The sequence below is a fragment of the Vibrio sp. YQ_11 genome, from assembly GCF_043103065.1.
Lineage (GTDB): Bacteria > Pseudomonadota > Gammaproteobacteria > Enterobacterales > Vibrionaceae > Vibrio > Vibrio parahaemolyticus.
On the sequence record NZ_JBICJM010000011.1, the window covers coordinates 287,252 to 344,922 of the forward strand.

A 57,671-nucleotide genomic window follows, 5' to 3' on the forward strand; every position below is an offset into this window, starting at 1 on the left:
CATAGCCATCTTCATCAATGATGCCGTCTTGGCCATGTGTGGTGAACGGGTCTAGTGCGACGTCTGTAATCACACCGATTTGTGGCACGTGCTCTTTTAGTGCACGTACTGCGCGCTGAACCAAACCTTCTGGATTGTAAGCTTCGGTAGCGCATAAGCTTTTAGCGTCTTGGTTTACGACAGGGAAAAGCGCGATGGCAGGAACGCCTAGATTTGCAAGGTATTGTGCTTCTTCTAGCATTAAATCAATCGACAAACGCTCTACACCCGGCATGGATTCCACGCTCTCACGACGATCTTTACCCATAAGGATGAACATTGGGTAAATCAGATCATTCACGGAAAGTTGGTTCTCAGCCATCAAACGACGACTAAAATCGTGTTTACGTAAACGACGCATACGGCGTGCAGGGAATGGACCTTGAATTGATACAGACACCATTTTCTCCTTGTCTGGACGGTTATGATGATCAAATCATCTGGTGAACAAAATCATATCACTCTTGATGCACCTTGCGAGTGACAATCTGGAAAAAGGCGATGAAAAAAACTGAAAATGACCCAGCACTCACACTCAAGTATACTTCTCGTACCAAACGGACAAAGTACAGAGAAAGACCATGATCGATACCCACGCGCACATATACGCGAGCGAATTTGATAACGACCGCGATGAAGTGGTTGAGCGCGCCTTAACTCAAGGCATCACTAAAATTTTGCTGCCGAATATCGATCTGGACTCGATTGAACCGATGCTGCAGACCGAAGCAGCTTATCCGGAAGTGTGCCACTCAATGATGGGTTTGCACCCATGTTACGTTGATAGCAACGTTGATCAAACGCTAGAAATCATCCGAGGCTGGTTCGAAAAACACAACTTTATCGCCGTAGGCGAAATCGGCATCGACCTGTATTGGGATAAAACCCACCAAGCAGAGCAAGAGATGGCTTTCGTAACCCAACTCAATTGGGCAAAAGAGATGGATTTACCTGTGGTGATCCACACCCGCGATTCCATCGAAGAAACGCTGACTCTGCTTCGTCAAGAGCAAGACGGTCGCCTGCGTGGCGTGTTCCATTGTTTTGGTGGCAGCTTAGAAGAGGCGCGAGCAATTAACGAGTTGGGCTTCCACCTTGGTTTAGGCGGTGTATCGACGTTTAAAAACGGCGGCATGGACCAAGTCATTCCACACTTAGACATGCAATGGGTCATCTTAGAAACAGACTGCCCATATTTGGCGCCAGTGCCGCATCGCGGTAAACGCAATGAGCCAGCTTACACATCGCTCGTCGCGCAGCGAGTGGCAGACTTGCGTGGCGAAGAGGTCGCAACCATAGATGCTATCACCACGGAAAATGCAAAAAGCTTATTCAAGATTTAAGCAAGACAACAAACGCAACAAGCGACCACACTAGGTCGCTTTTTATTGCCTAAACGGTTGGGTGAACAGGCCAAACCTGAAACGACTCAACCAGCAATACTGTAGTGTTGATAGACATAACTATTAACTTGTAACCCTACCCACTTCGCATCATGCGTATTCCATCAGTACGCTTCTTGTGACTGTCCACAACTCGACACATTCTTTTCTTATACTGCTATTCGCCTACGTCTTAGCACAGGTGTAAAACAACATGAATACGGATATTGAAATGTGTACACATGGTGCTTACTTGCAACGCGTACCACGCAACTTTTTTCAAAAGCTGCTAGGCATCAAAGAAGTTTATGTCTGTACTAAATGTGGTTACGTATTGAAAGTTAAGTAGTTAGCCCAAAATAACAAACCAACCGCAACAAAAAAGCGGCTCATTTGAGCCGCTTTTTACTGTCTAAAAACTGAAGGATTACTCCTCTTCTTCCTCATCTTTACGAGTGTAAAAACGAGCAAAGAACAGACCAACCTCAAACAGTAAGCACATTGGGATCGCAAGTAACGTCTGCGAAATCATGTCTGGCGGCGTCAGCAGCATGCCGACAACGAACGCTGCCACAATAATGTATGGACGCTTCTCTTTTAGGTCTTGCGGCGTGGTCGCCCCAGTCCAACAAAGTAGGATGATCGCCACTGGCACTTCGAACGCAATACCAAACGCCATAAACAGCGCCAGCACAAAATCTAGGTAGCTCGAAATATCGGTCGCAAACTCAACCCCACCGAGAGAAATCGCAGTAAAGAAGCCAAATACCAGTGGAAATACCACGTAATACGCAAAGGCCACGCCACAGTAAAACAGCAACGAGCTAGAAAACAGCAATGGCATGATCAAACGACGTTCGTGCTTGTACAGACCTGGCGCAACAAAGGCCCAAACCTGATACAAAATAAACGGCACCGCAACAAATACTGAGGCGATAAGCGTCAGTTTTAGAGGGGTGAAAAATGGTGATGCCACATCGGTTGCGATCATCGTCGCGCCTTCTGGTAAACGTTCAACCAAAGGTGCGGAGATAAACTCGTAAATGTGGTTAGAGAAATAAATTAGCCCGACAAACACCACCAACACTGCCAAAATTGAACGCAGTAGTCGGTTGCGAAGCTCCAACAAATGACTAATTAAAGGCTGTGTCTGCTCGACGGTAGACATGGCAAACCTCTTATTAAAAATCAGATCAAAAAGGAGCTACCAGTCACTAGTAGCTCCTCCTAATGAGACTATTCGGCTTTCTTATCTGCCGCTGAAACCTTAATCTCTTCCACTTTTTCTGCACTTTCAGCCACTGGTTCTGCTTTTGCAGGTTCCGTTTCTGATTGCGCCTTATCAGCGTAAGGGCGGTTTACAGATTGCGCTGCTTTCTTCAATTCTTCGACCGAAGATTTGAGCTCAGGAGATAAATCTTCCATCCCCATTTGCTCAGCTTTGCGCAAGTTTTCTTGCAGCTCTTGGACTTTTAGCTCGTGCGACAATTCGTCTTTAACGCTATTTGCCATATTCTTAGCAGCACCGATAAAGCGAGACACGCTTCGAATAGCATGAGGCAAACGCTCCGGTCCAAGAACGACCAGACCAACAACAGATATTAATACCAGTTCCCAAAAACCGATATCAAACACGTTTTATGCCTGCTCTTTGTCTTTTTTAGTTTCAGGTGCAGCTTCTTTTTGCTGCTGTTTTTCTAAACTTTTTGGCTCGAAGTCTGCGTCTTTTTCATTTTTCGCAGAATCTTCATCGCTCATTGCTTTTTTGAAGCCCTTAACGGCACTACCTAGATCGCCACCGATGCCACGTAGTTTCTTAGTTCCGAATAGCAATACAACAATTACAGCAATGATTAGAAGTTGCCAAACACTGATACCACCCATTCTTTTTACCTCGGGTCTTTAAACAAAATTATTTCAAGAGTTTAACGTCTATTGACGATAAGCTCGCCAACTAAGCAGCCAAAATGTGACACCTGCGATACCGCTGGCCATCGAAAGCTGCTCATAAGCGTTATCCACCAATATTGCCGAGCATACGACTAAAGTGGCGCCAACGCCAAATAAAAACTTTCCTGTCGCCTGCTGGCGCTTACTTTGGCGATAACCTTGATAAAGCTGATCCATACGCTGGTTCATCGCTTTACCCTGTTTGAGGCTATCGTAAAGTAGCTCCGGCAGTTCCGGCAATTTCTCCGCCCAAAATGGCGCGCGATCTTTGATTGAATTAACCAAAGCTTGCGGGCCCACTTGATTCATCATCCATTCTTCAAGGAATGGCTTTGCGGTCTCCCACAAATCGAGCTGCGGATATAATTGTCTACCAAGCCCCTCAACGTACAGCAGCGTTTTTTGCAGCAGCACTAATTGAGGTTGCACTTCCATATTAAAGCGACGTGCGGTGTTGAACAGGTTCAACAGCACATGGCCAAAGGAGATCTCACACAGTGGCTTAGCAAAAATTGGCTCACACACAATGCGAATCGCGAACTCAAATTCATCGACATTGGTATCTGCCGGAACCCAGCCTGAATCAACGTGCAACTCCGCTACTCGGCGATAGTCACGATTGAAAAACGCGAGGAAGTTTTCCGCCAGATAACGCTTGTCTTCACTATTAAGTGTACCAACGATCCCGCAATCTAGCCCGATCCACATTGGGTTCTCTGGGTGTTCAGGTTTAACGAACACATTCCCGGGATGCATATCGGCATGAAAGAAACTGTCTCGGAACACCTGAGTGAAGAACACACTCACACCACGCTCCGCCAGCAACTTCATATTGGTGCCATTTGCTTCCAAGCCTTCAATATCAGAGACTTGGATGCCATATATTCGCTCAGAAACCATGACAGTTTCATTACTGAAGTCAGGAAAAACTTCAGGAACATACAATTCTTCGCTGCCTTCGAAGTTACGACGCAGTTGAATGGCATTCGCCGCTTCACGACGTAAATCGAGCTCGTCGAGCAAGGTTTTTTCGTACTCGCGTACGACTTCAACGGGTTTTAAACGACGTGCTTCAGGCATCGCTCCGGCGACTATACGCGCCATTCGGTGCATCAGTTTTAGATCTGAATCAATGACCGGGCGAATATCTGGACGGATAACCTTTAATACCACTTCTTGGTTAGTGTCTTTTAATCGCGCAGTATGCACCTGCGCGATGGACGCTGACGCCAGCGGTTTGATGTCAAACTCGGTAAACCAGTTCTCTAACGGCCCGCCTAACGCTTTTTCCATCTGCTGCTTGGCCAGCTCGCCGTCAAACGGGGCAACTTGGTCTTGCAACAGCGCCAGTGGATCGGCGATATGCGGAGGAAATAAGTCGCGGCGCGTTGACATCATCTGACCGAACTTAATCCACACTGGGCCAAGTTCTTGCAGCGCAAGACGTAAGCGTTCGCCAAGCGGTTTTTCTGGGTGTTGGTTCTTTATCCAGAATAGGCTCTTGCGCATCAATAATGGCGCTTTGGTCAGTTGATGATCGGGCAACAACTCATCCAAGCCGTATTCCAGCTGCACTTTGATGATGCGGTATAAACGCTTTAATTCTGCTGGCGTCATGGTTTCTCCAGCGCTGGCTTATCCGAACCAACTTTGCTCAATAGAGCATTGAGACGCGCTTCAACGCGAGAAGCTTGGCTGCGTACCTCATCCACTTGATCGCAAAAATACGCGACTTCCAATGGTGCGGGTGCCAATTTCCACTCTTCTGTGACCACTTGGGCAAGGTGACGCTGATGTTTTTCCGCTTGAGAAACGAAGAAACCACCCACGTTTTTGGTGCCTTGTACCAAAGTGTGTGCAACCACATCGCCTGTTACGCGAGATAACCACTCTTCAATGTCCGGTTTGCAATCGGTCATCAACTGAGAAAATTTCTGCGCCAGTTGAATATCACCTTCAAGTTCAAGCTTGTCTTGCTTAATCAAGCGAGTGATGTTGGCTTGGTCACGCAGCTCAGGCAGCACGCTCAAGTTCAACGAGAGATAGCAGTCAGGCTGACCTTCGTAGTTACCCAGCACATCAATCTGCTGACTGAAAACAAACGTCAGCGTCTTGTCGATTTCTTTGAGGTGAACTTGGATAACTTGGCCCTTGAGACGCGCTAAACGACGACCCAATGCAGGATCGTCTTTAATCAGTGTGTTCAGCGAAGTTTCAATGACAGCAGTGATAAGAGGTTCAAATGGCATGCCGTTAACCCTTAGAATTTGTAACCGCGGTGCAACGCCACAATACCACCCGTTAGGTTGTAGTATTTGGTGTTTTCGAAGCCAGCGTCTTGCATCATGCCTTCCAGAGTTTCTTGGTCTGGGTGCATGCGAATAGATTCAGCAAGGTAGCGGTAGCTTTCTGCGTCATTCGCGACCAATTCGCCCATTTTTGGCAATAGGTGGAATGAGTACGCGTCGTACACTTTTGATAGTGGTTCGAGAACTGGTTTAGAGAATTCCAAAACCAATAGACGACCACCTGGCTTGAGGACGCGGAACATTGAACGCAATGCTTTGTCTTTGTCGGTTACGTTACGAAGACAGAAGCTGATGGTGATCACATCGAAGTAATCATCTGGGAAAGGCAGCTCTTCTGCGTTTGCTTGTACGTAGTGTACGTTACCCACAATGCCGTTATCGCGCAGTTTGTCGCGGCCAACATTCAGCATTGAGTTGTTAATATCTGCCAGAACAACGTGGCCTTGGTCACCCACAATACGCGAGAATTTCGCGGTTAGGTCACCCGTACCACCACCTAGATCCAGAATGCGCTGACCAGGACGAGCGCCACTGCAATCGATCGTAAAACGCTTCCAAAGGCGGTGAATACCACCTGACATCAGGTCGTTCATGATGTCGTATTTCGCTGCCACTGAGTGGAAAACTTCGGCAACTTTGGTCACTTTTTCTTCTTTCGCCACTGTGGTGAAACCAAAGTGGGTCGTTTCGTTCTCTAACGCTGTATTGGATTGCAAGCTTGTGTCCGTCATTCTAATTCCTCTTGGGCAGCACTTGTTCACTACAGGGCGTTTGCTGACAATGAAAGTCGCCCTCTGTACTGCGGGCGATTAGTTTACTTTATCCTCAGCCGGATGTCTTTCTACTAACGATTCATTTGGTGATTCATTTTCTGAAAATGCATCACTTTGCGCCAACTGCGCAAGGTCAGAAGAAATCGGTCGTTTGATTTCAACCCCCAACTGCCTAAAGCTTTCTGCTTGACGAATCACGTTGCCACGGCCTGTCGCCAGCTTGTTCATAGCGCCTTGATAGGTTTGGTTCGCTCGGTCTAATGCGCCGCCCAACCCTTCCATGTCGTCGATGAATAAACGCAGCTTGTCGTACAGTTTGGTGGCGCGCTGGGCGATCAATTTGGCGTTTTCATTCTGACGTTCGTTGCGCCATAAATTGTCGATGGTGCGCAGTGCCACCAGCAACGTGGTTGGGCTAACCAAGATGATGTTTTGCTCCATCGCATCTTTGATCAAGCTTGGGTCGGCTTGAATCGCCACTTGAAACGCCGGCTCTACCGGAATAAACATCAGCACATAATCGAGACTTTGGATGCCTTTGAGCTTGTGGTAATCCTTCATGCTTAAACCTTTGATGTGCGCACGCAGTGCGGTGAGGTGAGCACTTAACGCGCGGTCGCGTTCAGCATCCGTTTCGGCATTAAAGTAGCGCTCGTACGCCACCAATGCCATTTTCGAATCGACCACCACTTGCTTGTTTTGTGGCAAATGCACAATCACATCCGGTTGGTAACGCTTACCCGCTTCGCTCTGTAGGTTCACTTGCGTTTCGTACTCGTGCCCTTCGCGCAGCCCCGATTCGGCTAAAACGCGCGCCAACACCACTTCACCCCAGTTACCTTGCTGTTTGTTATCGCCTTTGAGCGCTTGGGTCAGGTTCACGGCTTCTCGAGTCATTTGTTCATTGAGGCGTTGCAGATTTTTCAGCTCATGCACCAGCGTATGACGCTCTTTAGCTTCTTGGCTAAAGCTGTCGTTGACTTGCTTTTTGAAACCTTCTAACTGCTCTTTTAACGGTGACAACAACCCTTCTAAACTTTGACGGTTTTGCAAATCGACTTTCGCGGTTTTCTCTTCAAACAGTTGATTGGCAAGGTGCTCAAACTGTTGTTTCAGACGCACTTCGGCCTGCTCTAAAATTTGCAGTTTTTCCGTATTAGCCTGATTCATTTGCTCGTGGCGCGCCTGCTGCTCACGAAGCTGCGTTTCCAAACGGGATTTTTGTTCACGCATTTGGCCCAGCTCATCAAAATACTGCTGACGTTCTTGTTTGACGGCTTCGAAGTAACGCAATTTCTCCATGGCCGCCATCAACTTGCCGTGTGATTGGCGCACTTCAAAGGCCGCTTTATCGCGCTCGTTGTCGAGTTCATCCAACTCTTGCTGCGCATCGGCAAGGCTTTGCTTTACTTGTTCAAGCTGTTGTTGATGAAGCTGTTTTTCTGACACCAACTGCTGTTCGAGTAGTTGAGTTTGAGTAATAAAGCGCTGCTTTACCCACCAACCCACGGCGACACCGCTCGCTGTCGCGGCAAAAAGAGAAGAAAGAATGAGAGATTGATGCTCAAGAATCCATTGCATAATAGCGAGTTAGCCTATGTTTTATATCTTTATCAATGGTATTTAGACACTGGATAAATGTCCAGTTTGTTGGATGAAAAATCCTCGCATACACTAGGCACTCCGTACAACATACTCACTCCCGCTCACTCTTTCAGCAAAGAGCGGCACATCATCACACAGAGGCATCATGAACGAGCGTCGTGCCCTAGGATTTGGGCTCTCAGCAGTATTACTTTGGTCAACGGTTGCAACCGCATTTAAACTGACATTAGCGGAATTTACGCCGATCCAAATGCTGTGTATCGCCAGTATGGTTTCTGCCATCGCGCTTACGATTGTGTGCGGTGTGCAAGGTAAATTAAACCAGCTAAGTGCTACTTTTCTCTCTAATCCTTGGTACTACTTGCTGCTTGGTTTGATCAACCCGTTGGCGTATTACTTGATCCTATTTAAAGCGTACGATTTGCTGCCCGCTTCTCAAGCGCAGGCCATCAACTACAGCTGGGCCATTACGCTCACCCTGATGGCAGCGGTGTTTTTGGGGCAAAAGATTCGTGGCAAAGATTGGATAGCGTGTGGATTCAGTTACCTCGGCGTGATCGTGATTGCAACGCAAGGCAATGTGCTTGGCATGCAGTTTGAGAGTCCGCTTGGCGTTGGCTTGGCACTGCTGTCGACGTTACTTTGGGCGGGTTACTGGATTCTCAACACCAAAAACAAAGCCGATCCGGTGGTGGGTGTTTTGCTGGGCTTTTTGGTCGCGATCCCATTCACCATCGCTTTAAGTTGGTACGAAGGCGCAAGCTGGCAAGCTATCTCCACCAAAGGCTGGGCGGCGGTGACATACGTCGGCCTGTTTGAGATGGGAGTGACATTTGTGCTGTGGTTGAGCGCCTTGAAGCTAACCCAAAATACGGCGCGCATCAGCAACCTGATCTTCGCTTCGCCATTTATCTCGTTGATGTTGCTGGCGACCATTATTGGTGAAAAAATCCACCCATCGACGCTGATTGGACTTGTCTTAATCATCAGTGGTTTGGTCATCCAACAGGTGACTTGGGGTAAAAAAGCCAAGGCGGCGAACGCATCGCAATAGTTGGTCATGCCCGAAAAACTTAGGACAATATGAAAACGGAGAAATGAAATGAGTTGGATAAAAAAGAGAGCTCGCTAACATTTTATTGATCGAAAGTGCCTTCAGTCGCTTGGAATTGTTCAAGCGTTGGATACGATATAACCAAAGCCCAGCCGCCAAACACGGCGACATTCCTATAAATATTTGTGGGCACTTCAGGATACTTTACTAATTATGTTTCGCTTCGCTATTCCTTCACCGTTGATGACTGACTGGCAACACGCTCTGCAGCAATGCTGTGATGCCACTCAAGCTCAGGGACAACTTTATACCCTGAGCTACACCAAACAATGGCTATCCAGTGAGGTATCCACCTCGCCACAAAATCACCGCGCCATTGTGGCGATGATTGAGCAAAACTGCGCGCAATTTTCCGCGCCGCACTTTGACGTAGTTTGCTCACAATTTGATGATAAAAACCTGAGCCTGTGCCCAGTATGGCTACCGAATGAGGAGCTGTTTGCCGTTGTGACGTTGACGCACTCAACGCAGCAAAAGCAAACCGTTTCTGCGTGGCTGAACGCACTGGCAGGCCGCATCAGTTTTGATGTTAGCCAGCATTATCATCAAGAGCTCAAACGTCATCACTCACACGCCAACAAGCCACTACCAACGCTGCAAGAATTCATCGATTGTCTGGATGACCACATCTGGATCAAAACCACCGACGGTCTGTACGCCATGACTAACCGCAGCGTGGAACAGGCGTGGAAAAAGTCTAACGATGACATCGTCGGGAAGAACGACTTTGACCTTTTCAGCGCCGAACGCGCGGAAAAATTCATTGATGCCGACCGATTAGTGGTCGCCACTGGCACACAGAACATCGTTGAAGAGTGTCGCCAAATTGATGAAAACAACAACCCAACTTGGCTGGAAACCATCAAATCACCGGTACGAAATCAGGCCGGTGACCTGATCGGCATTTTGGGCATGACGCGCAACATCACCCGTCGCAAGATGGTGGAAACGCAATTGTCGTTAGCGTCGAAAATCTTCAACAACTCGCAAGAAGGCATGGTCATTACCGACAGCAATGCCAACATCATTGATGTCAACAACGCGTTCTCGCAGATCACCGGATTCAGCGCCGAAGAAGTGATTGGGAAGAACCCCAACATCCTCCGCTCTGGACACCATGATGATGCTTTTTACCAACAACTTTGGCAGCAACTTGAAACCAAAGGTCAATGGAAAGGCGAGTTTATCAACCGCAAACGTGATGGCAGCATTTACCCGCAATTAGCCACTATTAGCGCGGTAATGGATGACAAAAACCACCTAATTAACTACATCTGTGTGTTTGAGGACATCTCAGTGCGCAAAGCGCACGAAGAGAAACTGCAACGCATGGCGTTTTATGATCCGCTGACCAACTTGCCCAACCGAACCCATTTGATCAGCTTGCTGGAACAGCACATCGAGATGGAACAACCTTTTGCTACGTTGTTTCTTGATATCGACCACTTTAAGCACATTAACGACAGCATGGGCCATTTCTGTGGTGATCAACTGTTGTCGAAACTGGCGGTTCGCCTGCAAGACATTTTGCACCTGAACGCGAATGTGGCTCGCATCGGTGGCGATGAATTTGTCATCGTACTGCCGGACATTGACGGCGATTCTCCGTTACTCGAAACGTTAAGCTCGATTTTGGGTGTGTTCCGCCGTCCGTTCGATCTGGCAAATCACGATTCGCTGCGGATCTCCACCAGCATCGGTATCGCACTCTACCCGAACGACGGTCAAGACAGTGAAACGCTGCTAAAAAACGCCGACACCGCAATGTATCTGGCGAAGAAAAATGGCCGTAACGGCTACGCGTTCTACTCTCCGGATTTAACTGACAAATCGGTATCGCACGTCCGTATTCAATCTGCGCTGCATGAAGCAATAGAAAAAGAACAACTGCATTTGGTGTATCAGCCGCAATACAACCTCGCGCAAAACGCAATTATTGGTGTGGAAGCCTTGGTACGTTGGGAACACCCAGAATTTGGCTTAGTGCCACCTGCGGATTTTATTCCTATCGCAGAGAAGACTGGCTTGATTCAAAGCATCGGCGAATGGGTACTCAAAGACGCCTGTTTACAAGGGACTGACTGGCTGGCGAGAGGCGTTCAATTTGGCAAAATTGCAGTCAATGTATCGGCACTTCAACTGCAACAGTCACGCTTCATCAACAAGCTCAAAACCATCCTTCGTGAAACGGGATTCCCGGCGCATCGCTTGGAGCTGGAAATTACCGAAAGCTTTTTGCTCATCGATCCCAAACTGGCCATCGCATCGCTAAATCAGCTGTGTGAACTCGGAATCGAGATTTCGTTGGATGACTTCGGCACAGGCTATTCTTCGCTGTCGTACCTCAAAGGTTTGCCAATCAACAAACTGAAAATCGACCGCTCGTTTGTCAGTGATGTGCCTAACGACAACGACAGCAACGCCATTGTTAACGCCATCATTGCGATGGGCACTACGCTTTCACTCAAAGTCGTGGCGGAAGGCATCGAAACGCCAGAACAAGTGGCTTACTTGGTCGACAAAGGTTGTATCTACGGTCAGGGATATTTATTCAGCCCACCCGTTGCGGCGGAAAAGTTATTTAACTAAGCACAACGTTCAATACACTGGCAACTTTGCGGTTAGATGTTCGTCGAACCGCAAAGCGCCAAACGATCCGCTAAAATGTTGATGCACACCAACAGCGGCACGCCAATCAACAGCCCCATTCCGCCCCACAACCAACCCCAAAAGACCAGCCACATAAAGATGACTAACGGGTTGAGGTTAAACCGCCTCCCTAGCAAAGTTGGGGTGACAAACTGACTCTCGATTAAATTCAGCAACAGATATATCGACACCACTGTCAGCATAAAACTGACCGAATCTAACTGCAGATACGCAACAAAACCAAAGCTCACCATCGACATCACTGGTCCCAAATACGGTGCGAAATTCATTACCCCAGCAAACGCACCCCATAGAAATGGGTCTTCAAGACCGAGGACAAAAAACACCAATCCTACACACAAGCCTAAACCCGCATTGACCAAAGTAATGGTGCCGATGTAGCGCGATAAATCTTTCTGCAGAGCCTGCACCAACTCCACCGCTTGACGCTGTTTCGAAAAACCACGCAAACGCGATACCGATTTACGAAACAGACTTCGACCATGATTAAGCATGAAATACACCATAAACAGCACAATCATCGCCTGAGTTAACAGCGTTGGTGTGGTGGTCGCGAGCGCTTTCAGCAGAGAAAACACCGTGTTGTTGCCCATCTCGTCAATGTTCATGTCACTGGCGATCTCAAGCGGCGCGTTCATGTGCTCTGACGACGCTTTGGTCACTTCATTCACTTCTTGCGAAACGTTTTGGGCGATGCTTGGCAACTCAGCCCACCATTGTTTCGCGGGTTCTGATATCGCCGCTAAACCGAGTATTGAAACACTCACCAATAACGTCAACGTCACCACCACGGTTATCGTGCGTGGCAGGCCTTTGTCTTCAAAATAATTGATCAGCGGGCTAAACAGCAGTGCCACGAACGTACTTATCACCATAGGTAACAGCACCGGTTTGGCGAAGTAGAGCGCAGGAACAAGCAATAACACCAGCAGAGACACGCCAATCACGGTATTGATGGGAAGGTTTAATTTTCCATTCATGCGCGTCCTCTACTGATGAGGTGGTAAATCGGATGGTTGAGCCGCTTCTTCACCAGCTTCTTTTGAGGATACAGCAGACGATGAAGAAGATTTGGCTAGCTGGCCACTCAAATCCATCGCGCCATTGAGCAGCAAACTGATGGAGGAGAGAGATGACGTGACGCGAGACAGTCGCCCAGCTTTCGCAACAGCAATCGCGGCAAAAGCGCTCAACCCAAGCGCAGTCCACGGGTTTTCTTGCACGAATCGGTTCGAGGTAAATTTGAGGGTTTGCTTATCCAGCAAGCATTGCTCCAAAGCCGCTTTACCCTCGATGCGTTTTATCTGCATGGCTCGGTCGAGTTTGGTTAGAGAACGCATGCCAGCCCTCCTGCAATTGGTCGGTTGTATTTTTGAAACCAAGGAAGTGCGTCAGCCGCTTCTGCCACCACGCCAACCCAACTAGCGCTAGACCTAACGACACAATAAACACGCCAACACTTAGCAGTAGTTGAGCGGTAAAGTGGTACGTCACTACACCCGCAGCCAAACACACACTGAAGATAAACAGCACCGACAGCAGCGTAAAAATGATGCTGAACATCACGATTTGGCGCGCAGCCGCCACGTTGACTTTCATCTCTAGCAAAAACAAATCCAACGTCGAGCCCGACCACGTTCGCAGTGACGTCGAAAGGTCGTCAATCTGTGACAAAATGGCTCGTAGCCCATTAATGGCTTGTTCAACTTCCTGATTTTTAGCCCCATTTAGGGCTCGGCTACTGTCTGCAGTAGCCGAGCCTTGGCGCTCATTGATGGTATGCTCGGAGTCATTCATAAAACTCTTCCTTCATGATTAGAGCGAAATGTAAGGAACAGGCTTATTTGATGAGCTTAGAGACCGCCCAACCTGCCAGGAATGCACAACCGATACTCAACAGCGGGCGCTCTTTAATAACGTTTTCAGCGGATTTGGTCGCTTGCTGAATGCTCTCCGCGCCGACTTCCAGCTTCTCTTTGGCATGTTCTTTCATGGCGCCAACCGCTTCTGAAGTGGCTTGCTCTGCAAGGTGGTACGCCTCTTCAAAATGCTCTTGAGGTTTAACTGCGCTTTCTTTTGTATTAGCCATAACTAGCCTCCGTTGATTGAGATTACCTTGGATTAAACGGTTGTGATTCCGCTGAGAAGTAATCTAATAAAAGTGAATTCTTTTCGTTTCCTCGTGAGTGGTATTGCGATTACTGTGCCAAGTTAATAAGTCATTGTTTTTATTGAAATAGAATTTAAATAACTCCTATCGTTGCAAAATGACCTGTAATTATTTCCTTTGAATGGATTCTTATTTGTAATTTTTTCTTATTCCCCACAAGCAATCACGCGCAATTAATAACCACCACCATGCTTACTCCTTATATTATCTGGCATCTCTCACACTCAATATTCATGGCATACAAAATGCTAGATATAAAATGCCACATGAAAAATATTGTTCATATTTAATGGCTAAGGCATCGCAATATAAGTTGCGCTTAAGCACTGCAATAAAGTAACCGCAGTAAAATAAAGGAGAAGATATGAGAAATGAAAACATCGCCTCAATCATTGAGCTTATTCACAGCGGTAATGATATTTACAAGAAAGCGATTGATAACATCGACAACACATCGCTAAACCATGTATTGCAGGATCTGGTTCATGTACGAGAACACGCCGCATTAGAGTTGAAACCTTATGCGATTGCGAATCCTCAAACTGCCGACGACACGCCCGTGTCTTACACCATCAAGGCACGCGAAGTATACAGTGATGTCATGAAAGAAATGTCGTCAGACAAAGAATCGATGTACTTGGAACAGCTCGAAGGCGTGGAAAGTAAGGTATTGAAAGAGATCGAAAACGTCATCACCGCGCAGCCAGAGCAAGCAGATAACGCCGTGCTACTCAAAGTGCGCAGTGACATCAAAAGCTGTAAAGAAAAACTCAGCAATATTAGCCTGATCAGCTAATCGATAAATAACCCTAAAAAGAATGGTCAACATTATTGGCCATTCTTATTCAGAACCATTGATGAATATTCACACATACCAAAGCATAATGCTGAAATACTGAAAAAGAGGTCAGTATGACATTGAATAATACGCGAGTAAGGGAATTACTCATTAAAATGGCGCACCATCGCCAAACGTGTTTACCGCTTGTCGATCCTCATTCACATATGAATATTGCTCGATCAGCCTATCGGTTCGTTAAAATAGAAAAAGTGATGATCAAAAAAATGGTCGATCTATTTTTTGATCAAAATGGCGACGACTTTATCGCAGAACACGCCAACAAAACGGGAATTGCTACTCTCGGTAATTATAAAGAGATGCATTTTATGAATGCGCAATTACTGAATGAGTTAAAGCAGCTCCTCCGAGAGTTGGATGATGCCAACTTAACAGCGCTGATCTCGTACTGGGTGGCGGCGTTACAAGTCGAAAACGACGAGCTGGAAAAACATTTACCCCAAGGTGAGTAGCTCTGCTCACCTTTTTCCTTCGTTTACCTTCTCTATTTTTACCCTTCTATCTGTTGCTTTGTCTATTCTACGCATCGACCAACACAGACTTTACTTACTTTCTGCATCTATTCGCATCCACCATTAGTCGACGTTCGATATAAAAAAAACGCATCACAAGTGATACGTTTTTTGCGTCGTTGTTTGTATTCGACTCTACTCGCAGTCGTCTTCACCGACGTTAACTGGGAACAAACACATTAAGCGACTGAGGACGAATCTTGATCTCTAAACGACGGTCAGAATAGAGTTCACCGTCGATGACGTAGTCAATCGGCTTATCCGCAGTAATCGTTACCCCTGTCGCGCTCGCGTACTGAAACAGATTCGACTCATCCTGCGCACCGACGCTGGTTAATGTTAGATCCGACAACGCCACCAGGCGTCCACCCAGCGACTGAGTGTTATCAAGGTAGGTAATGTGCAGTTTCCCATCATCTGGCTGCGGCGCGCCGCCACCTTGCGCTAACACGGTACTAAATGGCGCGATGTTGGCCACGACGAAGCTGTGCACGTCCATCTCCTGACTCTCCCATCCTTGTTCACTCGCCGCTTTCCCTTCGAGGGTTACTTGCAGAGTTTGCACCTCTTCGGAAATCACAGCGTTAAAAAAGCCCGTTAAATACGCCAGTTGCCCAAAAGCATTTTTCTCTTCACGATGCGCGTGTTCAATCATCTTCTGTTCCAAGCCAATACCCAGCACCAACAGAATCAAACGCTGATTACATTCTGCGGTATCTATACGTTGGCAATGACCTGCGAGAATGGCTTCACACGCTTTTTCCACCGGTGATAACTTCACGCCGATACCATACAGCACGTGGCACAGCGCATTCGCCGTGCCCAACGGTATGATGCCGAGCTTGATGTCCGTGCCGACCAATTGGCTCGCCACTTCAGTCACCGTGCCATCGCCACCAGAGACAATCACCTGATTCACACCACTTTGTTTAGCTTGCAGTGCGAGGCTTTCTGCACTGGTGGTTTCGTCCGTTTGGCGAATGCTGAGACGATATTTTTTGGTCAACTCACGAATCACATGTTGTTCGTATTGCTGCCATTTCCCACCGCCCGCGACAGGGTTCACCACCATCCAGGTCGGCTCATCGAGTGCTAGCACACCTTTCTCACTGATCGCGCGCAGGGTTTTGATCTGCAGATTATTGAGCCTTGCAGTACTGCGCACGCGGTTAATTTTCTGCATCACCGATTCCACCGAGAGCGACGGATCTTTACTCAGTAAATAAGCCGCCACCACAAACACCGAACGGCCACGCCCAAGTGCGCAATGCACAACCACAGAGCGCCCGCAGGCGATTTGGGTATCAATCCAATTCATCGCATGACGTAAACGCTCCAAGGTCGGCGCTTTATGATCCAGAACGGGAATAGAAAGGTAGTTGAATTGCTTGTCAGTCATGGCGCTTTCTAAACCTGCGAACTCCGCCGTAACATCAACAATGCAGGAAATGTCGTGAGAGTCGAGAAACGCCAAATCGCTCGGGAATAAGCGCCGGGAAAGGTAAAGATTTTCGCTGACTTGTTGAATGGGAGGGACAGTATCGCGCCGTCTCTCCCAGGCGTTGTAGGCTTTCGCCCCGAGTAAGAAAGGAATGAATGCCCATCGAATCCACCAGACAATTTTTCCGTCTTGGCTTTTTCTAAAGATGGATGGGAAATCAAATAAATAAGCCGCACTGACTAACGCTAAGGAAAGCGAAACCCAAAGCAGCAGTAAACTCACTACGATTTGAGGTATGTAGATAGCAGCGAGCAACGCAACCAGCGCGCCAAGTAGATAATATTTGACGATGAACATTCGACCTCCTTAATCCTTATCGATGGGATAACGCTTAGCTGGCCATCTCTTCGATATAGTCATTGGCCAACTGCTGTTTTTGTTTATCGGACATCACCTTGCCTGCCATTTGGAAAAAGCGTTGCTCTTCCTCTTCCAGATGGTGCAGTACATTGTGGCGCAGTGTTTTCATGTGCGTAAGCCAAGCGGGCGAGCTCCACGCGGTATCATCCAACTGAGCGATCACTTTGTCGATGGCGTGGTGCTCAGCAATACCGTGACGTGTCATATCGATCGTCTTATCGCTCTCAATCAGCGGTGCGTAAAAGTAACGCTCTTCAGCGGCGGCATGTTGCTCAAGCTCGTGCTTTAGGTCGCGATAAAACTCTCGACGAGTTGGGGAATCTCCGGATGTTTCCATCAGTGCATCCAGCAAAAGGCGCTGTTTTTCATGACTTTCTTTTAGCACATCGAATATGTTCTTCATCTCTGACTCCTTATCGGATTAAGAATAGTTGGTAAAACAAAGGGCGGTTATCACGCCGCCCTTTTTTGCTGTTGGTGGATGAGGTGAACGCTTAACAATCTTTGTCTTCCGCGTTCAGATTCTCTTTAAGGTTTTCACAACCATCTTCAATGGCGTTTTGCGCTTCTTCCGCAGTCTCATCCAATTTTTTGCCCGCTTTTTCCATTGGCCCTTCATCACTACACGCCGCTAAAGCAAATACCAAACCAAATACTGCGGCGATACGATAAATAAATGACGTAACTCGCATGCTAACTCCTATCTATTTACGTTTTTCTTTCCAAGTATCACAAATACTATTGATACAATTAATGACAACAGGAACAGATAAAATATCACTTGCGCGACAGCTGCGGCGGCACCGGCAATACCACTAAATCCGAGCACCGCTGAAACGAGAGCCAAAGCAAGGAAAATAAACATCCAACGAACCATGGTGTTGTCTCCTTATTTTTAAAGTGAAAGCTCAATATTAGTTATTACTGAACAACTTCAATCTTATCGACAACCTTATTTACATCGTTGGTATTATTTGCAATCGATAATGCCAGATCGTGCTCGGCATCTGAGTTCACTTTACCGGTTAAGGTTACGGTTTTATTTTCTGTGGTGACATCAATGTCTGTACCACTAACGCTGGTATCCATCAGTAAACGAGTTTTCACAATAGTAGTAATTTTTGAATCCGTTAATGCAGCAAATGTATCAGAATCGGCATCTTGTTTATTTTCACTCACTACCGTTAGCTCGTTATTTACTTTTTTCACACCATCAAGGCCTGAAACCAACTCTTCTGCCAGCGACTTTTCCAAATCGTTATTGACCGAACCTGTCAGCGTAACCACCTGATTTTCAACATCAGTGTTGATATCAAAAGAGTTCAGGTTGCTGTTAAGCAGTAAGGTGGTTTCTGCTTTACCATCTAGCCAAGCGTCCATGGATTCTTTTTCCCATTTATCACTGGCTAATACTGCGGTAGATGACGTTGCAAGAACTGAAGTAAGTACAATTTTAGCTGCGATGTTATTCATGGTAATTCTCCTATATTGACGTTGCAGTTCTAATAGAGCAAAGCATGTGCCAACTTTATAAGTAACTATTTTTAAAGCGTTTATTTTAAAACAGCCGTTATATTTAAGATGAGAGAGAAACCATTCGTGAATAATTTACACAGAAGAAATGTAATTTTTAATCATTGAAGAAGAAAAGATAAATAGAGAAGAAATAACATCTCATCCTTTCGTTTATTTTTGTACGCAAAAACCATCAAGAGAGATTAATTTCTAAGGATTACAATTCCACACAACAAATAAGGAAAGAAAAACGATGTAGATATATAGTTTGCTGTTGATCTCACTATATTAATAACCAACCAGATTCTAAACAGACTTTGACAATATTTTGTCTTGTACAGCTTAAATAATACACGTACATTGTTTCTGTTATAGTGAAGAGGACATTTCTATGTCACTGCCAAGCCTGTTTCTAAGAATACAAGACCCCGCCCTCAAAGAGGCTATCGCTTCTTGTCAGGAATTACATAAGTTCCGTTTGTATGACACAGAAACGGACGATGATTGGATTGATCACTTCGTCGACGTTCAACCGGATGTCGCGATTGTCGAAGTGGCACATTTCACTCACGCTGATTACCAGCGACTTTCCGATATCGAAGCCATTTACGACATGGACTTAATCATCATCAGTTCAGGCGCGCCTAACGAGAACCTCGATAAACTGATGAACCTAGGTGCCATTTTTCACTACAGAAAACCCGTCGATCTCACCATCCTGTCTGATACGCTGACCGAAGTGAGCCAGTATTATCAACACAAGCAGGAGCAAGGACGTAAAGTCGCCACCAGCGATTTGGATCAGTTTGGTTTGCTAGTTGGCTCATCTTCTCCGATGCACCAGCTGTACCGCATGATCCGCCGTGTCGCAAAAACCGAAGCCAACGTATTGATTGTCGGTGAAAGTGGCTCAGGCAAAGAGCTTGTGGCGCAAACCATCCACCTCGCCAGCGAGCGTAAGCAGCAACCTTTTATTGCCATCAACTGTGGTGCCATTAGCCCAGAACTGGTCGATAGCGAACTGTTTGGCCACGAAAAAGGCGCATTCACCGGTGCGAACAAAAACCACCAAGGGGTATTTAAGCAAGCCGAAGGCGGCACGCTGTTTTTGGATGAAATTACGGAGATGCCGATCGAGCATCAAGTGAAACTGCTGCGTGTGCTAGAAACTGGCGAATACCGCCCAGTGGGCAGTAATATCGTCCACATCGCCAATACCCGCATCGTCGCGGCGACCAACCGCGATCCTAAAGTCGCGATCGAAGAACAATTTCTGCGTGAAGACCTATTTTTCAGGCTATCGCACTTTCCGTTAACCGTTCCACCATTGCGCGAACGTGGCGGAGACATCGTCGGATTAGCCAAACACTTTATTGCGCACCGCAACGCTAACGAATCCAAAACCAAGACGATTCTCGACTCGGCAATCCAAAAAATCGCCATGCACGATTGGCCTGGCAACGTTCGAGAACTCAAGCACACCATCGAGCGTGCGTTCATTCTCGCCGACGATACCATTAAAGATGAACATCTGATTTTCGATACGCCGCCACTGGAAACCGGTACTCGATTAGAAGATATGGTGCCTGCTGGCGTATCGTTAGAAGAGCTGGAAAAAGCCGCTATTCTCAATACGCTTGAAGAGAATCAAGGCAACAAAACGGAATCGGCTCAGGAGCTGGGTATCAGCGTTAAAACGCTGTACAACAAGCTCGAAAAGTATCAAGACGAGTAAACACACCGCAAATAGCAAAAGAGCACTGAATTCAATTCAGTGCTCTTTTTCATCGTCTCTTTCTATCTTTGCGTGCCTATCTTTACGTGCAGCGCTGGATTACACCCACTGACCTGCCACAAAGCCACTCGACCAGCACCATTGGAAGTTATAGCCACCTAACCAACCGGTAACGTCCATCACTTCTCCGATGAAGTACAAGCCTTTGATGTTTTTACATTCCATGGTTTTAGAAGACAGGTGATCGGTATCCACGCCGCCTAGTGTCACTTCCGCCGTACGGTAGCCTTCGGTGCCATTAGGTGCGATTGACCAGTTTTCTAAACGCTCCACCACGCTAGCAAGCTCTTTCGGGTTGAACTGCTTGAGAGGTTTGTCCATCAGCTCTTTACGTTCAATCAGCACTTCCACTAAACGCTTTGGCAGTACTTTTGCTAAGGTATTCTTTAGCGATTGATTTGGATGTTTCTCAAGGCTGCGCTCGAGCAGCAGAGCGATGTCTTCGTTAGGAACTAAGTTGATAGAAACTTTCTGACCCGCTTTCCAGAAAGAGGAAATTTGCAAAACCGAAGGGCCCGATAAACCGCGGTGAGTAAACAACAGCGCTTCTTTGAACATGGTGCCGTCTTCGGCGGTAATTTCCGCAGGCACAGCAATGCCAGACAGTTCAGCAAAATCTTCTTTGTCTTCTTTGTGCAGCGTAAATGGCACAAGTCCCGCCGTAGTAGGGATTACTGGCAGACCAAACTGCTCAGCCACTTTGTAACCAAATGGCGTCGCGCCCAGTTTTGGCATGGAAAGGCCACCGGTCGCAATCACCAAAGATTCGCACTCAACAGGCTCAGTACCCGCGTGCAGACGAAAGCCTTCTTCGGTTTTCTCAATGGTGTGCACATCGCATTGGTAACGCTGTTGAATGTTTGGCATGTCACACTCGGCCAGCAGCATCTTCACAATGTCTTTGGCGGTAAAGGCATCGACACAAAACAATTGGCCGTGGTCGCGCTCTTCAAACTCGATGCCGTGTTTGCTGACCATGGAGATGAAGTCCCAGTTGGTGTATTGCGACAGCGCCGATTTCACGAAGTGTGGGTTTTGGCAAAGGTAGTTGCTGGCTGATACGTCGTAGTTGGTGAAGTTGCAGCGGCCACCACCAGAGATAAGGATTTTACGTCCTGGCTTTTTGGCATGATCCAGCACAAGCACACTGCGTCCGCGCTTGCCTGCTTCTGCAGCACACATCAAACCCGCGGCTCCCGCGCCAATTACAACAACATCAAATTTCTTACTCATCGGTCGCTCTTAGGCTCTATCCAAAATCCAAAACAATAAAAAAGGATGTGCTTATTGCACATCCTTGCTTTCTAAGAGCGCCATTCTACCGACAAATGTCGAAAGGGAAAAGCGCTTAAATTCCAAGCATCGCCTAGTACGGCTTAGCTGGAAAGACCTACAAGATGAAGGCCGCCAGTAGGGTAACACCAAGCAACGCGGTTGATAGCACAAACAACTCACGCACCCGTTCACACTTGCCTGTGAATATCTCATCATGGTGATGGTGATACTCTTTGCTTTTAATGTAGTGGAACAAACGCACCTGTTTGGTGACGTTACCGTGAGTGGTGAAGAAACCATTGCCATCCACTTGTTGATACAACAATGGGTGCGCTTCACGCATGATGTAAATAAGAGAACGAAGAGCGGTGAGATAACGGATCATATTGACCCCCGTTACTACCATTAGCGCAAATAAGATTGTGTCTCCACTGATCATCTTTTCCTCCCTACATCTTCAACAATGCTCAAGAGAAAAAGACGATCAATGCTTCGTCTTTTAACCGCTACTTATCGCGTTGAGAACGCTTTACGCAGCTGGAGCACCCATGATTGAAGATGAACCTTCTTTCGCCATTTGAGCTAGATCTTTGTCGATGAAGAACAATGCTTTGCCGTCCTCACCAACCAATTCGATCTTATCTAAAATCCCTTTAAACAACTTCTCTTCTTCGTGCTGTTCTGACACGTACCACTGTAGGAAGTTAAACGTTGAGTAGTCTTGGCTTGTAAATGCAACATGCGCCAATTTATTGATTTTTTCCGTGATCATTTGCTCATGTTCGTAGGTTTCACGGAAAACATCACCTAGGCTTGCGAAATCATGTTTTGGTGCTTCAATCGCGCCTAGGATAGGCATTGAGCCAGTTTCACTCACATACGTGAACAGGCGTTGCATGTGCTCCATCTCTTCTACGGCGTGTGCACGTAAAAATTCAGCCGCACCTTCAAAACCTTTGTCTTCACACCAAGCACTCATTTGTAAGTATAGATTGGATGAGAAAAATTCTAGGTTAATTTGCTCATTCAATTGTTCGACCATAGTTTGAGACAGCATGTTAACTCCTATTTATGTGCATGCGTTTTACACCACTATAACATGATTACTGAGACAAGACTTTGTACCTACAATAATGATATGAGATCACTTCGGCAAAATTTCTCAAGGGTTAGTGCTAATCTGAAACTATACCCAAGTGACTTCATAAATGTCGAAGTCAGGGCCTTGGCACTGAGGTCAGTTCGAGGTTGCTTAGGTATACGACCTTACAAGGAGATAGCAATATGAGTTACAAACACATACTTGTGGCAGTCGACCTTTCAGACGACAGTAAAGTGTTGATTAAGAAAGCCGTATCACTGGCTAAACCTCTGGATGCGAAAGTCTCTTTTATTCACATCGACGTGAATTACGCAGAGCTCTACACCGGGCTTATCGATATCAACATGGCAGAAGCGCAGCATCAAGCGATGGAAGCGTCTCGTACCCAATTGGCAAACTTTGCGGAGTACGCTCAATACCCAATCACTCATACTTTAGTCGGCAGTGGTGATTTAAGTAACGAGTTGTGCGACACCATCAAAGATTACAGTATCGATTTAGTGGTTTGTGGTCATCACCAAGATTTCTGGAGCAAGATTCTCTCTTCAACTCGTCAACTGATTAACTGTTCACCAGTCGATATGCTGGTCGTACCGCTAAAAGACTGATTGGCGCGACGTTAAAACTTGGTTAGACTGCGGGCACATTTGTTGTTGATAAAGATTCTCATCTATGGCTTATCTATCCGCAGTTACCCTGCTTTGGGCATTTTCATTCAGCCTGATCGGCGTTTACCTTGCTGGTCAGGTTGATTCTTGGTTCTCCGTGTTCATGCGTGTGGCACTGGCCAGCGTTGTATTCATTCCTTTCCTTAAATTCCGCGGCGTAAGCAAATCTCTGATCGCGAAACTGATGATCGTCGGCGGCTTTCAGCTCGGTTTGATGTACTGCTTCTACTACCAGTCTTTCTTACTCCTTTCTGTTCCAGAAGTGTTGCTGTTCACTGTATTCACACCGATTTATGTAACGCTGATTTACGACTTCCTGAAAGGTCGTTTTTCGCCTTGGTATTTAGTCACTGCGCTGATCGCAGTCGCGGGTGCGGCATGGATCAAATTCGCTGGCATTAACGAAAACTTCCTAATGGGCTTTTTGGTCGTACAAGGGGCAAACCTCTGTTTTGCCATCGGTCAGGTGGGCTACAAATACATCATGGAAAGTGAGCCCGTCGATTTACCACAGCACACCGTGTTTGGTTACTTCTACTTGGGTGCGCTTTGTGTAGCAACCGTGGCTTTCGCGCTCATGGGCAACCTCGACAAACTGCCAACCACTGCAACCCAATGGGGCATTTTGACCTACCTTGGTTTAATTGCATCAGGCTTTGGTTACTTTGCGTGGAACAAAGGGGCGACCTTAGTGAATGCCGGCGCGTTAGCGGTAATGAACAACGCGTTAGTGCCAGCAGGCCTGATTGTGAACATCGTAATTTGGAACCGAGACGTTGACATCGTGCGCCTCGCGATTGGCGGCGCGATCATCATGCTATCGCTGTGGATTAACGAAACGTGGGTGAAAAAACGCGTTAAAATGAGCTACGCCAATAAGTAACGTGCCTTTCTCGACACATATTCCAGCAATAAAAAACGCTCTCCAACTGGAGAGCGTTTTTTTAATTCAATTAATGCACTTTGGCTTGCGAGCTTACGCCCATCAACGCATTAGGCGGCGTTGGTAACAACACTTCCAACTTCGCATTGCGGGCTTCCAGTTTGCGTTGACGCTTGAGCAACTTCTGCTGTTTTTTTGCCACTTTTAGCAGCTTTTTCTGCTGTTTGTAGTGTTTTTTCAGTGCCTTTTTCGCTTTCTTAAGCGCTTTTTTGTCGGCCAAATCAAACAGTGCAGGAGCCGCCATCGACACTGGTGTCACCACTTTCGCAGCTTGTTTCTTCTCTTTCACTCGCTCGACCACACGTTTCACGATCGCCGCCTTTTCTGCGCTGTGTTTTGGCGTGACGGAAATGGATTGCGCAGGCAGCGCTTCAGCTAACAGACCGCATGCTTGTTGCTCGTTTAACGACTTGCCTTGGCATTTTTGTGGAGGAATTGCGGCAGGCTTACACAATGAGTCTTTAGAAGCGGAAGAGCGTGCACAAGAGCGACAAACGAACTTAGGTGCTACGACCAAACGGTGAATGTCACCCAAGTTGGCCGCAATTTGTTTGCGGTTCATCTTACATAAGCGTTTAGACATTCGACTACTCCAGCTTCCCAATTATCGACAGCATCACAACAAGTGAAATAATAATAATTCTTAGTTAGATATACAGTCAGAGTGTCGAATTAGCAAGTGAAAACTATCAATAGTGTTCAGGAAAGAATGGCAGTGTCACAGCACTTGGTTCAATGCTGTGACGAGAAGTTTTTGCGAGTCAGGAGGTTATGCCATCGAGGCTTTGACGTAGACGTCGAAACGGTTCTTTTTGGTTTCAATCGCCATACTTGGCTTTTGCTCGTTCAGCCAATTCGCGTAGTCCGGGCGCTTAACCACCACGCGTTTCGTTGCCAAGGCCAGAGCAGGTTCAAGCAATCCATCAGCATCCAAATCCGCTCCCACCAAAGATTGGAAGACGCGCATCTCTTTTTTCACCAACGCGGATTTCTTTTTGTTTTCTGGGTGCGGGTACATCGGGTCGAGATACACCACATCCGGTTTCACAAACTCGCTGTCTTGCGCCAGTTGATCCAGCGCGTCATGGCTGGAGGCATGGATCAGCGACATACGCTCAGATACCCACGTGCCGATTTCTGGGTCTTGTTTCGCGCGAGCCAAACCGTCATCCAACAAGGCCGCCACGACTGGGTGACGCTCGACCATCTGCACTTTACAACCTAGCGATGCGAGCACAAACGCATCACGACCAAGGCCAGCCGTGCCGTCTAACACGGTTGGGGTTGCACCTTTGTTCATGCCTGCGGCTTTTGCGATCGCTTGCCCTTTACCGCCACCGAATTTACGGCGATGACCCACCGCGCCACCAATCAAATCGACAAAAATCGCACCGAGCTTAGGCTCATCGACTTTACGCAGCTCTAAACGCTCCGCAGTCAGCACCAAAGCAAAGTCGCTCTCGTCAGTGTGAGAAAGCTGCCAACGCGCAGCCAGTTCGTCGAGATGAGATTGTTGAGACGGGTCTTCACAGATCAATTGCAGTTGCAAAAGGAGGCTCCAATAAAAATCGAGGTAACTGGCGCTGAGTGTATACCCAAGTTACCTCTAAAAGCTAGATTGGCGGCGAGATGCCAAGGTTAAAGCGAAGAGAGATTCTCGACCAATTCTGCCAACGGTTTCGGGTGACCAATGCCATAGCCCTGGCCGTAATCCACACCAAGGTCGATCAAGTGCTGCATGACTTGTTCGTTTTCGACAAATTCCGCCACCGTTACTTTGCCAAGCTGCTTCGCCAAATCATTGATGGAGCGAACCATCACTCGGTCCATCTCATTCACGTCGATATCTCGCACGAAAAGGCCATCAATTTTCACGATATCTACAGGAAGTTTCTTCAAGTAACCAAAAGACGACAAGCCCGAACCAAAATCGTCCAGCGCAATCATACAGCCGAGCGATTTGGCTCTGGTGAAAAAGTCGATGGCTTGATCTAAATTGCCCATGGCCGCCGTCTCTGTGATTTCTAAACAGATTTTTTCGCACGGCATGGTCGAGTTTTTCAATCGTTCGAAGAGAAAATCGATAAATTCCTGATTCCCCATGGATTGACCAGAAAGGTTAATCGAGCAACGCCCCAACTTTTCCACTACGTCTGGTCGCTGTTCAAACCATTCAAGCGCTTGGTTGATCACCTGCTTATCAATCCAATGCGCAATGTTATAACGCTCGGAAGCGGGAATGAAAATCGCCGGAGAGACGTAGTTACCCTGCGCGTCACGAATACGCACCAAAATCTCGAAATACATCAGTGACTCTGGCGACTACAAATTCATCACTCGTTGAGCAAACAGCTCCAAGCGCTGATTGGATAACGCCTCGTGCACCAAGTTGACGCTCTGCATTTCCATCTGGCGACGCTGCAACTCTTCATTGTCTAAGCTGAATAGATTGTAACGGTTACGCCCCTGCTCTTTCGCCGCATGGCAGGCCGAATCTGCTTGCGCGTGCACCATTTGCGGCGTTTCTGCCGTGTGGTCGATGATACGAATGCCGACCGAGCAACTGATGAATAAGCGTGTGTCTTCCCAGATAAACAGGTGCTCACCCAATGTGGAGATAATCACCTTCGCAATATTGATCGCGCCATACTCGTCGCAATCTTTCAGTAGCACCGCGAATTCATCGCCGCCCATTCTCGCCAGCACGGAATTGTATGGCAGCACCTCTTCCAACATGCTGGCGCAAAATTGAATCGCAGCATCGCCCGCATCGTGCCCAACGGTGTCATTAAGCACTTTCAACTGGTCGAGATCGAGGTACAACATCGCGTGCACTCGGCGGTGGCTATCCACTTCACGCAGCGCGGTTTTCAACTCCAACTCAAAGTGGTTGCGGTTGTATGTCCCCGTCAATAAGTCATAACGCGCCTGATACTCTAACTTCTCAGCCAAAAGTTTGGGCTCTGAAATGTCTTCACCCACAATCAGCAACTGATCGGAATCGTTGAGCGGTCGAATGTTTTCGCGTACCCAAACACTGTGCCCGTCAGCATGGCGATACTCGATTTCACGTCGCCACACATCATGAACTTGATGACTCGGTTGCAACAACACCTGACGTGGGAACAGCGCTTTGTCATCAAGATAGAATTCTCGCAGACGATGGCCGAGCATCTCAATCGGCTCGTAGCCCAACAACAGTTGCGCGAATCGGTTCACTTCTTGGATGCGGTTGTGACTGTCGAGCGTCACCATCATCACGGGCTGCTGCTCGTAGTAATTACGCAAGCTCGACTCACGCTGATAGAGCTTATCTTCCATCAACTTACGGCTGGTGATATCACGCGCCTCAAACAGATACTGCTTTTGTTTGCCTACCTGCTGGGAGAACGGCTTTAAGGAAATTTCGAGCACCATAGAGCCGTGCTCTTTGCTCCAGATTTCGGCTTCAAATGTCGAAACTTGTTGCTGCGGTGCATCAAAATAATCGGCGATCGCGTGGCGTGCTTGTTCACTCCAGTTTTGATGTAACCAAAGTGGCTTATCTAAGCGTAATTCCTGATGATAGAGCAAAGATTGCAGACGATCGTTGCCAGATTTAAGCAAACCATGTTTATCCAAAATCCCCATGTACTGCATACTTTGGTCAAAAATGGACTCTAAAATCGCCTGGCTTTCACGAGCAGCTGTCTCGCTGCGACGAATGCGTTGCAAGTAGTAGCTCAGTAGCAAAATGGCCACCAGCATCAACACGAACAAACTGCCAAACAAGCGAATTTCTTTGGCGAAACGCTCCGAAAATTCCATCGGCTTATTAAAAAAGACCGCCGAGGATTCTTGCTCTGCGCCCAACCCCCAGCGCACGACCGCTTGGTAATCGAGCTTGATTTCAGAATCGCCATTCACCACCGGAGGTAATGGTTCTTGTGGGTGGTCGAGCACCTGTTCAAGTAATCTAGCCGCTTCAACACCTTGGCGATAACCGCTTTGAATCACGCCGCCCACCGCGCCATGACCCAAACCTACGTCGTGTACCATAAACAATGGCGCGTTGGAGGCCTTGTTGATCTGAATCCAGTCACGTTCGCTGCCGACCACGCCATCTTTGTCGCGGTAGTAAGTCCAAAACAGCACCACATTTTCTTTATTGAGTTGAGCGATTTTTTGCTTCAATGCTTCAACATTGTCAGGGACGAGTTGAGTGATCTTGTTGCGATAACGGTCATGTTGTTGGATAAAATCGTCAATCTCGTCGCGAAGTATCGCACCAGTCACCGAATGATCACTAATGATGTAAATCTGCTTATTGTCTGGATGCAAACGCTCGATCAGCGCTAAGTTCGCTTCTAAATCGACGTTCTCAATCACGCCGGTTGCGTTAAGTGATTGATGAAAGGAAGGACGGTAATTGTTGATGCCACAGAAAATCACTGGCGTGTCTTTGATCAGCGGCGCCAAGTGTTGCATCAATTCCAATGCATTGTTGTCCGTCACCAAAATGGCATCAAAACGCTCATCGCTCAACTTGGTGCGATAGAGTGATTCGAGCTGGGTAAAAAACTGCTCGCTCTGGTTGCGCTTGGAATCCAAGTATAAGACGCGCATGTCCATCTCACGATCATCGAGTTGTTGATCGATCCCGCGCTGAATGGAATCCGTCCAAAAGAATCCTTGGTGATAAGAATGGACGACAAGCACCTTCGGCTCTTGAGCAAGTGTCAGTTCACTCCAGGCACATGCACTCCAGAATAAGGCGACCAAAATCAGAAAACGCTGCACATTCTCTCCATAGCATCGGAGTTAACCCGCAGTTACCCCTGCCAAACCTTGTGAATCGTGTCCGCTGTGAGTATAAAAAAGACATAACTCTCATACCCAACGGAAATAATAGTATGAATGCGAGCCTGCCGAAACTCGACGACCTTGACCGCGCAATCTTAAAAACACTTATGGCAGACGCCAGAACGCCTTACGCCGAAATGGCTAAGCAGTTCGATGTCAGCCCTGCCACCATTCATGTGCGTATCGAGAAAATGAAATCGGCTGACATAATCGAGGGTACGGAGGTGATCGTAAATACCAAGAAGCTCGGCTACGATGTGTGTTGCTTTATTGGTATTAACCTTAACGCGGCGCGTGACTACCATTCCGCGTTAGAAAAACTCAATGCTCTCGATGAGGTAGTGGAAGCTTACTACACCACAGGCGCGTATAACATATTCGTCAAATTGATGTGCAAATCGATTGAAGAACTGCAATTTGTGCTGATTGATAAGCTGCAAGCCATTGATGAGGTTCAGTCCACGGAGACATTGATATCGTTGCAAAACCCGATCAACCGCAACGTGAATCCGTAAAATTTTTTATAAAAAATGTACAAAAAAGGCCAACCGAACGGTTGGCCTTGGTGTTTTTTGCTCAATTTACGCCGCAATACCCGAATGGCGCAGCAGTGCATCGATTTGTGGTTCACGACCACGGAAGCGCTTAAACAGCTCCATTGGCTCTTCACTGCCACCCATTTCTAGAATGTTGTTCAGGAAGCTTTGACCCGTCTCTTTGTTGAAGATACCTTCTTCTTCAAAACGAGAGAATGCGTCTGACGACAACACTTCTGCCCATAGGTAGCTGTAGTAACCCGCGCTGTAACCACCAGCGAAGATGTGACCGAAGCTGTGTGAGAAACGCGCCCATTCAACCGCTGGAACAACCGCCACTTTCTCTTTCACTTCTGCCAAGGTTTCCAGCACACGTGCACCCACTTCTGGGTCATATTCGGTGTGAAGCGTGAAGTCGAACAAGCCGAATTCTAGCTGACGCAAAATACCCATCGCAGATTGGAAGTTTTTCGCCGCGAGCATTTTGTCTAGCATCACTTTTGGTAGCGGCTCGCCCGTTTCGTAGTGACCAGAAATGAACGCCAGCGCGTCTTCTTCCCAACACCAGTTTTCTAGGAACTGACTTGGTAGCTCAACCGCATCCCAAGGTACGCCATTAATACCTGATACCGCGCCAGTTTCTACCTGCGTCAGCATGTGGTGGATGCCGTGACCAAATTCATGGAAAAGTGTCACAACTTCATCGTGCGTAAACAGTGCTGGCTTGTCGCCTACTGGACGGTTGAAGTTACAGGTTAGGTACGCAACCGGCGTTTGCAGTTCACCAGATAACGTAATACGACGACCACGACAGTCATCCATCCACGCGCCGCCACGTTTGTGTTCACGAGCGTAGAGATCTAGGTAGAAACTGCCACGGAGTGTGCCTTCAGCATCAAAGATATCGAAAAAGCGCACAGATTCGTGCCAAGTGTCTACGCCTTCACGCTCAGTAACGGTCATGCCAAACACGCGGTTTAACACTTCAAACAGACCGCTCACGACTTTTGACTCTGGGAAGTATGGGCGCAGCTCTTCGTCCGAGATTTGGAACAAGTGCTGTTTTTGCTTCTCGCTGTAGTAAGCGATATCCCACACGTTCAGCTCTTCAACGCCAAATTCGCCCTTAGTAAACTGACGCAACTCTTCAATTTCGCGCTCACCCTGCGGTTTCGCACGTGTCGCTAAGTCATTTAGGAAGCCAAGCACTTGAGCCGGAGTTTCTGCCATTTTCGTCGCCAACGACTTCTCACTGAAGGTGTTGAAGCCCAGCATACGTGCGATTTCATGACGCAGTTTCAGCTGCTCAGTAATGATTTCTGAGTTATCCCATTTGCCTGCGTTTGGACCACGATCAGAAGCGCGCGTCACGTACGCTTCGTACACTTCTTTACGCAACTCTTGGTTGTCGCAGTACGTCATGACAGGTAGGTAAGATGGGATATCCAGCGTGATCAGGTAGCCATCGAGCTCTTTTGCTTCTGCAGCGGCTTTTGCTGCTGCCAACGCCGATTCTGGCATACCCGCGAGGTCTTTCTCATCCGTGATGTGCTTGGTCCAACCCATGGTGGCATCCAGCACATTGTTGGAGAATTTAGAGCTCAGCTCAGACATGCGTTTGCTGATCTCGCCGTAACGGTGCTGCTCGTCTGATGGCAAGCCGATGCCCGACAATTCGAAGTCACGTAGCGCATCGGTGATGGTTTTCTGCTGGGCACGCGTTAGCGTTGCAAATTCTTCGCTCGCTTTGATGGTTTTGTACGCTTCGTACAGGCCTTTGTGCTGACCAACCCAAGTGCCGTATTCCGACAAAATTGGTAGGCAGCTTTCGTACGCTTCACGCAGAGCTTCGCTGTTCACCACAGAGTTCATGTGACCAACTGGCGACCAAATGCGGCTCAGGCGGTCATCAATTTCTTCTAGAGGAGCAATCACATTTTCCCAAGTTGGGTTGGTGTTGTCTTTAAGCACCTCTTCAACTTTGGCGCGACAATCTGCAATCGCCTGCTCGACAGCAGGTTTAATGTGTTCTGGTTTGATTTGCGAAAACGGAGGTAGGTCCGTAAACGTTAGAAGTGGATTAGACATGAATAATTCCTTTTGTGTTTTGGCTCTATGACTGCCCATAAAATAGGCCGACCCAATGCACAAGTAAGCCGACAACATGGATTGGGGGAGCTCCGTTCCCTTTCTCTATGCTGCGATGACCAGATGATCAACGAGAGCTTGCTCTGTCCTTGAGTCTTATTCTGCCTAAGTGGCAGAGCACTCTATTGGAGCACTGCGATCCCACTTAGGTTCAATATGTTTAGTAAGTATGGGTGACTTAAAGAGATTTCAATAGTGAGTACATTTTAAGTCGCGCAAAATCAAACGGAGATTCTGCATCTGCAAGGATGTTGGGTATAATACCCTCAACACAGCGAAAATTTATTGTATCTGAAATCACAGACCACACTCAGCCAAAGAGTGTTTCGAGAGTTTAATTTGTTAAGTTACCGCCACAGCTTCCACGCTGGCAACCATGCCGACGTGGTCAAACACATCGTTCAAAGCCTCATTCTTGATGCGCTGAAACAAAAAGATAAGCCATTCGTTTATCACGATACCCACTCGGGTGTGGGCCGTTACGATCTGACTCACGAATGGTCTGAGAAAACGGGCGAATACAAACAAGGCATCGCTCGTATTTGGGATAACCCAAACATTCCTGAAGACATCAAAAGCTACATCGATGCAATCAAAGCACTCAACAACGGCGATAAGCTGCGTTACTACCCAGGCTCACCGCGCGTGGCGCGTGCGCAAATCCGCCCACAAGACCGCATGGTGCTGACAGAACTGCACCCAGCCGATCATCCATTGCTGGAGCAAGAATTCCATCGCGACCGCCAAGTCAGCATCTACAAAGAAGACGGCTTTAAGCGTCTAAAAGGCAGCCTACCACCGCAAGAACGTCGTGGCTTGGTACTGATTGACCCGCCATACGAGCTAGCTAAAGAGTACCGCGATGTGGTGCAAGCGATTTACCAAAGTCACAAACGTTGGGCAACGGGCATCTACGCGATTTGGTACCCAGTGGTAAACCGTCACGACATCGAAGACATGATTGAAGGTCTAGAAAGCCTCGGCATTCGTAAAATTCTGCAAATCGAGTTAGGTGTCGCACCAGATACCAACGAGCGCGGCATGACGGCATCCGGCATGATTGTGATTAACCCACCGTGGAAACTGGAAAGCCAGATGAAAGAGATTCTGCCATTCCTGCAAGACGCGATCGCACCAGCCACCGGCCACTGGAAAGTGGACTGGATTGTGCCAGAGTAAGCACTTCTGCACCGAAACCTCTCAGCGCAACGACATTCTCGTTGCGTTTTTTTATACTCTCAACCCCGCCGTCTGATCGCGCTTATTCTTCTTTTTGTACCTCTCATCGCTATTTGTCATAAGCAATGTCACTTTTTCCCATTTAGGAATTCGTTACATTCGATTTATGATAGTGGGATAACGGTGGCATTGAGTTCAGGCAAGGTCATCCCAATCTATCTATGTACCAGATAAAATTTATAAGCTCTTGGAGAAAGTAATGGCGACTCATTTTGACTATATCTGTATCGGTGGCGGCAGTGGCGGCATCGCATCTGCAAACCGTGCGGCGATGTACGGCGCGAAAGTTGCGCTAATCGAAGCTCAAGATCTCGGTGGTACCTGTGTAAACGTAGGTTGTGTACCGAAGAAAGTGATGTGGCACGGCGCACAAATCGCAGAAGCAATGAACCTGTACGCAGAAGATTACGGTTTTGATGTCGACGTGAAAGGTTTCGACTGGAGCAAACTGGTTGAGAGCCGTCAGGCGTACATTGGTCGTATTCACCAATCTTACGATCGCGTTCTTGGCAACAACAAAGTTAACGTGATTAAAGGCTTTGCTAAGTTCGTTGACGAGAAAACCGTCGAAGTAAACGGTGAACACTACACAGCGGATCACATCCTGATCGCGGTTGGTGGTCGTCCTACTATTCCAAACATTCCAGGCGCTGAATACGGCATCGATTCAAACGGCTTCTTCGACCTAGCAGAGCAACCAAAACGCGTTGCGGTTGTGGGCGCAGGCTACATCGCAGTTGAAATTGCTGGCGTGCTGCACGCACTAGGTACAGAAACGCACCTGTTCGTACGTAAAGAGTCACCACTGCGTAGCTTCGACCCTATGATCATCGATACGTTGGTTGAAGTGATGGAAGCAGAAGGCCCAACACTGCACACCCATTCTGTACCAAAAGAAGTGGTAAAAGAAGCCGATGGCAGCCTAACTCTGCACCTAGAAAACGGTGAGAGTCAAAACGTTGACCAACTGATTTGGGCAATCGGTCGTCACCCAGCAACTGATGCAATCAACCTAGCGTCAACTGGCGTTGCAACGAACGAAAAAGGCTACATTAAGGTAGACGAATACCAAGAAACCAACGTGAAAGGCATCTACTGTGTGGGTGACATCATGGAAGGCGGTATCGAGCTAACGCCAGTAGCCGTGAAAGCGGGTCGTCAACTTTCTGAGCGTCTGTTCAACAACAAACCAAACGCGAAGATGGACTACGATTTGGTACCAACTGTGGTATTTAGCCACCCACCCATCGGCACTATCGGTCTTACAACGCAAGAAGCGGAAGAGAAGTACGGCAAAGACAACATCAAAGTCTACACATCTGGCTTTACGGCGATGTACACCGCCGTTACTAAGCACCGTCAACCATGTAAGATGAAGCTTGTATGTGCGGGCGAAGAAGAAACGGTGGTTGGTCTACACGGCATCGGTTTCACGGTAGATGAAATGATCCAAGGCTTCGGCGTAGCAATGAAGATGGGCGCAACCAAAGCAGACTTCGACTCTGTTGTGGCTATCCACCCAACGGGCTCAGAAGAGTTCGTAACGATGCGTTAATTGCGCGCTAATCGCATTGCTGATTTCAGCGAATCATTTGAAAAGGTCACCTTAGGGTGACCTTTTTTTGTTAGCCCATGCTTAACTCGCATTCTCCAATAACGTGCGAATAAACTCGGCTTTGATAGCACTCTCCTGCTTACCGTCATGAATCAGACATAAGTCTGCACGCAGTGATTCTTTCAGCTTGATAAAACGAATTCCATGCCAATGATGCTGAGAAAACGTCGACGGCACCAACGTCACGGTATTGCTGTTTGCCACATACGCCATCAAGGTGCTTGGCTCCACCACTTGTTTGCCAATATGGGGTGAAAAGCCTTCTTGCAGACAGGCATTGATGATGAAGTTTGCCGAGGCTGAATTCGCCAAACTCATAAACGCAAACTCACACGTCTTTAAATCTTGGAGCCGCAGCAAAGATTTGCTGGCTAACTCATGTTGCTCCGACACCGCCACCACAAACACATCTTTGCCCAAAGATACCGACTGATACGGATAAATGTTGAGTGCATCGGCAAAACGCACAATGCCCACATCAATTTTCTTCTCGCTCAGATGCTTCTTTTGCGTCTCTGGGTTGAGGTCAAAAATGTCGGCGTGATAAGTGTCATGCTCAGCATGGAAGCCCTGCAACAGACGATCAAATCCGCCCCAAAATGCGCTACTTACCACACCAACTCGCAGGATATTTCTCTGGTTCAACCCCACTTGCTGCACTTGATTGAGCGAGACATCCAAGGTCTGAAAAATCAGTTGGCATTTGGACTCCAACAATCGCCCGGCCTCCGTCAGCATGACGTTTCTTGAATCACGCTCAAACAGTTTGACGTTAAGCACCTCTTCCAACTCTTTGATGCGATTGCTCAACGGCGAATTGGTGATATTGAGATTCTCGGCCGCCTTAGTGAAATGCTTGGTTTGTGCGACCTCGTAAAAGTAACGCAGCATCTTCAGCGTCACGCGCTCAAATGGTTCTGACTTCATGCATTGAGTCCTAGCGAATTTCATCATCCTCTTTTTAAGGATGATAGTAGCGAATAAAGCAAAGATAACCAGCGCAGAAAGTCACACAATGGAATCAACACACAACCAGAAGGTGACTAACATGAATCACGATCCAGTAATCGACGCGCTACAAACCATTCGTGAACGCAAACCAAACTTCCAACCTAAAGCGGCGTTTATTTTAGGCTCAGGCTTAGGCGTATTGGCAGACGAACTACAAGACAAAGTGGTCATTCCATACGAAGAGCTCGAAGGCTTTCCGGTTAGCACCGTGCAAGGCCACTCTGGTGAGTTGGTGCTTGGTACCATGGGCGGCGTAGACGTAGTGTGCATGAAAGGTCGCGGTCACTACTACGAACACGGCTCAATGAAGGTCATGACCACGCCCGTGCGCACCTTTAAAAAGCTGGGCTGTGAGTTTCTGCTCGTCACCAACGCGGCAGGCTCACTTCGCCCTGAACGCATCGATGTCGGTTCTCTGGTGGTATTTCATGATCACATCAATACCATGCCTGAGTCGCCAATGATCGGTCCGAATGATGAAGAGTACGGCCCGAGGTTCTTCAGCCTCGCCAATGCGTACGACAAAGACCTGCGTGCAGAAGCGTTTGAAGTCGGCAAAGCCAATGGCATTCACCTGAATGAAGGTGTGTTTGTCTCTTACACAGGCCCCAACTTTGAGACCGCAGCCGAAATCCGCATGATGCAAATCATCGGTGGTGATGTAGTGGGCATGTCGGTCGTGCCAGAAGTGATTTCTGCGGCGCATTGCGGCTTACCCGTATTGGCAGTGTGTGCGATCACCAACATGGCAGAAGGTTTGGGAGATGTAGAACTGTCTCACGCCCAAACATTGAAGTGCGCGAAGCTAGCCGAAGCAGATTTCATTCGCTTTATTAAGCGCTTTATGAAGCATCACTTCTAAAGCCGTTTCATTCCAAAAAGCAAAAGGGTCATCAAGTAACTTGATGACCCTTTTTCGTATCACTTTTTCTAACGTTCTGGGGGTATTTCGGAGCCGTTTGTGCGTTTTACTTAACTGCACGAACCAATTCAGCAATACCTTCCCAATCGCCGTTGTCCATCATTGCGGTTGGCACCATCCAAGTACCGCCACAAGCTACAACCGATTTCAGCGCTAGGTAATCTTCCACGTTGGATGGGCTTACGCCACCTGTTGGCATGAATTCAACTGGGTAAACCGCCGTCAGTGCTTTCAGCATGTTTACGCCGCCTGATGGCTCAGCAGGGAAGAACTTCAACGTACGCAAACCCATTTCCATCGCTTGCTCAACCAAGCTTGGGTTGTTTACACCCGGTACGATAGTCACGCCACGTTGCTGACAGTATTTCACTGTGGTTGGGTTGAAGCCTGGGCTAACGATAAAGTCCACACCCGCTTCGATGGCGATATCCACTTGTTCTGTGGTCAGAACGGTGCCCGCGCCAATCAACAATTCTGGGTACGCTTCACGCATGATGCGAATCGACTCCGCCGCAGCTTCGGTGCGGAATGTCACTTCCGCACATGGTAAACCGTTTTCTACCAACACTTTTGCCAGTGGCAGAGCGTGTGCTACGTCGTTGATTGCGATAACTGGGACGATTTTGATTTCTCTTAATCGTTGTTCAAGTGTTGTCATGGGGAACCTCTAAAGAATAAAGCTTAATGTTGCGACGATAATAAACGCGATACCGCCAAGTAACGTTTCCATTACCGTCCAAGTTTTTAATGTGGTTTTCTCATCCATCTCAAGCAGACGAGAGACCAACCAGAAACCAGAGTCATTGAAGTGAGACAGTACCGTTGCACCACCCGCAATCGCGATTACGATAAAGCAAAGGTCTAGTTCACTCAAACCTGTTGATGCAGCCACAACTGGCGCGATAAGAGCCGCCGTAGTGGTTAGCGCTACCGTTGCCGAGCCTTGAGCAACACGTAGACAGGTTGAAATCACAAACGCCGCCACAATCACAGGCATACCTGTGTCTGTAAGAACGTCAGCCAGTGCATCACCGATGCCGCTTGAGCGCAGTACGCCGCCAAACATGCCACCAGCACCCGTTACTAGGATAACGCCACAGATTGGAGCCAATGACTCACCACACAATTTTTCTAGTTTTGCCATGCCGTAGTCTTTGGCAAACACAGCCAGACAGACAACCAAAGTAATCAGCAACGCGACTGGGGTTTTACCTAGCATACGTAGGAACTCAACCAGTGCCGTTTTGCCATCAATCAAACCTGCAACCGCCAGTGTGTTCAATACCGTATCCAAACAGATTAGCAGGACTGGCAGCACAAGGATGGTCATAACCGTGCCAAATTTTGGTGCGTTGCGCTCATCCACCATCGCTTCGCCATTAAAGAAGGCTTTAGATAGTGGGATATCGAATTTTTTGCCCGCGTACAAACCAAATAGGTAAGCGCCAAGGTACCAAGTTGGAATAGCAACCAAAATACCCACCACCAATAGCAGACCGATGTTTGCGCCAAGGAATTCTGCCGCTGCAACCGGACCTGGGTGTGGTGGAACAAACGCGTGCATAACCGCAAAAGCACCAGCTGCAGGCAACGCGTATTTAATTGGTGAGCCACCAAAACGAGCCGCCACACTTAGGATGATTGGCATCATCACTACAAGGCCAGCATCGAAGAAGATTGGGAAGCCAAACAGTAATGAAGCGACGCCCAAAGCAAATGGTGCGCGCTCTTTACCAAAGCGACCAATCAAAGTGTCTGCCAGCACTTTCGCACCGCCAGTCACTTCAAGAATTTTACCGATCATCGCACCAAGACCAACCAGCAATGCCACGGAAGCCAGTGTGCCGCCGAAGCCGCCCATCATGGTCGATACGACTTTCTCAGAAGGAACGCCAGTGGCGATTGCTGTGCCTAAACTCACCATAGTAAGGGAAGCAAAAGCATGGACTTTCAGTTTAATGATCAGAACGAGTAACGCTGCAATGGCAAGGCCTGCAATCGTCAGTAGGAACGTAGGATCTGGGGCTTGGGTTAATTGCTCCATAGGTTCACCTTTAAGAATTATTGTTTGTGTTATGGTTCACATTTATTTCAGTTACCGGTAACATGTTGCCGATAACATGAATAAGATAAACCCATATTTTAAAGTGAATTCAAAAATTGAGATCACGCGCAAATTTGGTTATGAGGATAAGTTATGGCTGGTAGTAGTGTCATCGTTATGGGCGTTTGTGCTAGTGGTAAAAGCACAATTGGTGAGCATCTAGCGAAAAAGCTAGGGCGTAAATTCATTGATGGTGATGATCTTCATCCACGAGCGAACATTCAGAAAATGGCATCGGGCCAGCCTCTGAACGATGATGATCGCAAGCCATGGCTAGAACGCATTCGTGATGCGGCGTACAGCCTAGAAAGCAAAAACGAACACGGCATTATTGTCTGTTCAGCACTGAAAAAGATTTACCGCGATCAGATCCGCGAAGGCAACGACAACGTGACCTTCCTGTTCCTTGATGGCGATATGGAGTTGATCCTTAATCGCATGCGTATGCGCAAAGGCCACTTCATGAAAGAAAACATGGTGAAGAGCCAATTCGAGACGCTAGAGCGCCCAGACAACGAGCCTCAAACTCTGATCGTCAGTATCGACGGAGACATCAGCGACGTGGTGGAACGCTCTGCCGCTGAGCTAATCAAAATGCAAGCGATCGAGGTGGCGTAATGACTCACTCTGTTGTTCTTGAGGTCACACAACGTTTGACCGAGCGCAGCCGTGAAGCGCGCGCTGCGTTTCTTGCTCGCACCGAAGTGCAAGCCGAAGCTGGCAAAGGCCGTGTTGGTTTATCTTGTGGTAACTTAGCTCATGCAGTCGCCGCATCTTGCTCTTCTGAAAAGAAAAATATTCTCGATTTTACTCATGCCAATGTCGCGCTGATCAGCGCCTACAACGACATGTTGAGCGCCCACCAGCCGTACCAAGACTACCCAGCGCAAATCAAACAAGTGCTGGCGGACTACGGACATACAGCGCAAGTCGCAGGTTGTGTGCCAGCGATGTGCGATGGGGTGACTCAAGGTCAAGCCGGCATGGATATGTCGCTGTTTTCGCGTGACTTAATTGCGCAATCAACGGCGTTGTCTTTGAGCCACAATGTCTTTGATGCCACATTACTGCTTGGCATCTGTGACAAAATCGCCCCGGGGCAACTGATGGGCGCACTGTCTTACGCGCACCTGCCGACTGCGTTTGTACCAGCGGGTCTGATGGCAACAGGCATCAGCAACGAAGAGAAAGTCGACGTGCGCCAAAAATACGCAGCGGGTGAAGTCGGCAAAGACGCTCTGCTGGATATGGAGTGTCGCGCTTACCACTCTGCGGGTACGTGTACGTTTTACGGCACAGCCAACACCAACCAGTTGGTGTTCGAAGCCATGGGCTTGATGCTGCCAGGTTCGGCATTCATTCATCCCCATACCCAACTGCGTAAAGCGTTAACCGATCACGCGGCTCTGAAAATCGCCTCAATGACGGCGGGTTCTGCACACTTCCGTCCGTTGGCAGAAGTGGTCACAGAAAAGAGCTTGGTCAACGGCATCATCGCTCTACTTGCATCTGGCGGCAGCACCAATCACACCATTCATATGATCGCCGTGGCGCGTGCTGCTGGCATCTTGCTCACGTGGCAAGACATCAGCGATCTGTCGGATGTGGTTCCTTTGTTAGCTCGCGTTTACCCGAACGGCCCAGCCGATATGAACGCGTTCCAAGACGCGGGGGGCGTGCCTGCGTTATTGCACCGCTTGAACCAATCCGAGCTTTTGCATCGCGATGTGAAACCCGTGTTTGGTGAATTTGAAGACCAAATGACGCTACCGAGCCTTATCGATGGCCAACTGACTTGGACACCGTGCCAAGGCAGCCAAGACGGTGACGTGATCGCCAAACCGGACGCCACTTTCCAAAACACTGGCGGCACTCGCGTACTGACTGGCAACTTGGGTAAAGCCGTGGTGAAAGTGTCTGCGGTGAAAGAAGAGCAACGCGTGATTGTTGCACCTGCGATCGTATTCCAATGCCAACATGAAGTGGAAGCTGCGTACAAACGTGGTGAGCTGAACAAAGATTGCATCGTTGTGGTCACACACAACGGCCCAGCGGCAAACGGCATGCCTGAACTGCACAAGCTGATGCCAATTTTAGGTAACGTGCAAAAAGCGGGCTTTAAAGTGGCGCTGGTTACTGACGGTCGTTTATCTGGCGCTTCAGGTAAAATTCCGTCTGCGATTCATGTTTCTCCAGAAGCCATTCGTGGTGGCGCGATTGGTTTGGTGCGCAACGGCGATTTGATTCGTCTGGATTGCCAAACGGGCGAACTGAACAACTTAAGCGATACCACTGGTCGCGAGTTGATTCATTTCGACACCGAATCTACCCAACAAACATGGGGACGAGGCTTGTTTAGCGTGATCCGCCAAAACGTCTCTAGCGCAGAAGAAGGCGCAAGCTTCATTGTGTAAGGCGAGAAGAAAAACCTCGTCATTTCGACAAGCCTAAGCAAGATCAGGAATTTAATATCAACGTGCTGTGAAGCCAGAGAAAACAACTCTGTCACAGCACTTTTTGTTGGTAGGTTCTGAACCTTGCTCGTCCCTCGCTGTTCAGAATGAAGATATCTGGGGTTCAGAGGATTGCATTAAGCGGTTTTCATCACCACGACCGCAGCAATCACCACAAAGATACCAAACCAGCCGATTGGCTTGAGTTTCTGTTTAAACAGCAAGGCACCACCCACTGCGGTACCTAAGATACCGATCGCGCCCCAAGAGGCGTAAGCAATGGCTAAGTCGATCTCTTTCACCGCTTGCGCCAATAGCGTGAACGCAGCCAGTACCAACACAATCGCGGTAATGCCCCAGCCTTTGTATTTAAAGCCGTGAGAACGTGTGAGCGCCATGTTCGCCACGATATCGACCAAGGCAGCCATCACGACAAATCCAAATGACATCGTAAAAAATTGACTCATGATTCACACCTTACACTTGTAGAAAATGAACGTTCTTTTGCCAGTTTATCGGCGTTTTTCTTGGTGTTAGATTGACCGTGTGACTCACCTAAAGTCACACAAACGATGCCGATGACAGCTAACATCAAACCAAGCAGCTCTTGGGTATTTAAGTCAGAATCAAACAACACGATCGAAACGACCGTGATCAATGAGATACCCAATCCTTCCCAAACAGCGTATGCCACGCCGATAGAAATCTTTTTCGCTGCAATCGAGAGGAAGTAGTACGACACCGCAATCAATACGTACATCACGATGTAGCCCCACCACCCGTGCCCTTGTCCGATAAGAGACATTGTGCTGGTGCCTGCTACTTCGGCAACGATGGCGAGCAATAAAAATAGACGTGCAACTAGCATGATGAATCCTCCATCAGAAATTAAAAAAATGCATAACGGAGAATGGTGAATGTCACGCATCTGTATCGACATTCAAAAAGTTAAAAAGATAAAAATGAGCCACTTCTCCTGACTATTTGAGCTAAGGTTAGCGCTGAGCAGGAAAAAGAGACAGGTAATTGAGATATTCATTTTTGAATATCTATAGGATCGAGTTGTCTATGTAATCACATATTTTCTTCATGGTTATCTTATGCAGAGAATCTCGGTGACGCGAGACAATAATCCGTCATCACTGTGCGAAAATTAATGGCGTCTTCAGGGTTTGGCGTACCACTTTATGTAAGTGTCGGTGCAAAGGATGGTTGCGATTGGTTTGTAAGAAACCGCCAGAGACCACAAACTGGCTGAACTCACGGTTGACGAGTGGCATTGCGTAAGACGCGAGTTCCGGCATCAACAATGCCGAGCTTTGACTGGCATACATAATCGCGTCGGTTTCTTGCAACATTTGGCACGCCACGCGCAAATTGTAGGATTTCAGTAACACCACTGGCTCATAGCCCATACGACGATATTCGGACTCCACGGTACAAAGTGGTTTATACGAGGCGGGCGCAGGCAGAGACACCAGAGGCAGTTTGGACACCGTGTCCCAATCATTACTGACTTTCGATAAAGTCGGGTGGTTTTTACGTGCCAAAATAACCCGTTTTTCAACAAACAACGGGCGCATGTAAATGTCTTTCGACAGCTCGGTCTCTTGGTCGAGAATGCAGTAATCGTGCTCGCCCTCTAACATTTCATCGTGCGAGTAACTGTTCCAACTGGAAAAGGCAAAGTGCGCTTTAGGGAACGCTCGATGGCAGCCAGTTAGCAATCGCTGCCCTTGTTCATCCATCAAATAAGGGTCGGTTACAATCGCGATCTGCCCTTGGTATTGCTGAGGGTCGAATACTTCAAACTCTTGCACCACTTTTTCTAGTGGCGCAATCATGTTATCGAACTCGGCGGCAAGGCGAATCGCCATGGGAGATGGCTCTACCCCATGCGCTTTACGCACAAATAGCGGGTCATCAAACACTTGCTTAAGCTTCATTACGCCGCGGCTGGCGCTCGGTTGAGAAATGCCAAGCTGCATTGCGGCCAGCTTGATGCTGCGGTTTTCCACCACGGCTTTTAATAAACGCATTAAGTTGAGATCCAATGCATCCAGCTGATGTGCCATACCCTAACCTGCCAATACCATTGATGAGCGAATACGAAGAGCGGTTAACTGCGAGTTAAACACTCTCTCCTGAAGTGATCTGATAACCCATATCAAACACTTTTTCTTCTTGCGCTTCACCTTTCAGACGCGCAATTAAAAGCTCTGCACTCTTTACACCAATTTGGAAACGCGGCGTATCAACGCTGGTCAGCTTCGGACTGATGGTCTGACCGATATCCAAGGCGTTATAACCCACCACCGCTAATTGCTGCGGGACTTGAATGCCACGCTGCTGCGCACTCAGCATAGTACCAATTGCGATGTCATCGTTGGTACAGAACACCCCGTCGAGCGTTGGGTACGTTTCCAGTGCGCGTTCAAGCAAATCATGCGCAAGGGAGAAACTGGAGTGCACGCCAGTTAACACATGTTTGGGTTCGAGTCCGGCTTCATTCATCGCGCGATCGTAACCTTGCATACGCAGTTTGGTACGCGTGTCCAAACGCGCACCGAAATAAACAATGGTGCGTTTACCAGCGTCCAACATACGTTTCACCGCGTTGTACGAAGCGTCTTCATGATCCAAGCCCACAGCCATATCAATCGGTTGTGGCGGCAATTCCATGGTTTCGACCACCGGAACGCCAGCGTTTTTGATCATCTGCAACGTGCGTGGAGTGTGGTGACTTTCAGTCAAAATCAACCCATCCACTTGGTAGGAAAGCAAAGAGGCGATTTTGCGCTCTTCCTCCAACTCATCGTAGCTAAAGTGTGCCAGTAGTGTTTCGTAGCCGTTAGCCTTAGTGACCGTCTCTATGCCCTGAACAAAGGAAGCAAAAATTTGGTTGGACAGAGAAGGAAGTAAGATGCCGATGGCTTTGCTGGAAGACTTAGACAACATCGCGGGGGCGCGATTTTCGATGTACCCCATCTCCTCGATTGCCGCGGCAATTTTCACGCGGGTCTTCTCAGCCACCGATTCTGGATTGCGCATATAGCGCGAAACCGTCATCTTTGTTACGCCAACTTGGTCTGCGACATCCTGCAATGTCGTTCGTGTTTTTTTATTCTGTTGAGCCATAAATATGTGATTTATCAATAATGTTACATGTAACATTATGACGAATACACAGGATGCCGACAAGCCACCAAAAGCCAAACATAATATCCACAATAAAATCATACACTTATTGTTATAGAGTTGTTTTTAAAGAAACACTCGCAAAACGAATAAATAAATGACATTAATATTGAGTTTCTTATAAAATAGCGCACGTAAAACAATAAGATATCAGGCACTGTGCAGTTAGGCTCTAGCGAAACCCAAGTTTATTATCATCTTCTTGATCTGGACGACTCTCAAAAGCAGCAATACCTCCAAGAATTGCAACAGAGTCAACCTGAGCTATACATTCAACTCGCGCCCCTTTTAGCCCATGAAGCCCCAGAAGAGCGATTAACGCAATTGCTTTACTTTGGCGCTCATCAAGCGACCAACAGCGAGATCGACCTTAGTGGCGAAGTGATCAGTAAGTATCGCCTAACTCATGAGTTGGGGCGTGGTGGTATGGGCGTCGTTTATGCCGCGCAACGCGCAGATGAGACCTTCGAGCAAGATCTTGCGATCAAATTCATCCAAAGCAATTTAAGTAATGTACTCGGACAACGGGCACTTTTCGATGAAGCGCAGCTACTAGCACGTTTAAATCACCCTTATATTGCGAAAGTCTTTGACGGCGGCCTGCATGACGGCTCGGTTTACATCGTCATGGAGCGCGTGTTTGGCCAAACATTGGATGATTATCTTGCCGAAGTCACGCTGACAGACCATGAGAAGCTCACGCTGTTTAAGCAGATTTGTCAGGCAATGGAACACGCGCATCACCACCATGTGTTACACGCCGATCTCAAGCCTGAAAATATCCTGATTGACCCAAATAAACGACCGAAATTGCTCGATTTCAACCTGACGCAGAAAGTGCAAAACAGCGGTGGCGAATCCCCACCGGCATTAATTGCGTTTAGCCAAAACTTTGCCAGTCCAGAGCAACAGACTGGTCAGTTTCTGACGGCGCAAAGCGATGTGTACTCTCTGGGTAAAATTCTCGCGATGATGTTTCCGTCACCGCGCGTTTGGTCTGATGTTTACTGGGTCATTAGACGCGCGACACGCTCTGCCGCAAAATTGCGCTATTCAGACGTTCGAGCACTAAGAATTGATATTGAGCGCATGCTTGAGCGGCGCCCAATCGAACAAAAAAAACATTGGCCGTTGTACAGCGCATTGCGTTTAGTACAGCGCCGTCCGCTGGCTGCAGCATTATCTGCCATTCTGGTTTTATCCGGCGTGCTATTTGGTAATGCATTGATTCAAAAGAATATCCAACTGCAACAAGAGAAGAAGATTGCAGAAGATATGATGTACGAACTGACTCGCCTCATCTTCCATGCGAAGGGGCAGAACGTCGAACATCTTTCGGTGAACTCCATGATGGAGCTAACACGAAGGCGGATACTCTCTAACCCAGATATCCCCAAACATATAAAACAAAAAATGTTGTTGGCGATGATGACACCGGTGCCAGAGAAGCACCTAACTACACCAATGAGTTGTCAGCCAAATTGTGCGTCTAAGGACAGCACCAACCAATAAGGCTTAAAACAAGATGTATACACGTTCAGTGGTATTTTGGCTGTCTGCATTGACGGCTACGTCCACTTTGGCGGCAGATGCTTCTGCAGCCACTTCACACCCGCCAGCTTCAACCTTGAAGCAAGGCTACTTTATCGACTCTCCAGTGACTGGCCTGTATTACAAAACCAGTTCCAATATCACCGGAGTCACTCAGCAAGGCGCATTTCATTACCAACCAGGTGATGTGATCAGCTTCTTCCTTGGTAACGATGACAAAGGTTATCTGCTGACAACCTTATCGAGCCAAGAAGTGCTTACGCCAACGATGGCAACAACCAAACCCAGTCGCAGCATCAATATGACGCGTCTGCTGCTTTCTCTCGACAGCACGCCTGAGAATCGTGAGGAAATTGTCTTAGCCAACCGTGTGTTGTCTGATCCTCGCTTTCAAAGCCAGCTCAAGAGTCTCGATCTCAATTATCTGGATGACGCTAAACGACATCTCAACCTCGACTGGGTTTCTGTCGATGAGGCGATTGATCACTTGAACGAAAGCCAGCAGTACATTGAGGAAAACTTTGCCTCTGATGAGATCATCTTTGAACCTCGCGGCATCACGTTCAAAAACATCGTGATCAAAAAGAAAGATTGGCAGGGCCGAGCTTGTGCCTACGATCTGCGCTATAAACATCACCCCAAATATCGCCCCCCATTTGGTGAAACCCGATTCACCATCACCAAAGATTCGTTAATTGAACACCCGAGTGTTGGCGACCATTTTCAAGGTTGCTTCATATCGCCGAATCACCAAATTACGGAAGATATTGTCGAGCCGATTAGCAAATTTGCGGATTGGTTTAACCTTGTTGGTTGCTCTATCACAGGATGCACCCGCAACGACTTGAACGGCTTCTCTCTCGAAGACTTTGACGATGAAGGCGACTGGAAATATCGCTCAGTCGCGATGAATTTTGACCCAAGCACTGAGCTCTTTATGGAGAAAGTACAAGGTCTCGGGCGCAACAAACACATCCAACACAGCAACCGCACTGAAATGCTGTGGTTTTCCTACCCTAACACCAGCGAACACGACATCGACTACCTCGGCGTGTGGCAGCAAACCCAATACCATCAGCAATCCATGACACAATCGTGTCTGTTAATGCGCCCCCAACAAGTGATGCGATTGCCACGCAGCGCCGAGACCTGCCCAACCGATGCAAGCCTATACACCCAAGATGTCACCCGCGAGTTTGCCGATATGTGGTGGGTAAACAATGACGAACCGAAAGCCAATTTGGCGCAAATGAACATCATGGTGCGCTGGTCAACCACTCCGGCAGAAATCAACTACACCACTTGGGAATACTTACCGGCGGGAGCCAACTGGGAGCAAGGCATTTTGTATCGCTACCAACAGAACGTTAGTCGCAACCGAGATGGTTCTGATCATATTGAAACGCATACGATTTCTGAATTTGTCAAAGTGAGCGAGGAGGTATAACCATGGCAACGACTTCAGCCCTAACCCACATTATTCAGCAGTGGCAGTCTGGTAATAAACAAGCCGAAAGCGAGCTGTACCAATTCGCCTATTTGCAACTGCGTAAAATCGCCCAACAAGAACGTGAGCGCAACGCCGAAAAATACGGCACCGACAACATGGTATTGGCAGACAGCGTCAACAGCACCACCGCATTGATTCATGATGCTTACCTAAAGATGTCAAACTGCGACATGAGTGAAATCGCCACCAAGCGTGATTTTTTCTTAATGGCAGCTAAAGTCATGCGCCAAATATTGATCGACAACGCTCGCTCACACCAAGCGCAAAAACGCCAACACATCACATTGATGAAGGACGAAGAAGACCGCTTTGAGCAGTTGATCATCATGGACAAAGCCTTAGATAGCTTTAGCACACGCTACCCACGTCAATCGAGCGCCTTAAAACTCAAATACTTGATGGGCATGAAGAACCAGGAGATCAGCGAACTGCTAGAGTGCAGCGCAAGCCTAATCGAAAAAGACCTCAAGTTCTCACGCAGCTGGCTGCAATCAAGAATGGCACACGCATAAATCATGACCAAGAAACTGTGGATTATCGGCGCGATCGGCGCCGGTTTATTGGGTGTTTACTTGTTAAGTGACGAGAGCAGCATGGCGTCTGCGGCCAGCTCTTTAAACAGCGCTCCTGTCGATAAAAGAAAAAGCCAACATCACTATGGTGAACGTACGTCGTTAATTGAGGTGAAGCAGGCGCTCACAACATCGGCGTTGGATGGCTCGAGCTCTCTCGATTTAGATGCAGTGCTTAATGCGACGCCATTCGATCAACAAAACATCGCCGAGAACCCTTTCGATACGCTTGATGGTTACTACCCTTACGATCTGACGGCGGTGACACCACAACCCAAGGTTGATGCGGCGAACAACAGCAAACCCATCATCAATCTATCGGTCGAACAGCAACTGCAAACCATCATTTATGGTTGGGAGCTAACGCAGAACAAGCCGATCAGCAATTCGTTAAGTCTGAACCAATTGTTTGAAGACCCCGATGGTGACCTGCTCACAACTCGGATCTGGTTAGAAAACGCCAATGGTCTTCAGGTGCTCAACCAAGGCCAAATCGTTGTACAAGGTGCGCCAGAAGAAATCGACCAAACCACTTACTTAGCCGTGGCAGCTCGTGACAACCATCATGGTGAAGAAGATTACGCCTGGGTCACGACCCGTTTTGAATTGCCAGTCGTTAAAGAAGAGCAAAACAACACCGACCATCCTTTGGTCGGTGACATTGTGTATCGCCTCGAAACCACACAAAACCTTGGCGGTATCGCGTACGCGTATGAAGTGGTGTATTGCGAAGCGTTTCAGTTTGAAAACGAAGAAGTGTACTTTGCCGCCTCCAACAACAAGCGCTTATGCCCAGAAAAGGGAGCACTAAAAAAAGTGGGCCATTATAAAATCAGTGATGACTCGTTGATTGTTAGCGCAAATGGTGCTCGTCAAATCTGGACCACCAAAAAGGTGTACCCATCTCAGGTTCATAAAGAGACTCAGAACTATTTCACCACCGTGTTTGATGGCAAACAATTCGAAAGCTATACCATGCAAAAGAACAAGCAATCGATGGAAAAACGCATCAACGCACCGACAGGACGATATTTATACCAGATATCCTTTTTTGACTATTTGCTACCTCTCCCTAACGGCGATTATCTCGTGGCTGAAATTGGCAATTATATTTATCACCATGGAACTCAAGTCATTGGGCCTCATGGTGAAAGCATCGATTCCGATCTCAACTTACGCACTTACAATCCAAACTTGTATTGTGCTGATGTCGCCATCTGGTATGGCAGCCATGTCATTGCTGGTCAAGGAGACTATCAGGTCGACATCATCTCCGATCCTAACCCCTACGATCCGACTTACCTAATAGACTGCTACGAATACATTAGTAACCCCACGACCAGACAACAATCGTTAGCATTTGATCTGAGCTACTCGCCTTACGACGAACTACTTGATGGCGAGGTGTACAGCTACATTTTGCGTCCAAAGCCTGAACTGGCTGATCGCGTTGAAGAATTTAAAATCAATATGATTTATCACAGCCCAAAGCCGTTACGCTCAAGCAACAAAAAATAACCACTTAAAATACACAATGTTATTTTGACCATTAAATCACTAAAAACAAAAAGTGGAACCGTGATCAAAGTCTCATTTCCTTCCTCATCGACAAAAAACTCAAATAAATTTTACGGGTTTTATGCGGTTTTTCGTGTCTTGAACACTTACTCAATAGTGATTAAAAAGACACAACTTTCTTAAATCTCACTAGTGAGATTTAAGAAAAACAACAATAAAAAAAGCGACTTTCTCATTCGGAAACGAACAAGGACAAATGAATAATGAATAAGGTGAGTTTATTAGCAGCGTCAGTGGCTATCGCTCTTACAGGCTGTGGCGGTTCAGATAGCGGTTCAAGCAGTGCAAGCAACGGTGTTGTGATCACAGGTTTTGACGGCTACTTCAAAAATGCAGTTGTTTTTGAAGACACGAACAACAACGGTCAATGGGACACTCAAGAATCTATTCTTGGTCTGACCGATGAGAAAGGTCAGCTTACACTGGCCGCTAAACCAGAAAAAACTTTAGCACTGCAAACTCTCGTTCCAAACGGTGCGAAACAGAAACAACTTATCGCCTTGGATGCCAAGAAATACGCTGGCACCTACACCGTAGATATGGACCACCCAAGCCAAGCTATGGCGCACGAAATCGTATTCCGCGCACCATCATCGTCTAACGTGATCTCACCTATCACGGACCTTGTGGCGATTGAAATGGCAAAAGACCCTTCAATTACTGAAGAAGACGCGAAAGCAAACGTAAACAAAGCATTGGGAGGCTCAGAGGAAGCTCCGATTGATCTGTACAGTGACTTTGTTGAAGGTGCGACAAAAAACGCCGAACTACATAAAACCGCTCAGATTCTGACAGAATCTAAAGCGCAAAACCCAACAAATTACGAGAAGAAAGCGACAGAGTTTGCTCAAGCGGCAAACCAAGAAGTGGATCGTCTTGTCGCGTCTGGCGAAAACATCAATGACCCAAGCCTACGTCCAGTCATCACTGATAGCACGCCGAATAGCGACAACTTAGCGCCTGAAACGGTAGTCAACAACAAGCTAACCGTCAACGAAACCATAGAAGACGCAGCTGAAGATAAACTGGATAAGCTACCAGAAATCGTAAAAGGTGCCGCATTTGATGGCGTTGAGCTAAACATCGAAGGTCTTTTCAAAGACAAAGACCAAAGCCTTGTGAGCACAAAACTGACGCATAATTTAGCGGGCACAGGCATTGAAGTTGAGCAAGTTGGTAACCTAATTGTTCTACACCCAGCCGCTATCGTAGAAAAATCCGGTGATTTTGAGATTGTTCTAACGGCGCAGGACAAAAACTCTAACGGGGATGTGCTATCAACTGTGAGCACAGTATTCGAAATCGAAATCGAATCTGCAAACTTACCACCAATGGTTGTTGAAGCAGAGCAAGCTCGCCTACAATCCATTGTTGATGCCTGGTACCTACAACAGGGCGAACTGTTTGAACAAACGCTCGATGTTTCTGGTTTGTTCCAAGATAAAGACGGTCAGATCACCGACTACTCAGCGGACTACGTAGACATTGAAGGCCTATCAGCAATTGAAGATGGCAATGCGATTATCACCATTAAAGGCACACCGACAAAAGCTGGTGAATCTGGTGCAGCACTTACCATTAGCGCAACAGATGGTCATACCGCAGTGCAGATTGCACTCAGCATGCCAGAAGTAAAAGAAGGCGTTACGCCACCACCAGTAGTACCGACTTTGGGCTTCACGCAAGCGCACTTCAACGGTCAAGAATGGAAAATGGGTAGCTTTGCGCAAAAAGATGGTGAAATTGGCTATGCCATGTTGATGCAAGACTCTGAGGGCCTACTATTCTGCTGGGGTTCAAACCACGATGAGATGAACCAAGAGTACAAAGCGAACATCAGCGACGTCCTAGAAAACACATGGGAACACGATGCCTACGCCATTCTTGCAGATCTTGACCAACAAACCGGTTACGCGGAATACAACAACAAAGACTGTGAAGACGTCGAGCTAAAAGACGGCAAGCTATACAACAGCTACGGCGAAGAGTATGAAATGCTGTACCAGCACAAAACCGGGAATAACGGCACTCAGATTATCGTTAAAATCTCAGATGATGAACTGTTCTGGATGGATTCAAGCAACACACCGTTTGCGGAATCACTTTCGGTTGCAGAACACATCAAGCATGGCACGGTAGAGCATGACTTGATGGTAGAAAGTAAAGGCAAAGACGACGACAAAATCCTGAAATACTCTTCAGGTACGTACGAATACGACGCTGACACTTACAATTACTCGTCGTTCATGCCGACCGGCTTCCAAACGCCAGGAAACTGGGAAATCAAGGATGATGAAGGTCGTGAACTGCTGATTCTAGAAGAAACGGGCTCACAATCAGATTACAAAACTCGTCATCGTTACATCAACCGTGATTTTGGTGATTTCTACATCGGTATCCATTGGAGTAAAGAGCAAAACGGTCATGAATCAGCGCCGGAATATGGCCTGTACTCTCACAACAAAGAAGTAATGACAAGCATCGCGGCTTCACTACCAATTTTGGAGCCAGGTGACGATGACTAAAGCAACCATCGTCAACCCTTGTTGCGGCAGTGTGCATTTACGTAGAAGACGTCGAACCTTCTGGGAACGATTTGTCGGTATCAAAGAAGTGTACATTTGCTCAAACTGTCACAAAGAAACACCTCTCAAGTAGCAACAATATTTGAGACCGCAAAAAAGCCCCGCATCGCGGGGCTTTCTTCGTTTTAAAAAGCGCGTTTCGTCCTAAAATGTATGGAGGCATTAAGGATGAACAACCGCTACTTCACACACATCACATTCAACAACGACGTGCCGGTTAACTGATTTGGTTCTCGATCGGCAAACAAGCCTTTCTTATCTTTACCCCAATACGGCAATTGCAGCGGCCATTTGTTCTTCTCCATCACACCAGAATCTCGCAACGCTTTAAATTCAGTCGCCGTAGCGAGCGACATGCCCAACTGCTGACAAATCTGTTGCGAGCTTTCGTAGTTGAGTCGATTCCACGGCTTACCATATTCCATATAAAACTGATTATCTAACAGGTAAGGCACGACATACGTTTTGCCATGTAGAGACGCTCGCAAGCGCACTTCCACCTCTCCATTGCCTTTTACGCTCGGTGTTGGTTTTGCTTTCGCTACCGGTTTTGTTGTCGTGCTCGGTTTCGGCTCTTTTGCCGTAACTGGCTGCGCTGTCGTTTTTGTCGCAGAAGCTTTAAACGCCTCGGTATCTGGACGACTGGCCACGACTGGCGCAACAGGCTTCGGTGCGACGTTGGGTTTGGCGACAGGAGTCGACTTTGATGACGGCTGCATTTGCTTCACGGTGTTGTCACTACCTTTGCCAACCACACGAATAAATGCCTCGCGATAGTTCGACAAGGTTTTGACTCCTCGCAAATCAGCAGACGCTTTAGAAAATTCTGTATAAGGCCCAATAAGACAACGATAGCCCTTTGCTTCGGGCTTCATCCAAACATCGGTGGTGATTTTGCTGTAAATGGGTTTGGCTTTGGCAAGTGGCATTGGTTTAGGCAGCAAGCCACATTGAATCCAATAGAAATCATTGCCTCTTTGCGGCACTTTCTTTCCCCAAACACCCTGACCGATTGGGCAACTTTTCTCTAGCATCGGCAGTTCTTTGTCGCTCGCTTGAGTCGCCTGACAAAGAAAGTCATCGGCCAATACCGGGGCTGAAAATTGGGCGCACAGCAATAGCCCTCCTAAGCTGAGGCCTGATTGGACAATGCGTGATGAGAGGTGTGCCTTCTTCATTTCCATACGCTTCACTCTGAACTAGTGGGTAAGGTCATTATGGCGGCAAAGCGCCAAAAAAATGTGAATAAAGAATAACAAGCAAAAAAAGAGCCGGAATTGCATCCGGCTCTCAGTTTAGGAAGGAAATGAGCGATTTAACAATGCTCTATGTCTAAATTCTTAACCTTTGTACAGTTTCGGGTTAAATACATCACGTAACCAGTCACCCAGAAGGTTAATAACCAGTACCAAAGTAACTAGCACAATACCTGGGAAGGCTGTAATCCACCAAGCACCAGAGAAGATGTAGTTAAAGCCGATGCTGATCAACGCGCCCAAAGATGGTTGGTCAACTGGCAGACCCAAACCTAGGAACGACAGCGCCGCTTCCGACATGATGGCGTTGGCCACCTGAACGGTTGAGATAACCAAGATTGGTGACAAACAGTTCGGCAAAATATGGCGGAACATGATGCGTGGAGCTTTAAAGCCCATCACGCGTGCCGCTTCTACGTATTCTTTCTTCTTCTCTGCCAGTACCGATGCACGAATCGTACGCGCGTACTGTGGCCATTCAGCCACACCGATGATCACCACCAGCATCACGACCGCGTATTGGCTGTAAAAATCGCTGCCAAAGCTGGCTTTGAAAATGGCCGAGACGATGATCGCTACCATCATGGTTGAAAACGACAACTGCACATCTGCAAAACGCATCAAGAAGCTATCGATACGACCGCCGAAGTAGCCTGCCGACAAACCAATGATGATGCCCAGTACAAGCTGTAGACCGACCGCGAGGAAACCGATCGTCAGCGACAAACGAGAGCCGTAAAGAATGGTCGATAAAATATCACGGCCTTGCTCATCCGTACCGAGCACAAAGCGTTCTTCACCGCCGTCCATCCAAGATGGTGGTAATTCTGAATCCATGATATCGATAGATGTCAGATCGTACGGGTCAGTTGGTGCCAGAATTGGCGCCGCCAGTGCCAGCACCAAGAACATCAGAAACACCGTAAAACTCGCCATCGCCACTTTGTCGCGCTTGAAGTAGTACAAGAAATCCGAGTTTTTAAAGCGCTCCCACGCAGATGGAACGGCTGAAGGAGCAGCAGGAGTATTGGTTTGGCTCATGATTAAGCTCCTTTTCCAGTTAGGTTCACAGTTGGGTTGATGATGCCGTACAGCAAGTCAACGATGGTATTGGTTACCACGAAGATCAGACCAACAAAGATTACGTAGGCTGTGATTAGCGGTGTATCAACACGGTTAATCGCCTCTAGGAAAAGGAAGCCAGTGCCCGGCCATTGGAACACGGTTTCTGTGAGGATGGTGTAGGCCACCATGGTACCAATTTGCACGCCACCTACCGTCAGTACCGGTAGCATGGTGTTCTTAAGTGCATGTTGGTAATAAATCTTTTGTAAGTTCAGGCCTTTAGCCTTAGCGAACTTGATGTATTCCGAACTCAGTACTTCCAGCATTTCTGAACGAACCAGACGGATAAACAGCGGCAACATGATCGATGCCAGCGCAATACACGGCAAGATCAGGTGCTTGATACCATCAATGGTAAAGAAGCCAGACTCCCAACCGAGCACGTTGACGGTCTCACCCCGCCCGTAGGAAGGCAGCCAACCAAGCTCTATGGAGAAGACGTACATCAGCATGATCGCCGTCAGGAAGACCGGAATCGAGATGCCGACGCTACTCATCGCCATGACAAATTTGGTGAAGAGACTTTTCGGGTGAATCGCGGAGTACACCCCAAGTGGTATCGATAAAACAATAATGATGAGCGTCGCGCCAAACACGAGCTCTAGTGTCGCCACCAGCTTATCAAGAATAACCTCAACCGCTGGGCGCTTGAAAAAGTAAGACGTACCTAAATCACCTTGCAGTGCATTACCGACAAAGCGAGTGTACTTTGTGATAAAGGGATCGTTCAGGCCCAGTTCATCACGCAGCGCTTGACGCTCCGACTCTGAAACCGACTGACCTACAAGCTCACGCAGCGGGTCACCCAGGTTGTCCTGAATGGCAAACGCCACCAAACTGATCACAAACATCACTATCAGTGCCTGAAACAGGCGCTTGACCAGAAACGAAAACATTCCTTGCCCCTTAACTATCCATAGATCTCTAAATTTAGAGAGAAAATTCAGTCTGTAAAACTCGCTCAATCCGACTGAAACAAAACTGAGCTGAGTGATGAGCCTCATCAAGCATTCCTTGAGAGAAGCTCATGAAGGAGGGAATACGTCCCCTCCTTCTAACTACATCATGTGATTATTCAACCACTAGGTCACCGAAGTAAGGCATAACCATTGGGTTCACAATGTCTGCTGCTTTCACGTTAGACTTCGCGCCCCACGCTTCACTTTGCCAGTGTAGCGGTACAAATGCTGCGTCGTTGTAAAGCGTCGCTTCAACGCCTTTTAGCATTTCTGCACGTTTCGCTGGATCCGTTTCCACGTTCGCTGCTTCTACAATTTTGTCCATTTCTGGGTTTGAGTAGTAACCACAGTTGTACTGGCCACGACCTGTCTCTTCGTTACGAGTCATTGTTAGGAACTCGTTGAAGTTCGCAGAGTCTTCAGTGTCTGAGTGCCAACCGATCATCAGCATGTCACCCGCACACTTATCAAACTCTGGCCAGTATTGCGCTTTTGGCATGGTTTTCAGATCAACCTTAATACCAATCTTAGACAACATTGCCGCCGCAGCCTGTGCAACTTTTGCATCGTTCACGTAACGGTTGTTTGGCGCAATCATAGTTAGGGCAAAGCCGTTCTCGTAGCCCGCTTCTTTCATCAACTCTTTAGCTTTCTTCAGATCGTAGCGAGGAACCAGTTTTTCGTTGTGACCAACGTAACCAGCAGGGCTTTGCTGACCAGCAGCTGTCGCGAAACCTTTCATGATTTTCTTCACGATGCCTTCGTTGTTGATCGCATGCACGATAGCTTGACGAACGCGCACGTCTTTCAACGCTTCATTGCTGTTTTGGTTCATTTGGAACGTGATGATTCGCGTACCAGGTAGTGTCACGAGATCGATGCCTTTCGCGTCTTTCACACGTTGGTGATCGTTTGGCGCTACTGGGTGAATCATATCGACGCCACCAGAAAGAAGCGCAGCCACACGAGTCGCGTCTTCTTTGATTGGTACTAGCGTTAGCTTATCAACGTTACCTTTCGACGCTTTATCCCAGTAATCTTTGAAGCGTTCAAATTCCACTTTTACGCCTTGTTCACGTGATGTCACGATGAATGGGCCAGTACCGGAAACGTGAGTCGATGCAAATGAGTTACCGTGCTTCACTAGTTCAGACTTGTCTTTGCCGTCTTCTGTCTTACCTGAGTAGAACTTGCTGTCCATAGGGAAGATGTACGTCGCCGTTTGCAGAACAAGTGGGTATGGGCCTTTAGTAACCAAATCGAACGTGTAGTCATCCACTTTTACGATTTTCTCGTACGGGTCGAAGATCGCTTTAAAGTCTGGAGAACTTTGTAGACGCTCAAATGTCCACACCACATCATCCGCTGTTAGCGAGTTACCAGAGTGGAACTTCACGCCTTCACGCAGTTTGAAGCGTACCGTTGTGTCGTTAACACGTTCCCAGCTTTCTGCTAGACGAGGTTCGAAGTCCATTGTTTGAGTGAAACGAACTAGAGGGTCAAATACCATGTGTGACATTTGCAGTGTACCGCCAGACAATTGCTCATGCGGGTCAAGCGATACTGGGTCAGCAGCGTAGCCAACTTTAATATCTGCTGCTAGCGCATTAAAACTAAGGCCCGCAGCCATTAGCGCCACTGCTAATTTGCTTTTCATGGTTTTCATTTGCATAACTCCTTCATGCGGGGATCCGGATCCCTTGTTATTGTGTTTGCGTCTTTATAATGACTAAAGATCAGCCAAGCGAAATACTTGGTTTATGCCGTTTTGATTTCTTCTCGCAAGCCCGTAAATTCAGGCATTAGAGAGATCAATTTTTTGCTGTATTCGTGCTGTGGAGCAGTAAAGAGCTGCTCGGTAGGCGCGACTTCCAATAACGTGCCCATCTGCATTACACCTACTCGGTCACACATCTGACGAATCA

General features: G+C 47.7%; 55 protein-coding genes and 1 pseudogene (2 of these 56 running past the window's edge). 20 read left to right on the forward strand and 36 right to left on the reverse strand.

What is annotated here, in order from left to right; all coding sequences use genetic code 11:
• Positions 1-439 carry the beginning of a porphobilinogen synthase gene (hemB, locus tag ACF8EG_RS09675; RefSeq protein WP_005489689.1) on the reverse strand. It extends 623 nt beyond the left edge of the window, so only the first 439 of its 1,062 coding nucleotides appear in the window; its start codon is at positions 437-439; its stop codon lies beyond the left edge, outside the window.
• 181 nt (positions 440-620) lie between these two features.
• Here hemB and ACF8EG_RS09680 point away from each other — a divergent pair, with 181 nt between their 5' ends.
• Both ACF8EG_RS09680 and ACF8EG_RS09685 read left to right on the forward strand, forming a co-directional pair.
• Complete coding sequence (locus tag ACF8EG_RS09680; protein WP_021453370.1) at positions 621-1,382, forward strand: TatD family hydrolase; 762 nt, start codon at positions 621-623, stop codon at positions 1,380-1,382.
• A 253-nt stretch (positions 1,383-1,635) separates the two neighbouring features.
• On the forward strand, positions 1,636-1,770 hold the full coding sequence (locus ACF8EG_RS09685; protein WP_005478679.1) for a hypothetical protein: 135 nt from the start codon (positions 1,636-1,638) through the stop codon (positions 1,768-1,770).
• A gap of 78 nt (positions 1,771-1,848) precedes the next feature.
• Here the strand turns inward: ACF8EG_RS09685 and tatC are convergent, their stop codons facing one another.
• The 7 genes from tatC to rmuC all read right to left on the reverse strand — a co-directional run bounded on the left by tatC (position 1,849) and on the right by rmuC (position 8,034).
• Positions 1,849-2,589 (reverse strand): twin-arginine translocase subunit TatC, encoded by a 741-nt coding sequence (gene tatC / locus ACF8EG_RS09690; RefSeq protein WP_005459771.1) that lies wholly within the window; start codon positions 2,587-2,589, stop codon positions 1,849-1,851.
• Positions 2,590-2,657: 68 nt separating this feature from the next.
• On the reverse strand, positions 2,658-3,056 hold the full coding sequence (tatB, locus tag ACF8EG_RS09695; protein WP_005496675.1) for a Sec-independent protein translocase protein TatB: 399 nt from the start codon (positions 3,054-3,056) through the stop codon (positions 2,658-2,660).
• Positions 3,057-3,059: 3 nt separating this feature from the next.
• Positions 3,060-3,305: a Sec-independent protein translocase subunit TatA gene (gene tatA, locus ACF8EG_RS09700; protein ID WP_005456852.1), complete on the reverse strand. Its 246-nt coding sequence runs from the start codon at positions 3,303-3,305 to the stop codon at positions 3,060-3,062.
• A gap of 48 nt (positions 3,306-3,353) precedes the next feature.
• Entirely contained in the window at positions 3,354-4,988 is a 1,635-nt protein-coding gene (gene ubiB / locus ACF8EG_RS09705; RefSeq protein WP_069506340.1) for a ubiquinone biosynthesis regulatory protein kinase UbiB, read from the reverse strand.
• Positions 4,985-5,620 carry an SCP2 domain-containing protein gene (locus tag ACF8EG_RS09710; RefSeq protein ID WP_005456848.1) on the reverse strand — a complete coding sequence of 212 codons (636 nt, stop codon included), beginning with the start codon at positions 5,618-5,620 and terminating at the stop codon, positions 4,985-4,987. The genes ubiB and ACF8EG_RS09710 overlap by 4 nt, the downstream gene beginning before the upstream one ends.
• A gap of 11 nt (positions 5,621-5,631) precedes the next feature.
• Positions 5,632-6,411, reverse strand: a complete 780-nt coding sequence (ubiE, locus tag ACF8EG_RS09715) for a bifunctional demethylmenaquinone methyltransferase/2-methoxy-6-polyprenyl-1,4-benzoquinol methylase UbiE (protein WP_005456853.1) — start codon at positions 6,409-6,411, stop codon at positions 5,632-5,634.
• Positions 6,412-6,489: 78 nt separating this feature from the next.
• A complete protein-coding gene (gene rmuC, locus ACF8EG_RS09720) occupies positions 6,490-8,034 on the reverse strand; it encodes a DNA recombination protein RmuC (RefSeq protein ID WP_025624384.1) in 1,545 nt (514 codons plus the stop codon).
• Between the two features lie 169 nt (positions 8,035-8,203).
• On the opposite strand from rmuC, the gene ACF8EG_RS09725 reads away from it, so the two are divergent.
• On the forward strand, positions 8,204-9,112 hold the full coding sequence (locus tag ACF8EG_RS09725; protein WP_069506339.1) for a DMT family transporter: 909 nt from the start codon (positions 8,204-8,206) through the stop codon (positions 9,110-9,112).
• Between the two features lie 213 nt (positions 9,113-9,325).
• On the forward strand, positions 9,326-11,761 hold the full coding sequence (locus ACF8EG_RS09730; protein ID WP_069506336.1) for an EAL domain-containing protein: 2,436 nt from the start codon (positions 9,326-9,328) through the stop codon (positions 11,759-11,761).
• A 32-nt stretch (positions 11,762-11,793) separates the two neighbouring features.
• Here ACF8EG_RS09730 and ACF8EG_RS09735 read toward each other — a convergent pair whose 3' ends face one another.
• From ACF8EG_RS09735 to ACF8EG_RS09750, 4 genes are read right to left on the reverse strand one after another with little or no spacing between them, the layout of a single operon-like run.
• Positions 11,794-12,822: an AI-2E family transporter gene (locus tag ACF8EG_RS09735; RefSeq protein WP_069506334.1), complete on the reverse strand. Its 1,029-nt coding sequence runs from the start codon at positions 12,820-12,822 to the stop codon at positions 11,794-11,796.
• Positions 12,823-12,831: 9 nt separating this feature from the next.
• Positions 12,832-13,182, reverse strand: coding sequence for a hypothetical protein (locus ACF8EG_RS09740; protein ID WP_075111088.1), 351 nt, complete (start codon positions 13,180-13,182; stop codon positions 12,832-12,834).
• Positions 13,127-13,639: a phage holin family protein gene (locus ACF8EG_RS09745; protein ID WP_020904388.1), complete on the reverse strand. Its 513-nt coding sequence runs from the start codon at positions 13,637-13,639 to the stop codon at positions 13,127-13,129. Before ACF8EG_RS09745 ends, ACF8EG_RS09740 begins: the two co-directional genes overlap by 56 nt.
• A gap of 43 nt (positions 13,640-13,682) precedes the next feature.
• Positions 13,683-13,931, reverse strand: coding sequence for a hypothetical protein (locus ACF8EG_RS09750; RefSeq protein WP_069506332.1), 249 nt, complete (start codon positions 13,929-13,931; stop codon positions 13,683-13,685).
• A gap of 445 nt (positions 13,932-14,376) precedes the next feature.
• Here ACF8EG_RS09750 and ACF8EG_RS09755 point away from each other — a divergent pair, with 445 nt between their 5' ends.
• The gene (locus tag ACF8EG_RS09755; protein WP_069506331.1) at positions 14,377-14,808 is read left to right on the forward strand and encodes a PA2169 family four-helix-bundle protein; all 432 of its coding nucleotides are present in this window, start codon (positions 14,377-14,379) and stop codon (positions 14,806-14,808) included.
• Positions 14,809-14,924: 116 nt separating this feature from the next.
• A complete protein-coding gene (locus ACF8EG_RS09760; RefSeq protein ID WP_025502162.1) occupies positions 14,925-15,323 on the forward strand; it encodes a hypothetical protein in 399 nt (132 codons plus the stop codon).
• 220 nt (positions 15,324-15,543) lie between these two features.
• On the opposite strand, the gene ACF8EG_RS09765 is transcribed toward ACF8EG_RS09760, so the two are convergent.
• The 5 genes from ACF8EG_RS09765 to ACF8EG_RS09785 form a co-directional block, all read right to left on the reverse strand.
• On the reverse strand, positions 15,544-17,181 hold the full coding sequence (locus ACF8EG_RS09765) for a diacylglycerol kinase family protein (protein WP_069506329.1): 1,638 nt from the start codon (positions 17,179-17,181) through the stop codon (positions 15,544-15,546).
• Between the two features lie 34 nt (positions 17,182-17,215).
• Positions 17,216-17,647, reverse strand: coding sequence for a hemerythrin domain-containing protein (locus ACF8EG_RS09770; protein WP_043037197.1), 432 nt, complete (start codon positions 17,645-17,647; stop codon positions 17,216-17,218).
• Between the two features lie 91 nt (positions 17,648-17,738).
• Positions 17,739-17,936 (reverse strand): hypothetical protein, encoded by a 198-nt coding sequence (locus ACF8EG_RS09775; RefSeq protein ID WP_005466987.1) that lies wholly within the window; start codon positions 17,934-17,936, stop codon positions 17,739-17,741.
• Positions 17,937-17,944: 8 nt separating this feature from the next.
• The gene (locus tag ACF8EG_RS09780; RefSeq protein ID WP_005478615.1) at positions 17,945-18,121 is read right to left on the reverse strand and encodes a DUF1328 family protein; all 177 of its coding nucleotides are present in this window, start codon (positions 18,119-18,121) and stop codon (positions 17,945-17,947) included.
• 44 nt (positions 18,122-18,165) lie between these two features.
• Positions 18,166-18,717: a BON domain-containing protein gene (locus ACF8EG_RS09785; RefSeq protein WP_024703517.1), complete on the reverse strand. Its 552-nt coding sequence runs from the start codon at positions 18,715-18,717 to the stop codon at positions 18,166-18,168.
• Between the two features lie 433 nt (positions 18,718-19,150).
• Here ACF8EG_RS09785 and ACF8EG_RS09790 point away from each other — a divergent pair, with 433 nt between their 5' ends.
• Entirely contained in the window at positions 19,151-20,494 is a 1,344-nt protein-coding gene (locus ACF8EG_RS09790) for a sigma-54-dependent Fis family transcriptional regulator (protein WP_047123652.1), read from the forward strand.
• Positions 20,495-20,593: 99 nt separating this feature from the next.
• Here ACF8EG_RS09790 and ACF8EG_RS09795 read toward each other — a convergent pair whose 3' ends face one another.
• The 3 genes from ACF8EG_RS09795 to ftnA all read right to left on the reverse strand — a co-directional run bounded on the left by ACF8EG_RS09795 (position 20,594) and on the right by ftnA (position 22,886).
• Entirely contained in the window at positions 20,594-21,787 is a 1,194-nt protein-coding gene (locus ACF8EG_RS09795; RefSeq protein WP_005496652.1) for an NAD(P)/FAD-dependent oxidoreductase, read from the reverse strand.
• Positions 21,788-21,944: 157 nt separating this feature from the next.
• Positions 21,945-22,268 carry a universal stress protein UspB gene (gene uspB, locus ACF8EG_RS09800; RefSeq protein WP_005394407.1) on the reverse strand — a complete coding sequence of 108 codons (324 nt, stop codon included), beginning with the start codon at positions 22,266-22,268 and terminating at the stop codon, positions 21,945-21,947.
• Between the two features lie 90 nt (positions 22,269-22,358).
• Complete coding sequence (gene ftnA / locus ACF8EG_RS09805) at positions 22,359-22,886, reverse strand: non-heme ferritin (RefSeq protein ID WP_005467599.1); 528 nt, start codon at positions 22,884-22,886, stop codon at positions 22,359-22,361.
• A gap of 227 nt (positions 22,887-23,113) precedes the next feature.
• Here ftnA and uspA point away from each other — a divergent pair, with 227 nt between their 5' ends.
• Positions 23,114-23,539 carry a universal stress protein UspA gene (gene uspA, locus ACF8EG_RS09810; protein WP_005467601.1) on the forward strand — a complete coding sequence of 142 codons (426 nt, stop codon included), beginning with the start codon at positions 23,114-23,116 and terminating at the stop codon, positions 23,537-23,539.
• Positions 23,540-23,603: 64 nt separating this feature from the next.
• Positions 23,604-24,482: a carboxylate/amino acid/amine transporter gene (locus ACF8EG_RS09815; protein ID WP_069506327.1), complete on the forward strand. Its 879-nt coding sequence runs from the start codon at positions 23,604-23,606 to the stop codon at positions 24,480-24,482.
• 70 nt (positions 24,483-24,552) lie between these two features.
• Here the strand turns inward: ACF8EG_RS09815 and ACF8EG_RS09820 are convergent, their stop codons facing one another.
• The 3 genes and pseudogenes from ACF8EG_RS09820 to ACF8EG_RS09830 form a co-directional block, all read right to left on the reverse strand.
• The gene (locus ACF8EG_RS09820; RefSeq protein WP_069506325.1) at positions 24,553-25,125 is read right to left on the reverse strand and encodes a hypothetical protein; all 573 of its coding nucleotides are present in this window, start codon (positions 25,123-25,125) and stop codon (positions 24,553-24,555) included.
• 186 nt (positions 25,126-25,311) lie between these two features.
• Positions 25,312-26,091 (reverse strand): class I SAM-dependent methyltransferase, encoded by a 780-nt coding sequence (locus ACF8EG_RS09825; RefSeq protein WP_025633267.1) that lies wholly within the window; start codon positions 26,089-26,091, stop codon positions 25,312-25,314.
• Between the two features lie 89 nt (positions 26,092-26,180).
• A pseudogene (locus ACF8EG_RS09830) lies at positions 26,181-29,306 on the reverse strand (ABC transporter substrate binding protein).
• A 128-nt stretch (positions 29,307-29,434) separates the two neighbouring features.
• On the opposite strand from ACF8EG_RS09830, the gene asnC reads away from it, so the two are divergent.
• Positions 29,435-29,899 (forward strand): transcriptional regulator AsnC, encoded by a 465-nt coding sequence (gene asnC, locus ACF8EG_RS09835; RefSeq protein WP_005465258.1) that lies wholly within the window; start codon positions 29,435-29,437, stop codon positions 29,897-29,899.
• A 66-nt stretch (positions 29,900-29,965) separates the two neighbouring features.
• Here the strand turns inward: asnC and prlC are convergent, their stop codons facing one another.
• Positions 29,966-32,008, reverse strand: a complete 2,043-nt coding sequence (gene prlC / locus ACF8EG_RS09840) for an oligopeptidase A (protein WP_025441126.1) — start codon at positions 32,006-32,008, stop codon at positions 29,966-29,968.
• Positions 32,009-32,407: 399 nt separating this feature from the next.
• Between prlC and ACF8EG_RS09845 the strand changes: the two genes are divergently transcribed.
• Both ACF8EG_RS09845 and gorA read left to right on the forward strand, forming a co-directional pair.
• Positions 32,408-33,247 carry a 23S rRNA (adenine(2030)-N(6))-methyltransferase RlmJ gene (locus ACF8EG_RS09845; protein WP_005478729.1) on the forward strand — a complete coding sequence of 280 codons (840 nt, stop codon included), beginning with the start codon at positions 32,408-32,410 and terminating at the stop codon, positions 33,245-33,247.
• A 259-nt stretch (positions 33,248-33,506) separates the two neighbouring features.
• Positions 33,507-34,862: a glutathione-disulfide reductase gene (gene gorA, locus ACF8EG_RS09850; RefSeq protein ID WP_005478739.1), complete on the forward strand. Its 1,356-nt coding sequence runs from the start codon at positions 33,507-33,509 to the stop codon at positions 34,860-34,862.
• Between the two features lie 81 nt (positions 34,863-34,943).
• Here the strand turns inward: gorA and ACF8EG_RS09855 are convergent, their stop codons facing one another.
• The gene (locus ACF8EG_RS09855) at positions 34,944-35,849 is read right to left on the reverse strand and encodes a LysR family transcriptional regulator (RefSeq protein WP_025611398.1); all 906 of its coding nucleotides are present in this window, start codon (positions 35,847-35,849) and stop codon (positions 34,944-34,946) included.
• Between the two features lie 121 nt (positions 35,850-35,970).
• Between ACF8EG_RS09855 and xapA the strand changes: the two genes are divergently transcribed.
• Positions 35,971-36,795, forward strand: a complete 825-nt coding sequence (gene xapA, locus ACF8EG_RS09860; RefSeq protein WP_021822698.1) for a xanthosine phosphorylase — start codon at positions 35,971-35,973, stop codon at positions 36,793-36,795.
• Positions 36,796-36,901: 106 nt separating this feature from the next.
• On the opposite strand, the gene ACF8EG_RS09865 is transcribed toward xapA, so the two are convergent.
• Complete coding sequence (locus tag ACF8EG_RS09865; RefSeq protein WP_005394384.1) at positions 36,902-37,513, reverse strand: bifunctional 4-hydroxy-2-oxoglutarate aldolase/2-dehydro-3-deoxy-phosphogluconate aldolase; 612 nt, start codon at positions 37,511-37,513, stop codon at positions 36,902-36,904.
• 9 nt (positions 37,514-37,522) lie between these two features.
• A complete protein-coding gene (locus tag ACF8EG_RS09870) occupies positions 37,523-38,899 on the reverse strand; it encodes a GntP family permease (RefSeq protein ID WP_021486891.1) in 1,377 nt (458 codons plus the stop codon).
• 153 nt (positions 38,900-39,052) lie between these two features.
• On the opposite strand from ACF8EG_RS09870, the gene ACF8EG_RS09875 reads away from it, so the two are divergent.
• Positions 39,053-39,577 (forward strand): gluconokinase, encoded by a 525-nt coding sequence (locus tag ACF8EG_RS09875; protein ID WP_005467756.1) that lies wholly within the window; start codon positions 39,053-39,055, stop codon positions 39,575-39,577.
• On the forward strand, positions 39,577-41,373 hold the full coding sequence (gene edd / locus ACF8EG_RS09880; protein ID WP_025501098.1) for a phosphogluconate dehydratase: 1,797 nt from the start codon (positions 39,577-39,579) through the stop codon (positions 41,371-41,373). The genes ACF8EG_RS09875 and edd overlap by 1 nt, the downstream gene beginning before the upstream one ends.
• Positions 41,374-41,549: 176 nt before the next feature.
• Here edd and ACF8EG_RS09885 read toward each other — a convergent pair whose 3' ends face one another.
• The 4 genes from ACF8EG_RS09885 to ACF8EG_RS09900 all read right to left on the reverse strand — a co-directional run bounded on the left by ACF8EG_RS09885 (position 41,550) and on the right by ACF8EG_RS09900 (position 44,550).
• Positions 41,550-41,879, reverse strand: a complete 330-nt coding sequence (locus tag ACF8EG_RS09885; RefSeq protein ID WP_053807555.1) for an SMR family transporter — start codon at positions 41,877-41,879, stop codon at positions 41,550-41,552.
• Entirely contained in the window at positions 41,876-42,280 is a 405-nt protein-coding gene (locus ACF8EG_RS09890; protein ID WP_069506323.1) for an SMR family transporter, read from the reverse strand. The genes ACF8EG_RS09885 and ACF8EG_RS09890 overlap by 4 nt, the downstream gene beginning before the upstream one ends.
• 271 nt (positions 42,281-42,551) lie before the next feature.
• The gene (locus tag ACF8EG_RS09895; RefSeq protein ID WP_069506317.1) at positions 42,552-43,487 is read right to left on the reverse strand and encodes a LysR family transcriptional regulator; all 936 of its coding nucleotides are present in this window, start codon (positions 43,485-43,487) and stop codon (positions 42,552-42,554) included.
• A gap of 55 nt (positions 43,488-43,542) precedes the next feature.
• Positions 43,543-44,550, reverse strand: coding sequence for a substrate-binding domain-containing protein (locus ACF8EG_RS09900; protein WP_005496635.1), 1,008 nt, complete (start codon positions 44,548-44,550; stop codon positions 43,543-43,545).
• 219 nt (positions 44,551-44,769) lie between these two features.
• Here ACF8EG_RS09900 and ACF8EG_RS09905 point away from each other — a divergent pair, with 219 nt between their 5' ends.
• The 5 genes from ACF8EG_RS09905 (at position 44,770) to ACF8EG_RS09925 (ending at position 52,346) form a co-directional block, all read left to right on the forward strand.
• The gene (locus ACF8EG_RS09905) at positions 44,770-46,122 is read left to right on the forward strand and encodes a serine/threonine-protein kinase (RefSeq protein ID WP_023583852.1); all 1,353 of its coding nucleotides are present in this window, start codon (positions 44,770-44,772) and stop codon (positions 46,120-46,122) included.
• 13 nt (positions 46,123-46,135) lie between these two features.
• Positions 46,136-47,608: a hypothetical protein gene (locus ACF8EG_RS09910; protein ID WP_025629245.1), complete on the forward strand. Its 1,473-nt coding sequence runs from the start codon at positions 46,136-46,138 to the stop codon at positions 47,606-47,608.
• A gap of 2 nt (positions 47,609-47,610) precedes the next feature.
• Positions 47,611-48,183, forward strand: coding sequence for a sigma-70 family RNA polymerase sigma factor (locus tag ACF8EG_RS09915; RefSeq protein WP_005455178.1), 573 nt, complete (start codon positions 47,611-47,613; stop codon positions 48,181-48,183).
• Between the two features lie 3 nt (positions 48,184-48,186).
• Positions 48,187-49,761, forward strand: a complete 1,575-nt coding sequence (locus ACF8EG_RS09920; RefSeq protein ID WP_069506314.1) for a hypothetical protein — start codon at positions 48,187-48,189, stop codon at positions 49,759-49,761.
• 263 nt (positions 49,762-50,024) lie between these two features.
• A complete protein-coding gene (locus ACF8EG_RS09925) occupies positions 50,025-52,346 on the forward strand; it encodes an acid phosphatase (protein ID WP_069506311.1) in 2,322 nt (773 codons plus the stop codon).
• Between the two features lie 239 nt (positions 52,347-52,585).
• Here the strand turns inward: ACF8EG_RS09925 and ACF8EG_RS09930 are convergent, their stop codons facing one another.
• The 5 genes from ACF8EG_RS09930 to ACF8EG_RS09950 form a co-directional block, all read right to left on the reverse strand.
• Positions 52,586-53,590 (reverse strand): SPOR domain-containing protein, encoded by a 1,005-nt coding sequence (locus tag ACF8EG_RS09930; protein WP_025562306.1) that lies wholly within the window; start codon positions 53,588-53,590, stop codon positions 52,586-52,588.
• A gap of 156 nt (positions 53,591-53,746) precedes the next feature.
• The gene (locus ACF8EG_RS09935; protein WP_005455202.1) at positions 53,747-54,703 is read right to left on the reverse strand and encodes an ABC transporter permease; all 957 of its coding nucleotides are present in this window, start codon (positions 54,701-54,703) and stop codon (positions 53,747-53,749) included.
• A gap of 2 nt (positions 54,704-54,705) precedes the next feature.
• Positions 54,706-55,683 (reverse strand): ABC transporter permease, encoded by a 978-nt coding sequence (locus tag ACF8EG_RS09940; RefSeq protein WP_069506309.1) that lies wholly within the window; start codon positions 55,681-55,683, stop codon positions 54,706-54,708.
• 175 nt (positions 55,684-55,858) lie between these two features.
• Positions 55,859-57,412, reverse strand: coding sequence for an ABC transporter substrate-binding protein (locus tag ACF8EG_RS09945; protein WP_005478744.1), 1,554 nt, complete (start codon positions 57,410-57,412; stop codon positions 55,859-55,861).
• A gap of 92 nt (positions 57,413-57,504) precedes the next feature.
• On the reverse strand, positions 57,505-57,671 hold the 3' portion of the coding sequence (locus ACF8EG_RS09950) for an ABC transporter ATP-binding protein (RefSeq protein ID WP_015296042.1). It continues 1,549 nt past the right edge of the window; the window shows 167 of its 1,716 coding nt (coding positions 1,550-1,716); its start codon lies beyond the right edge, outside the window; it ends in the stop codon at positions 57,505-57,507.

Coding starts and splice junctions, on each gene's coding strand:
- ACF8EG_RS09785 (WP_024703517.1), bottom strand. CDS start 18,717: ATGAATAACATCGCAGCTAAAATTGTACTTACTTCAGTTCTTGCAACG.
- gorA (WP_005478739.1), top strand. CDS start 33,507: ATGGCGACTCATTTTGACTATATCTGTATCGGTGGCGGCAGTGGCGGC.
- ACF8EG_RS09895 (WP_069506317.1), bottom strand. CDS start 43,487: ATGGCACATCAGCTGGATGCATTGGATCTCAACTTAATGCGTTTATTA.
- ACF8EG_RS09865 (WP_005394384.1), bottom strand. CDS start 37,513: ATGACAACACTTGAACAACGATTAAGAGAAATCAAAATCGTCCCAGTT.
- ACF8EG_RS09730 (WP_069506336.1), top strand. CDS start 9,326: ATGTTTCGCTTCGCTATTCCTTCACCGTTGATGACTGACTGGCAACAC.
- ACF8EG_RS09770 (WP_043037197.1), bottom strand. CDS start 17,647: ATGAAGAACATATTCGATGTGCTAAAAGAAAGTCATGAAAAACAGCGC.
- ubiB (WP_069506340.1), bottom strand. CDS start 4,988: ATGACGCCAGCAGAATTAAAGCGTTTATACCGCATCATCAAAGTGCAG.
- ACF8EG_RS09710 (WP_005456848.1), bottom strand. CDS start 5,620: ATGCCATTTGAACCTCTTATCACTGCTGTCATTGAAACTTCGCTGAAC.
- ACF8EG_RS09940 (WP_069506309.1), bottom strand. CDS start 55,683: ATGTTTTCGTTTCTGGTCAAGCGCCTGTTTCAGGCACTGATAGTGATG.
- ACF8EG_RS09750 (WP_069506332.1), bottom strand. CDS start 13,931: ATGGCTAATACAAAAGAAAGCGCAGTTAAACCTCAAGAGCATTTTGAA.
- ACF8EG_RS09735 (WP_069506334.1), bottom strand. CDS start 12,822: ATGAATGGAAAATTAAACCTTCCCATCAATACCGTGATTGGCGTGTCT.
- asnC (WP_005465258.1), top strand. CDS start 29,435: ATGAATGCGAGCCTGCCGAAACTCGACGACCTTGACCGCGCAATCTTA.
- ACF8EG_RS09775 (WP_005466987.1), bottom strand. CDS start 17,936: ATGCGAGTTACGTCATTTATTTATCGTATCGCCGCAGTATTTGGTTTG.
- ACF8EG_RS09925 (WP_069506311.1), top strand. CDS start 50,025: ATGAATAAGGTGAGTTTATTAGCAGCGTCAGTGGCTATCGCTCTTACA.
- ACF8EG_RS09765 (WP_069506329.1), bottom strand. CDS start 17,181: ATGTTCATCGTCAAATATTATCTACTTGGCGCGCTGGTTGCGTTGCTC.
- ACF8EG_RS09890 (WP_069506323.1), bottom strand. CDS start 42,280: ATGCTAGTTGCACGTCTATTTTTATTGCTCGCCATCGTTGCCGAAGTA.
- ACF8EG_RS09680 (WP_021453370.1), top strand. CDS start 621: ATGATCGATACCCACGCGCACATATACGCGAGCGAATTTGATAACGAC.
- ACF8EG_RS09745 (WP_020904388.1), bottom strand. CDS start 13,639: ATGAATGACTCCGAGCATACCATCAATGAGCGCCAAGGCTCGGCTACT.
- ACF8EG_RS09815 (WP_069506327.1), top strand. CDS start 23,604: ATGGCTTATCTATCCGCAGTTACCCTGCTTTGGGCATTTTCATTCAGC.
- ACF8EG_RS09885 (WP_053807555.1), bottom strand. CDS start 41,879: ATGAGTCAATTTTTTACGATGTCATTTGGATTTGTCGTGATGGCTGCC.
- ACF8EG_RS09725 (WP_069506339.1), top strand. CDS start 8,204: ATGAACGAGCGTCGTGCCCTAGGATTTGGGCTCTCAGCAGTATTACTT.
- rmuC (WP_025624384.1), bottom strand. CDS start 8,034: ATGCAATGGATTCTTGAGCATCAATCTCTCATTCTTTCTTCTCTTTTT.
- xapA (WP_021822698.1), top strand. CDS start 35,971: ATGAATCACGATCCAGTAATCGACGCGCTACAAACCATTCGTGAACGC.
- ACF8EG_RS09935 (WP_005455202.1), bottom strand. CDS start 54,703: ATGAGCCAAACCAATACTCCTGCTGCTCCTTCAGCCGTTCCATCTGCG.
- ACF8EG_RS09685 (WP_005478679.1), top strand. CDS start 1,636: ATGAATACGGATATTGAAATGTGTACACATGGTGCTTACTTGCAACGC.
- prlC (WP_025441126.1), bottom strand. CDS start 32,008: ATGTCTAATCCACTTCTAACGTTTACGGACCTACCTCCGTTTTCGCAA.
- ACF8EG_RS09875 (WP_005467756.1), top strand. CDS start 39,053: ATGGCTGGTAGTAGTGTCATCGTTATGGGCGTTTGTGCTAGTGGTAAA.
- ftnA (WP_005467599.1), bottom strand. CDS start 22,886: ATGCTGTCTCAAACTATGGTCGAACAATTGAATGAGCAAATTAACCTA.
- tatC (WP_005459771.1), bottom strand. CDS start 2,589: ATGTCTACCGTCGAGCAGACACAGCCTTTAATTAGTCATTTGTTGGAG.
- ACF8EG_RS09910 (WP_025629245.1), top strand. CDS start 46,136: ATGTATACACGTTCAGTGGTATTTTGGCTGTCTGCATTGACGGCTACG.
- ACF8EG_RS09900 (WP_005496635.1), bottom strand. CDS start 44,550: ATGGCTCAACAGAATAAAAAAACACGAACGACATTGCAGGATGTCGCA.
- ACF8EG_RS09870 (WP_021486891.1), bottom strand. CDS start 38,899: ATGGAGCAATTAACCCAAGCCCCAGATCCTACGTTCCTACTGACGATT.
- ACF8EG_RS09760 (WP_025502162.1), top strand. CDS start 14,925: ATGACATTGAATAATACGCGAGTAAGGGAATTACTCATTAAAATGGCG.
- ACF8EG_RS09855 (WP_025611398.1), bottom strand. CDS start 35,849: ATGAAGTCAGAACCATTTGAGCGCGTGACGCTGAAGATGCTGCGTTAC.
- ACF8EG_RS09915 (WP_005455178.1), top strand. CDS start 47,611: ATGGCAACGACTTCAGCCCTAACCCACATTATTCAGCAGTGGCAGTCT.
- ACF8EG_RS09930 (WP_025562306.1), bottom strand. CDS start 53,590: ATGGAAATGAAGAAGGCACACCTCTCATCACGCATTGTCCAATCAGGC.
- tatA (WP_005456852.1), bottom strand. CDS start 3,305: ATGGGTGGTATCAGTGTTTGGCAACTTCTAATCATTGCTGTAATTGTT.
- ACF8EG_RS09945 (WP_005478744.1), bottom strand. CDS start 57,412: ATGAAAACCATGAAAAGCAAATTAGCAGTGGCGCTAATGGCTGCGGGC.
- uspB (WP_005394407.1), bottom strand. CDS start 22,268: ATGATCAGTGGAGACACAATCTTATTTGCGCTAATGGTAGTAACGGGG.
- ACF8EG_RS09740 (WP_075111088.1), bottom strand. CDS start 13,182: ATGCGTTCTCTAACCAAACTCGACCGAGCCATGCAGATAAAACGCATC.
- ACF8EG_RS09780 (WP_005478615.1), bottom strand. CDS start 18,121: ATGGTTCGTTGGATGTTTATTTTCCTTGCTTTGGCTCTCGTTTCAGCG.
- ACF8EG_RS09790 (WP_047123652.1), top strand. CDS start 19,151: ATGTCACTGCCAAGCCTGTTTCTAAGAATACAAGACCCCGCCCTCAAA.
- edd (WP_025501098.1), top strand. CDS start 39,577: ATGACTCACTCTGTTGTTCTTGAGGTCACACAACGTTTGACCGAGCGC.
- ACF8EG_RS09755 (WP_069506331.1), top strand. CDS start 14,377: ATGAGAAATGAAAACATCGCCTCAATCATTGAGCTTATTCACAGCGGT.
- ACF8EG_RS09920 (WP_069506314.1), top strand. CDS start 48,187: ATGACCAAGAAACTGTGGATTATCGGCGCGATCGGCGCCGGTTTATTG.
- ACF8EG_RS09795 (WP_005496652.1), bottom strand. CDS start 21,787: ATGAGTAAGAAATTTGATGTTGTTGTAATTGGCGCGGGAGCCGCGGGT.
- ubiE (WP_005456853.1), bottom strand. CDS start 6,411: ATGACGGACACAAGCTTGCAATCCAATACAGCGTTAGAGAACGAAACG.
- ACF8EG_RS09820 (WP_069506325.1), bottom strand. CDS start 25,125: ATGTCTAAACGCTTATGTAAGATGAACCGCAAACAAATTGCGGCCAAC.
- uspA (WP_005467601.1), top strand. CDS start 23,114: ATGAGTTACAAACACATACTTGTGGCAGTCGACCTTTCAGACGACAGT.